Source organism: Alteromonas gilva (assembly GCF_028595265.1).
Classification (GTDB): domain Bacteria; phylum Pseudomonadota; class Gammaproteobacteria; order Enterobacterales; family Alteromonadaceae; genus Alteromonas; species Alteromonas gilva.
Window position 1 is genome coordinate 2,478,954 of record NZ_JAQQXP010000001.1, and the last position, 57,671, is coordinate 2,536,624.

Sequence of the window (57,671 nt, forward strand, 5' to 3'; positions counted from 1 at the left end):
ACTTTTACCGGCACCTTCAAGACCTTCCACCACAATAAACTTGCCTGTCATTTATGCTTGCCCACTTTATTGATTTAACTGGTACTTGCGTACCGCTTTATTATGTTCTTCGAGCGTTACCGAAAACTGATGACTGCCATCGCCACGGGATACAAAATAGAGTTCATCGGTCACTGCCGGTGCCAATGCCGCGTTAATAGCCGCCCGGCCAACCATGGCAATAGGGCCTGGCGGCAGGCCATGATGTACATAGGTGTTATACGGCGTGGCTTCACGCAGGTGGGCACGGGTTAAATTGCCATCAAACGCCTCGCCAATCCCGTAGATAACCGTCGGATCGGTCTGCAGGCGCATGTTTTGTTCCAGGCGATTAACAAACACGCCTGCTATGCGTTGCCGCTCCTCTGCCAGCGCCGTTTCTTTCTCAATAATCGATGCCATTGTCAGCACCTCGACCGGATTATCATAAGGTAAACCCGGCGGCCGGCTCTGCCAGCCGGCAAGCAAAAAGTCCTGCATCGCCGCGGAAGCCCGGCGCAGAATATCGGTAGCCGCGGTATGTGCTGTAAAATGGTAGGTGTCGGCTAACAGTAAACCCTCTGCACTGTTCAGTTGCTCATTGCTGTACACCTGCCATTGCCTGAGCAGTTCATCCATAACCGGCCCGTAATGGGTATCCAAATCGTTCTTAACATAGGGATGTTCAGCCAGTACTGCCTGCCACTGCCGGAGGGTTTGGCCTTCAATCAGACTGATATCAAATTGTGCCTCTGCCCCCGTCGACAGGGTATTGAAGGCATCAGCCAAGGTCAGCGGCGGCGCCAGGTAATATGTACCGGCTTTAACAGGCTGACCACTGTAACCTATTTTGAGCCACAACCGCGCCAGTTTAACCGGCATTGGTAACCAACCGTTTTGCTCAAATTGATATAAGGTGGCAATGGCGCCCTTGCCCGCTTCCTGGGTAAATAATTGACGTTGTTGTATGTTTAGTGGCTGGTTGAGTTGCTGCTGTACCCAGCTCAGTAATGCTATCGCCATGGCGACAACAATTACCGTTACAATAAGAAGTTTACGGAGCACTGTATTCCCTCTCATAGGCTGCAGCCAACGATTGGCGGAGTTGGACAACGGGCGTCAGACTGTACTGTACAGTGTGATTTTCAAGTGAAAACTGCCTGACCGGTACTATCTGCATCAACGCATTACATACAAAGGCCGCGTCCGCCCGGTACACGGCATCATGCCCATACTGACCGACCTCAACAGCCGGTAGCTGATCAAGGATAAACTGGCGCATCACGCCATTGACACCGGCATACTGCAACGCTGGCGTGTGCCATTTGCCGTTGTCGAGCCAGAACAAGTTGGCTGCACTGGCTTCAATAACATTACCCGCGGTATCGGTCACCACGCAATCGTCGAAAGTCGTTTGTGCCAGCGCACGTTTAATTAAAACCTGCTCCAGCCGGTTGGCGTGCTTGAGTCCGGCCAGTAGTGGCTGCTGCGCCAGGTTAACTTCCACTGTGCCAAGGTGTATACCCTGATGTTGCCATGCGTTATAAAACGACGGTACCTGGTGCCAACTGAGTGCAACGCAAGGAGCGGCGGCTTCTGCTCGGGCATAACCGCGACCACCTACTCCGGCCCCCAGCAGGCATTTTAACACTGCATTTGTGGTATCACGGTGGGCGGCCAGAGTATTGCGCAGCAGCGAGCGCAAGGCTCCCCCAGACACCGTCAAACCTAACTTCGCGGCGTCATGGTGTAAACGTGCAATATGGCGTTCAAATAATGCAACCCTGCCGCCAATCACGCTCATGGTGCTAAACACGCCATCACCATAATTGGCCAGCCGGTCGTTCAGGGCAAATTGTTGCAGCGTAGCCAGTGCATTGGTGTCAGTCATACCACTTATTCTGTTTAACTTGGCGTTTAACTCGCCGGTTATATTTTTACAACGTTGCCGGCGCTTTGCCTGACCGTTGAATTATATCAGTAATTCAAGCAAACCAGCAGTGCAGATTAGCGTTGTCTCAGACACATCTTAGTTTAAACAAAAAAGGAACCCCGTGGGGTTCCTTTCGCTACAAACTGGGCTGGTATTACTCAGGTCGCTTGAAAATCAAACTGCCATTGGTACCACCAAACCCAAAGGAATTACACAACGCATATTCCTCGTCGAAGCCTTTAGCTTTATGGGCAACAAAGTCTAAGTCACACCCTTCCCCCGGATTATCCAGGTTTATGGTGGGTGGCGCTGTTTTGTCACGTAAGGCCAGAATAGTGAAAATGGCTTCAACAGCACCGGCGGCGCCGAGTAAGTGGCCAATCATCGACTTCGTGGAACTTACTTTAAGCTTATAGGCATGATCGCCAAACACGCTTTTTACCGCCGCTACTTCGGCGGTATCACCGGCGGGTGTCGAGGTACCGTGGGCATTGATATAACCAATCAGCGCAGGGTCCAACTTAGCATCGTTAATGGCATTTACCATCGATGCAGCAGCACCCTCGCCGCTTTCCGGCGGTGATGTCATATGATACGCATCGCCGCTCATACCAAAACCAACCAGCTCTGCGTAAATGGTTGCACCACGTGCTTTTGCGGCTTCGTACTCTTCGAGCATAACAACGCCGGCACCTTCGCCCATCACAAAACCATCACGGTCTTTATCCCAGGGCCGACTGGCCTGCTGAGGCGCATCGTTGCGCGAAGACAACGCCCGGGCCGAGGCAAAACCGGCCATGCCTAAAGGCGTAATCGACGCTTCTGCTCCGCCTGCCACCATCGCATCGGCATCGCCATAAGCAATGGTTCGCGCGGCAACACCAATGTTATGCACACCGGTAGTACAGGCGGTCACAATGTTCAGGTTAGGGCCTTTCAAACCTTCCATAATCGACAAGAACCCGGAAATCATATTGGTAATGGTCGATGGTACGAAAAACGGTGATACCCGACGCGGACCGCTATTCATAAGCTTGGTATGGTTTTCCTCAATTTGTTCAAGACCACCAATACCAGAGCCGATCGCGACGCCAACACGGGCAGCATTGTCTTCATTAACCACCAAACCCGAATCACGCAACGCCTGGACGCCAGCGGCAATGCCCAGTTGAATAAACCGGTCCATCTTCTTGGTTTCTTTTTTATCGATATAATCTTGCGGGTCAAAATCATTGATTTGACCAGCAAAGCGAGTGGAATAGTTACTACAATCGAAACGGGTGATCTCGCCAATCCCGCTTTCTCCAGCCAGAATACGGCGCCAGGTTGTATCAACAGACAACCCCAAAGGAGAGAGCATACCCAAGCCAGTAACCACTACGCGACGTTTAGTCACAAAAAATCCTCATATTGGCACTTATCAGGAAATAAATACAAAAACGGCCCTGTAACAGAGCCGTTTTTTAATGTTTAAAGAAGCTTACGCGTCTTTGTTTGCGTTGATGTAATCAACCGCAGACTGAACAGTAGTGATTTTCTCTGCTTCTTCGTCTGGGATTTCAGTATCAAACTCTTCTTCCAACGCCATTACCAACTCAACAGTGTCAAGTGAATCAGCGCCCAGATCATCAACAAACGATGCTTCGGATTTTACTTCTTCTTCTTTAACACCAAGCTGCTCAACGATGATTTTTTTTACGCGCTCTTCAATGTTACTCATAATTCTAGGTTTCCCTTAACGTCACTAGATACAAAAAATGCCGCTAGTTTATTTTGCAAAATTCTCGCTTGCAAGCGACCAGACAAAACTTCCATTCTGGTCAAACCAGCTGCGAACTAAGTTTAATCAACAAGATTTTAACATTCAAGGCTTTCTCTGTCTGTGTGTCAATGCAAATCTGCAAAAAATCACACAAATAAGAGTTAGCCCATATACATTCCACCATTCACATGAATGGTTTCACCAGAGATGTAAGCTGCACCGTCGCTCACTAAAAAAGCTACGGTTGCGGCTACTTCTTCTGGCTGACCTAAACGATTCGCCGGAATATCTTTGAAGATGGCTTCGCGTTGTTCGTCACTTAACGCTTTTGTCATGTCAGTATCAATAAAGCCTGGCGCTACCACATTCACGGTAATGCCACGAGAAGCAACTTCTCTGGCTAACGACTTCGAAAAGCCAATTACACCCGCTTTGGCAGCCGCGTAATTCGCTTGTCCGGCGTTACCAGCACATCCTACTACAGAACCAATGCTGACTATACGCCCATAACGTTTTTTCATCATTCCACGCAATACCGCTTTTGACAATGAAAATATCGCCGTCAGGTTGGTGTCAATAATTGACTGCCATTCGTCGTCTTTCATTCTCATTAACAAGTTATCACGCGTAATACCGGCATTATTGATCAATAATTCAATCGCGCCAAATTCTTCGGTAATTGTTTTTACCAAATTATCCACGGCGCCGTCTTCGGTGACATTCAGTTTCATGCCCTTTCCGCCGCTCGCCGCCAGGTAGTCGCTAATTGCTGCAGCGCCGCTGTCACTGGTCGCAGTGCCAATCACAGTCGCGCCTTGCGCGGCTAATTGTACCGCAATTGCTTTACCAATTCCTCGGCTTGCGCCGGTTACTAAGGCTATTTTACCCTGTAAGTCGCTCATTTATATATCCTGTTATTCAGCCTGCCAGGCCGCCAGAGACTCTGGTGTGTTAACGGCCGTATAATTGACAGATTTAACAATCCGTTTGCCTAGTCCGGTTAATACCTTACCCGGCCCTACTTCAATAATTGAATCAATACCTTGCGCTGCAAGGAACTCAACTGTTTTAGTCCATTGAACCGGGCAGTACAGTTGACGCACTAAGGCGTTTCGAATGTTGTCTGGTTGGTCTTCTACCGCGACATCGACGTTATTGATCACCTTAATTTGCGGCGTTTTAACCTCAATGGTGTTTAACTTATCGTCGAGATGGTCCGCGGCCGGACGCATCAGTTCACAATGTGATGGCACACTCACCGCAAGCGGCAAGGCGCGTTTCGCGCCAGCCTCTTTACAGGCGTTCGCGGCCTGCTCAGCGGCATTTTTCTCGCCGGCAATAACTACCTGACCCGGCGAATTATAATTGACCGGTGCCACCACATCCCCGGTAGCCACCGCGGTTTGTTGACAAATTTCAGCGATGCTGTCGTCATCCAGGCCAATGATGGCATACATGGCACCCGCTCCCGTCGGTACTGCTTGCTGCATAAACTGTCCGCGCGCTTCCACTAACTTCACTGCATCGGCAAAATCCAGCACGCCGGCGCATACCAGCGCTGAATACTCACCTAAACTATGACCGGCGAGATATTCTGGTTCGATGCCCTGCTCAGCAAGTAGTCGATAAATGGCTACACTGGCAGTCAGTAACGCAGGTTGAGTAACATGCGTTTCATTTAACGTGTTTTGGGGGTCATTCTGCACCACATCCCATAAGTCGTAACCCAACGCATCAGAAGCCTGAGCGAAGGTTTCGAGGATCAACGGATGAGTGTCGGCGAGCTCTTTCAACATGCCAACCGCTTGGGAACCCTGACCGGGAAACACACAGGCGATACGAGTCATAAAGCATCCTTATTGTTGTTCTAATGTACTGGTTGTCGAGTGACAACGAATTATGCTGTTAATATCTTACCAGCGCAGAAGCCCACGCAAAACCGCCACCAAAGGCTTCCAGCAATAAATGCTGCCCCCGCTTTATGCGGCCATCGCGAATGGCGGTATCCAGTGCTGTCGGGACCGTCGCTGCCGAGGTGTTGCCGTACTTTTCGAGTGTCAGAACTACCTGATCCAGCGACATGTCGAGTTTTTTAGCTGTCGCTTTAATAATTCTGAAGTTAGCCTGGTGCGGTACCAGCCAGTCCAAATCGCTTTTGGCCATATTATTCGCTGCCAGGGTTTCTTCAACGACTTCAGATAGTTTGGTGACTGCCACTTTAAAGACTTCGTTACCTTTCATGACGCCCCAGTTGGTATGCACCGACTGCTCATCACCGCGGGTAGGATTACCCACGCTCAGCAAGTCACCGTAGGATCCTGCGGCATTAATGTGGGTCGACAATATACCTGGCTCATCACTGGCTTCAATGACGGTCGCACCGGCACCATCACCAAATAATATCACCATGGTACGATCTGCCGGGTCAACCAATCGACTCAGACAGTCTGTACCAACTACTAATATACGCTTGGCCATACCGCTTTTAATATACTGATCGGCCACACTAAGCGCATAGCAATAACCTGCGCAGGCAGCTGCCACATCAAAAGCCGGGATACCATCTACATCGAGTATACGTTGAATTTCACAGGCTGTGCTGGGTAAGGCATAGCGGCCTGAGGTCGTCGCACACACAATCATATCTAATGATTTGGCGTCGATTCCAGCCGCTTCTAAAGCGTGCTCACTGGCGGCAGCTCCCATGGTGGCAGCGGTCTCGTCAGGGCCTATAATTCTGCGTTCTTTTATGCCAGTGCGGTCAGTGATCCATTCATCACTGGTGTCTACCATCACTTCTAAATCGGCATTAGTGCGTACGTCGCTGGGATAATAGCTCCCCGTACCAATTATACGAGAGTAAATGCTCAAAGTTGCTCCAATAAAACGGTTTCTATTTTACTTTTTATTTTTTCTGGCACTTTCATCTCAGCTTCTTGCTTGGATTGCAATATCGCGTAATAAAACGCATCCGCCGAGGCATTGCCGTGACTCTTAATCACAATGCCGCGCAATCCTAACAGACTGGCTCCATTATACTGGTCGGGGTTCACCCGATTATAAACGTTTTTTAATAGCGGTAAGGCGATTCTGGCCATCATCCGGCTAAAAAAGCTCGCCTGAGTCAGGCGCTTTACTTCATGGATGACTAACTTCGCCAGACCTTCGCATGATTTTAACGCAATATTACCGGTAAACCCATCTGTAACAACCACATCGGCATGGTCGGTAAAGATATCGTCACCTTCCACATAACCAATATAATTGAGTCCCGACGCATTGCGGAACAGTTGATCAGCATATTTTACCTGCGCATTGCCCTTTATGTCTTCTTCACCAACGTTCAGTAAAGCCACCCGTGGATTCTTAATGCCACTGATTTGCTCGGCCAGTACCGACCCCATCACGCCGTATTGAAACAACGTCTCAGAGGTACAATTTACGTTGGCACCTAAATCGAGTAAAAACACCCGATGGTGAGTAGCGGTTGGCATGTCTGAAACCAAGGCAGGGCGATCAATGCCGGGCAATGTCTTTAGTAAATAGAAGGCCATGGTTAATAACGCCCCGGTATTACCCGCACTGACACAGGCATCGGCTTCACCCGATTGCACCAGCTCAAGCGCTCGTCGCATGGAAGATTGTTTTTTATTACGTAACGCTGATGTGGGCGCTTCACCCATTTCAACGACTTGCTCACAATGAATAACCGTAACACGGGCTTGTTCATCGGCGTTAAGTTTTTCGAGGGCGGGCTGGATAACAGACTCATCGCCGCACAGCATAAAATGCGTGTCGGTAAGAGTGTGGATAGCTTTTTGAACAGCAGAAAGGATAACAGGGGGACCGTGATCGCCCCCCATGATATCTAACGCAATGGTTAGTTTAGACAAAATGTCGGCACCAGTAACTTAGTTACCAATGACCTTTTTGCCTTTGTAGAAACCATCAACGGTAACGTGATGACGACGGTGCGTCTCACCCGATGTTGAATCGACAGACAAAGTCGCGCCTGTCAACGCATCGTGTGAACGACGCATACCGCGCTTGCTACGCGTTTTACGATTTTGTTGTACTGCCATAACTTACTCCTGGTCTCGCTTAAGTTCTTTCAAAACCGCGAAAGGGTTTGTTTGCTCTTGTTCCGGTTCAATCTCGCCAAACTGCATATCATCGCTGGTTACTGTACACGCTCCCTCTGCATGAAAGGGTACAATAGGTAACGCTAAAATCAGTTCGTCTTCAAATAATTGAAGAAGATTGACTTCTCCGTGGTCGCCGACCTCTACCGGTTCGTAAGCGTCGGGTAATGCTTCGGCGTCAGCGTCTTGTTGCCCCTGCACAGGACTATAACAAAACTCGACGTAAAGCGGACAATCAAATGTCTCATTACACCGCTGACAGATAAGTGATACCTCAACCTCCAGAGAACCATGAAAGACAGTAAGACCCTGCGCGTCTTTTTCGAACTGGACTTTCACGTTTACCCATTCGCTACTGCTAACGACTGAGCCTGTTAGTCGTTCCATGTCGCTAGCGGCCATTACACCCTCATAATCTGAGCGTTTTAGCGCGCTTTTAACAGGTTCGACCTGGTAAGGTAATTTCACTTTCTGCATAGGGCGCGCATAATATAGTCTCGGCCCTTTACTGTCAAAGGTTTAATGGTTTTTTTACCATTCAACTGCAATCCGCTACACTCTGTTCCTGCCTGGCAGTGTTGCCAGGCCGATTGTGGTGTCTGTCACCATTGCTGTTTGCTTAGGTGCATCCGGGCTTAGGCAGGTATTTTTGCTGTGCTTTGTAGCAACAGTCATCGGCAGCCACAGACTATTAAGGTCACCAGCATCCTATAACCTATTTAAAAAAAAGATTATGTCAGTACCCAGAATTATATTAGCCTCTTCATCTGCCTATCGCAGGGCGCAACTCAACAACATTGGTTTTGATGTACCAGGCATTAGCCCGGATATCGACGAAACACCCGGTGAGGGTGAATTACCCCGGCCCCTGGCGTGCCGCTTATCGTTGCAAAAAGCGCAGGCTGTCGCCAGAGACTATCCCGACAGCATTGTGATTGGCAGTGATCAGGTGGCAACGGTAACTGACCCGGCCGGAACGCAGCATATATTAGGTAAACCGGGCACGCTCGCCAAAGCGATTGAACAGCTCAGGCTGTGTTCAGGCAACTCGGTGCGCTTTATTACAGCGCTGAGTTTAGTGCACCTTGCCGAGGGTCAACAGCAAACGGCTGCCGAGGAGGTCGTGGTGACTTTTAGTTCGCTGTCAGATGCAATGATTGAACGCTATTTACTTAAAGAGCAACCTTATGACTGCGCTGGCAGTTTTAAAGCAGAGGGCGCCGGAGTACTGCTGTTCGAACGTATCGAATCACGGGATCCGAACACGCTTATCGGCATGCCTGTCATGTTGCTACGCGATATGCTGGCAAATTGGCAGCTTAATTTACTCGATATTATCCTGCGTCATTAACAGCTCATGGAGTTCGCCAATGGAATGGACAATCGCCCTGGGGTTATGCCTGGCCAGATTAACCGGCGCATGAACACCATAACTTACCCCTACTCTATCCATGCCAATGGCCTGAGCCATTTGCATATCGTAGGTGGTATCACCAATCATTAATGCCTGAGCGGGAGTGAGGTTTCGTTCCTCCAGCAACTGCAATAACATATCAGGTGATGGTTTTGATTCGGCTTCATCTGCGCACCTTGAGGTAGTAAAGTAGTGCCCGGTACCGGTTTGCTGCCACGCCCGGTTAAGTCCCCGGCGCGCTTTTCCGGTGGCAACAGCTAACACATGACCGGCCTCCACCAGGTCACTAAGCATAGCTTCAGCCCCCTCAAATAAGGGGCAGGGTGTAGTATCAGCGCCAAGGTAAACTTCTTTGTAGGCCAGCACCAGACGATCAGCTAACTGCTCATCCTCCGTCTGAAACAATTGCATAATCGCTGGTTTAAGACTAATGCCGATAATGTGGCTTACCGCCTCCGGGCCGGGGACGCTTACATCACATTGTCTTGCAGCTTGTTGCATACAACTAATGATTTTAGCGGCAGAGTCCATTACGGTGCCGTCCCAGTCAAAAATGAGCAATTCGTAAGGTTTTTTCATAGGTACTACATTCGGGCTTTGTTTTAATGTGTGGTTATTGAGCCAGTGAGGCCAGCGTTTGGGTGAGTTGCTCATCTAAAGGCGCAGTAAAAGTTACCTGCTCTTCGGTTTTAGGGTGCATTAAGCGTAAACTGGCCGCATGCAAAAACAACCGGTTAAGACCACGACTTTTCATTGTTTTATCAAACTCACTATCACCGTACTTATCATCACAGGCAATGGGATGACCGGCATGCAAACAGTGCACTCTTATCTGATGGGTACGACCGGTAATGGGTGATGCTTCGACTAAGGTGGCATCATCAAACTGCTGTAAAATGCGGTAGCGGGTTTCAGACGGCTTACCCTGCTCATTGACACTGACCAATCGCTCGCCGGATTGCAGAATATTTTTCAGCAGCGGCGCTTTAACTTTAAACCGGTTAGCCGGCCACTGCCCGGCCACGAGTGCCTGATAGCGTTTATCCATTTGACCGTTACGTAATTGCTCATGCATATGGCGCAGTGCCGAGCGTTTCTTGGCAATCAGGATGCAACCGGAGGTATCACGGTCGAGTCGATGCACAAGTTCCATAAATTTGGCATCCGGCCTGAGCGCGCGTAGCCCCTCTATAAGGCCGAAACTTAACCCGCTACCACCGTGCACGGCTATGCCCGATGGCTTATTGAATACAATAAGGTGGCTGTCTTCAAACAGTATATGCTGCTCCAAACTGGCAATTTTTGCAAGTTTAGGCGACGGCGTTTCGGCGGCATCACTCACTCTTACCGGCGGAATACGAATGACATCACCGCCGGCGAGTTTATATTCAGGTTTAACCCGCTTTTTATTTACCCGCACTTCACCCTTGCGCAAAATGCGGTAAATCATGCTTTTAGGTACGCCTTTTAAAAACGTTCGTAAAAAATTGTCAATGCGCTGTCCGGCTTGATCCGGGTCGGCTTCAACAAATTGCACGGTTAATGGCGCTGGGTTTGATGATGATTGATTATTGGACACGTCAGAAGCATTCGATGGTTTCATAGCGGATGATTCTACCGTAATCGCAGGTGTAACCCCAATGCTTTTGATCGGATACGCAAAGGAAAGACGAACATTAAGCGAATGTTATTTAGCGTATTGCTTGCCTACATCTTACCTTTAATGCGATAATCAAGATGTTTTAACTACGACGCCCCTCAAGAAGGTGTGTCAGACAGATTGTTAAAATAAATAAACTTAAAAAGTTAAACAACCGGTCGCAGAGTGTGCATTTGAACCGCTGACTCCCAAAATGGAGTTATCATTTCAGTGGTCAGGTAAATCACAGTGCTATATTGAAAGAGCGCACTGTTCAAACTTGCGACACAGGCATAAATAATTTGCCGTTTAGTTATACAGAATTGAATTGACACAGTTCTCTGACCAACGAAGTAGAGGTCGGGGGCTAATAAAATAAAGTAACAGGGCCGTCGTTCCCGACACCCGCTAAAGACAGAAAACGTTTTTTCAAAATTGAAAAAGGCGAATAAAATCAAGGGTAATACGACTTTACAACAAAATCCCTGCCCAACGTGAGGTTGCGCGGTGAGGTTTTGCACAGTCACTTTAATTGTGTATCTGGACGGCTGTAAGCAAAATTACAGAGTTAGATACAATGAAAAGAATGCTAATCAATGCGACTCAACAAGAAGAGTTGCGTGTTGCCCTGGTAGATGGGCAACGTTTGTATGATTTAGATATTGAGAGTCCTGGACACGAACAAAAAAAGGCCAATATCTATAAAGGAAAAATCACCCGCGTAGAACCAAGCTTAGAAGCAGCTTTCGTAGACTACGGTGCTGACCGACACGGCTTCCTTCCCTTAAAAGAAATAGCCCGCACTTACTTCCCCAAGAATTACAAACTTGAAGGTCGTCCAAACATTAAGGACGTCATTAAGGAAGGACAGGAAGTTATTATCCAGATCGATAAAGAAGAACGCGGCCAGAAAGGCGCAGCGTTAACAACCTTCTTATCACTGGCCGGTAGCTATCTGGTATTGATGCCAAACAACCCTCGTGCTGGCGGTATTTCCCGTCGTATCGAAGGCGATGAGCGTACCGACTTAAAAGCTGCGTTATCAAAACTTGAATTACCTGATGGTATGGGTTTGATTGTCCGTACTGCCGGTGTAGGTAAGTCCTATGAAGAGCTTGACTGGGATTTGCGTGTTCTGCTGACCCATTGGGAAGCGATTTCAAAAGTGGCTGAAGAGCGTTCAGCGCCCTTCCTGATCCACCAGGAAAGCAACGTCATCGTTCGTGCCATTCGCGATTATTTACGTCGCGATGTAGGTGAAATCCTGATCGATAATGAAAAGATTTTTGAGCAGGCACTGCAACATATTGAGTTAGTGCGTCCTGATTTCGCCAGCCGCGTAAAACAATACAAAGGTGATGTACCTTTGTTTAGTCATTACCAGATTGAAAGCCAGATTGAATCGGCATTTGAGCGCGAAGTGCGTTTACCGTCCGGTGGCTCCATTGTTATTGATCCCACTGAAGCATTAACGTCAATTGATATTAACTCTTCGCGCGCCACCAAAGGCGGTGATATCGAAGAAACCGCCCTCAATACTAACCTCGAAGCGGCCGACGAAATAGCCCGCCAGTTACGCTTACGGGATTTGGGCGGACTGGTGGTTATCGACTTTATTGATATGACCCCGGTGCGTCACCAGCGCGAAGTTGAAAACCGCATGAAAGATGCCGTGCGTCCGGATCGTGCCCGCGTTCAGTTAGGGCGTATTTCACGCTTTGGCCTGCTCGAAATGTCACGCCAGCGTTTGCGCCCGTCATTGGGTGAGTCTGCCCATAACGTATGCCCTCGCTGCTCAGGTCATGGTACAGTGCGCGGCACCGAATCGCTGGCCTTGTCAATTCTGCGTATTCTTGAAGAAGAAGGTATTAAGGACAACACCGGGCAAATCGAAGCGCAGTTACCGGTACCTGTCGCCACATATTTGTTAAATGAGAAACGCAAGTCAGTACAAAAAATAGAACAACGCCACAATGTTGACTTACTGATTATTCCCAACCCGAATCTGGATACGCCGCATTATCAAATCACGCGTCACCGTACCGACGATATGGTTGCCGACGCCAGTTATAAAATAGCCCTGACCGATGTTGAGACAGTGGAAAAGACGCCAGGTGTACCCACTCCGGTAAAACGTGAAGAGCCAGCTTTGCAAGGGCTGATTGCTCCCACTCAGGCGCCTGTAGCGCCACCGAAAGCACCAGAAAAAGTCGCTGAGAAAAAATCACCGACGCTGTTTACTGCCTTAGGCCGGTGGATTTCAAAAATTCTTGGTGGCGATGAGGAAGAAACTGAGGTTAAGCCTAAGCCGAAACCACGGGCTAACAACGGCCAGAATAATCGCCGTCGTAATGCGCGCAGTAACGATAAGCGTCGTAACCCTCGCGCCAATAACAAGCGTCGCAATGAAAACGACGATAAAACGACCGAACAGGATGACAACAAAGCCACTGACGGTAACACCAGCAACAATCGCCGTCAGGAACGACCTAAACAGAGTCGTGGTCGCAACCGTTCACGTAATAAACCGCAAACGGATAAAGCTGAAAAGCAAAATGACGAGGCCGCTACTACCGACACTACGCAGCCGTCAACTCAGAGTGCAGAAGCGCCCGTTGCGAAGAAAAAACCGGTTAGAGAGCGTCGCCAACGCCGTAATTTAACGACCAGCGTGCGCGCTGAAGGTGGTACGGACAAACACCCGGTACAAACGGAAGCGATTAAAGAAAAAGCAGCGAAAGACAAAGCCGCAGCGACTTCAGCCGCGCCAGCGCAGCCACAGGAAGCAGCCGCCGAGCCAGTTGCAAACACTGAAACTCAGCCAACGACGCAAAAGTTTGCTGATAAGCCAAAGCGGTATATTACCGAAGAAACGTCTCAGGAAGGTGCAACGCAAGGCGCTGCTCAGTCTGCAGAAGCCAGTGATAGCAAGACCGAACATGCGGAAACCCAATCTGATAATGACGATAATAAGTCACAGGACGATAAAGGCTCTCGCGGTCGCAGTCGCCGTTCACCACGGCATGCCCGCGCGGCAGGCCAGCGTCGTAAAAAAGAAAAAAGCGACGGTGAGACGACAAACGAGCAGCCGGCACAACAGGATGAACTGCAGTTTGATACGCCTGACAATGCAGCGCCGGCCGGGAACGATACCGACGCAGCACAAAAGGTAACGGAAGCGCAAACTGAACAGTCGGCTGACGCCACAAGTGCGGAACCCAAACAGGTTGAAATTAACCTTGAGGCAGACGCGCAGCCAAGCGAAGCCGTTGAAGCTCAACAAATGCCATCAGACAAGCAGGAAGAACAGCCTGTTGTGGCAAAAACCGAGCAACCCGACAGCGACAATGTAGCCGCTGAGGAGCCTGTTGCAGAGGCCACTGAGGTAACTGACGCCGAGCCTGTTGAGCAAAACAAACCCGTTGCGCAAAGCAAAGAAGCAGAAGCAGAAAACGTGGTAACCGCCAACGCAACCTCTGTTGCAACCGCACCGGTGGCTAAACCCGCGCCTGTGGCTGTGCAACCAGAGCTGCAAATTGCCAGTAGTCAGGGTAAATTCAGCGTATCGCACCCGATGACCAACCCACAGACTGTTGAAGCCTCAACCATCGAAGTGGCGCTGGTTTCCCGCGCCGATGAGTTGCGACCGGCACTGCTTGCCTCGGGTCGAATGGCAACCATGAAAAATGCCACTGCGAGTGCATCTTCACCGACCACTCGCCCAGAGTCGGTATAGCAATGACGTATTGCGGCCAACACCCGTTGGCCGCAATCCTTTTTTGCACCATCACCAGTGAACACACCTGCACCACACTCCCCACCGCATCTGGCACCACCTGTAATTAAGTGGTTATCATCTCTTCTTGACGACAAGCATTTATGCCAGTTTGAGCTGGTTCAGCCGTTGTGGAGCGATTTTGGTCAGTTGTTACGCTGTTATTCCCCAGCCCGACAATCCACACTCATTATTAAGCTTATCAGTGTGCCCAAAACCTTTAATCACCCTCACGGCTTTAGCACATCCACAAGCCAGCAGAGAAAATTGCGGTCTTACCGTATAGAACAACATTTTTATCTTGAATACGGCGCTCTATGCGAGACAGCTACGATTGCTGACCTGGTCATAGCAGACCAGCGCGACGGTGTTCAGGTGCTGGTGCTGGGTGATTTAAATGCCCTGGGGTATACCGCGCGGCACACTTCGTTATCGGTAAGTCAGTGCCGGGTGGTACTTGCCTGGTTAGCCGCTTTCCATGCGAAATTTATGAATATTGCGCCTAATGGTCTGTGGCCTCAGGGTAGCTATTGGCATCTGGCCACACGTCAGGATGAATGGCACAACATGCCTGACGGTGAGCTTAAACAACAGGCGGCGCAGCTTGATGAACTGTTACAGCGGTGTCCCTGGCGAACCCTTATTCATGGTGATGCAAAAGTCGCTAATTTTTGCTTTAGTCAAAGCGGTGATGCAGTCGCCGCCGTCGACTTTCAGTATGTAGGTGGTGGGATCGGTGTTCAGGATGTCTGTTATTTTTTGGGCAGTGCGTTGTCAGAACGCCAGCAAGCACGCAGCACTGAGGCGTGTCTGGACTACTACTTTAGCCACCTTAAAACCCATTTGGCAGCGCGATTTAAACCGCCTCAAATTAACCAGATCTGCGCACAATGGCGCGCCTTATATTGTGTTGCCAGCGCCGACTTCCACCGTTTTTTGATGGGCTGGAACCCGGCTCACTTTAAAATCAATACCGTGCTGGCGGCGCAAACGAAAGAAGCGCTGATGCACCTGCAACAGCGTTACCAATAGCCTGCCGATATTAGTGTTTCACCCCCTAGGCCTAATGTTGTTCAGCCAACTCATGATAAAGCTGGCGTAACCGGCGTACCATTGGCCCGGGCTTACCTTCGCCGATGGTTCTGCCATCAACATCAATCACTGGCGTTTGTGCGCCGAAAGTGCCGGTAACAAAGGCTTCGTCAGCACTGTATACATCCACCAGAGAAAAGTTTTTTTCGAATACAGGAATACCGTTGGCCTTGCACACATCAATGGTTTTTTGCCGGGTGATCCCCTTCATGACGTAGTCACCGGTGGAGGTCCACACTTCACCGTTTCTGATAATAAAAAAGTTAGTTGAGTTACAGGTGCTCACGAAGCCCTGGGGATCCAGCATCAGGGCTTCATCGGCGCCCGCTTTGTACGACTGTATCATCGCGGTAATACAGTTAATTTTACTGTGTGAATTAAGGCGTGGATCCTGAACATCCGGGTAACCGCGCCGCACATGTACGGTAAATAAACGAATCCCCCGCTCTACCGGGCCTAAGTCCTGGGTTTTATACTCAGCAATGATAACAATGGTCGGCCCCCACAAGCTTAACCGGGGATCCTGATAAGGCGTTTTTTTAGGGCCTCGTGTGACCATCAGTCGGGCATGCACGCCATCGGTCATACCATTGGCATCAACGGTATCTTGCAGAGCCTGTTTGAGCTCGTCCCGGGTTTTACCAATATCCATATCAAGCGCTTTTGCACCGGCAAACAAGCGATCCAGATGGTCGTCAACGAACGCAAACCTGCCTTTGTGGTACCTGATGCCTTCCCACACGCCGTCACCCAGCATAAAACCACTATCATAAACCGACACCTTTGCCTCGGCCCGTGGTACCAGATCGCCATTCACGTAAATTTTAATACTCTGGTTTCGCTCGTCATCCACCGACGCGTGAGCGCCCCCGGCTTTATGTTCCTGCATCATTAAACTCCGTTGTCTTATAAGAACCTCGCCAACCGCATAAGCTGGCATCTTCCGCTTTGTACTACTATAACCAATTACACCCACGGTGGAAGCGTTTACCACGGGTGCTGGCTGATTTCATCGTCTGACGGCTGTCAACACCCCTGATAAATCATATTCCATCAAAATGAATCATTGCCAGCCGTAACCAGGGCAAACATCCGTCGGCGTGCGCAGGCCGGCCCCTGTGTGGAATTTTTTTGTGTCAGCCCTGCGCTTAGGCCGGCAACAGTTGCAAAGAACGGTATAAGGCCGTTATGCTACTGACAACCCAAACACCATCGTATTTGCGTTGGCGTACTGATAAACAGATAAGGAAGTCTTTCATGCATATTGCCATGTGGTCCGGCCCGCGTAATTTGTCTACCGCTATGATGTACTCTTTTGCTGCCCGGGCCGATTGCGCAGTGTGGGACGAACCCTTTTATGCCCCCTATCTCAAATACAGCGGCCAACAGCATCCCATGCAAGAGGCGATCTTTGCTAAAGAGGAAACGGATCCAGCGAAGGTTGCACAGCGCTGCATTGGCCCTATCCCCGATAACAAAACGCTTTTTTATCAAAAGCATATGCCCCACCACATGCTCAATAGTTTTCCTATGGAATGGGTCAGTAAGTTGTGCAATGTGTTTTTGATCCGCCACCCCGCCCGGGTCATTGCCAGCTACGCCAGAAAAAATGGCGAGCCCAGCCTGACGGATATTGGGCTGCCCCAGCAGGCAGAATTGTTTCAACGGATTGTGACCGACACCCACCGCGTGCCAATTGTGGTCGACTCCTCCGATATTCGACAGGATCCGGCGGCTATGCTGGCTAAATTATGTCACGCGATTGGCATTGCCTGGACCCCCGACATGCTGCGCTGGCAACCAGGCGGGCATCGCAGTGACGGTGCGTGGGCTCCTCACTGGTACCCCGAAGTCTGGAAGTCAGACGGCTTTGCCGATGCAGAGCCGCCCATACCGGATATCCCGGCACATTTACAACCTTTACTGGACGAGGCCATGAGCTACTATACGCAGCTCAGTGCCTTCAAAATTGCGCCTCAGGCAACCTAAGCTTCCCACAATCTTTCCACTCGCTGTTTTCGGTTATATTCACGTCATACACTGCTGTCCCTGAGGCGCGACTTCAGGTGTGACTGCTTAGCAGCAAATCGACGTCACAGCGGCAATCTCTCATTGCCGCTCAGAGCTGACGGGTGCAGATTTGTGCGCCCTGCTCCGCAAAATGACACATTATGAAAATTTTTGATTATTTATGCGTGATTATGGCGAGTTTTTTAGGTATGCTCCTTCAAATGTATATTTTATGTAAATGCATTGCTAAAGGCCTGAAAGTCCGTGCAGTAGGAGTTCTTCGATATGCAAAACCCGTTATTAGGTGTGTTCTTTCACTGGTTAGGAGGCGTTTTTTCTGCCAGTTTCTACACGCCTTACAAACGTATACAACACTGGTCATGGGAGATATTCTGGTTAACCGGCGGTATTTTTAGCTGGCTCATATGCCCCTGGTTCTTTGCCTGGTTACAAACCTATGATTTAGCCGGTGTTCTCAGTGACGCGCCGGTAGGCGTGTTGCAAGAATGTTTTTTATGGGGCCTGGGCTGGGGGTTTGGCGGACTCACTTTTGGCCTTGCGGTTCGCTATATGGGGATTTCCTCAGGCATGGCCATTGTACTGGGCTTAACCACTGTACTGGGCACGCTGGGACCGCCTGTTCTAGCTGGCACTATTGCGCAAATCGTCGCAACAACCAGTGGTCAGTTTGCCATTGCAGGAACCTTCATGACGCTACTCGGGGTAGTCTTAGTCGCGTACGCCACTGCAGAAAAAAATCGCAGCGTCGGCGAGCATGCCGCGAACCAAACCATCGACATGAAAAAAGGACTGCTGATAGCCCTCTTCTCCGGCGTCATGTCAGCCTGTTTTGCCTTTGGTATCGCCGCCGGGAAACCGATTAGAGAGCTGACCCTGGCAGCTGGCACTGAAAGCTTGTGGCAAGGCCTGCCGGTACTTTGTGTGGTCCTGGCCGGCGGATTAACCACCAATCTTATCTGGTGTATCTGGTTGATCCGCAGTAATAAAAGCGGCCGCGAATTTTTTGGTCATGTGGGCCACTCCGTTAAGCGTTTAGCGGCTAACACCATGGTTAAAAATTACCTGTTAGCGGCCCTGGGGGGTGCATGCTGGTACTTTCAGTTTTTCTTTTACACCATGGGCGAAAGCCACATGGGTAAATATGAATTTTCCAGCTGGACCATCCATATGGCCAGTATCATTATATTTTCGACCTTGTGGGGGCTTGCGCTGCTGGAATGGAAAGGCAGCAGTACGCGCAGCCGAATGCTGTTACTGGCGGGCATTTCGTTGCTGGTACTGTCAACGATTTTGATTGGCGTTGGCAATTCGTATCAGTAAGCTGCAAACGATTAGCAAAAAGCCCGCCCGGGAATGTTCCCGGGCGGGCTTTGGTTGGACGGTGTAGCCGGCTCACCAGGTGAGATCATCCGGAATTTCGTAATCAGCGTACCAGTCGTCCTCGGCAGACTTTTCCTTGTTCTCTTCGCGAAGATCGGCACGATATATCACCAGACTTTCGTCACGTTCAGCGATCTTATCCGCAACCGGGGTTGGCACAAGTGCATAGTCATCGTCCAGCTTCACCACGGCTAAGCGGGCATCCACCACCAGCTTATGCACCGCATCACTGACGTACATGCGTTTAACCACGTTTTGGTCGGTGAAATTAAGTACTGTGTCACCTTTACCTTTGGCCTGCGCATTTACAGTGATTAACTGCTTTATTTGCGCGGCTACGGCTTTCTTTTCTAGCTCTGCCTGGCGCTGCTGGTTTAACTCGCGGTCGCGTTGTTTTTTCGCTTCGGCGACTTGCTGGGCAGCCAGTTTACTTTCATCCTCGGACACTGCTGCGCCCTTGTTTTTCAGCTTTTGCTTTTTGCGCTTATCCGTACGCGCTTGCTTAGCCTTACTTTTATCGGCTAAGCCCGCTTTGAGCAATTGTTCTTGTAACGATGCCATTAACTTTTACCCGTTTATTTCTTTTTGGTGTCTTTTTCCTGCCACTTGCCATCCTGATACCAGGCTGACCAACCGGTTGCTTTGCCCTTGTCGTCTTCAGACATCACATATTGCTGTTTCGTTTTACGACTAAACCGGACAATCGCAGGGTTACCGTTAGAATCGGTTTGCGGCGCATCGGCCAGATAGTAAAACTTAGGCGAAATTCGGTCTCTGAAGCGAGCCAGTTCCTCTACCTTAGGCGCACGGGTTTCCCTGGATTTAGGGAAATTATGCGCCGCCAGGAAGATGCCAGACGCACCATCGCGTAACATAAAATGGGCGTCGCTCTTTTCACAGGGCAACTCCGGTAAATCCACCGGATCTTCCTTCGGTGGCGCAGGCTCGCCGTTGCGCAGTAACTTACGGGTATTTTTACATTCACTGTTGGTACAGTCGAAGTACTTACCAAAACGGCCGTTTTTGAGTTCCATGTCACTGCCGCACTTGTCACACTCAATCAGCGGGCCATCATAACCTTTGATTTTAAATGTGCCCTGCTCAACATAGGTACCCGGGCAGGCGGGTGAATTACCGCAGACATGCAGTTTGCGCGTTTCATCAACCAGATAACTGTCCATGGCAGTACCGCACTCACCACAGCGACGCTTAGCCCGTAAATCTTCGGTTTCCTGTTCGTCGTCATTATCTACCGCCACGACTTCCTCGCCGGGCGTCAGATTCATGGTGTTGGTGCAACGCTCTTTGGGCGGCAGGTTATAGCCTGAACAACCTAAAAACACCCCGGTACTGGCGGTACGAACATTCATTGGCCGTCCGCATTTACCACATTCAATATTTACCGGCACCGCCTGGTTAGGTCGCATGCCGCCTTTCTCTGGCTCTTGTTCAGCGAGTAACAACTTGCCATAAAAGTCACTGTAAAATTTGTCGAGGACATTTTTCCAGTTATCGTGACCTTCCGCTATTTCATCGAGACGCTGCTCCATGTTGGCAGTAAAGTCATAGTTCATCAGACCATCAAAGTTTTCCATCAGACGGTCGGTAACAATTTCGCCCATTTTTTCTGCGTAAAAACGCTTATTTTCAAGCCGTACGTAGCCACGATCCTGAATAGTCGAAATAATACTGGCGTAAGTTGACGGGCGGCCAATACCACGTTTTTCCAGCTCTTTTACCAGCGATGCCTCGTTGAACCGGGCAACAGGCTTGGTAAAATGCTGCTTCGGATCGAGGGCTTTGAGGGCCAGATTGTCGCCCTGCTTTACATCAGGCAGCAGCTTGTCTTCATCGCCCTTTTTGCCTTTCTGCGGCTGTACCCGGGTCCAACCATCAAATTTTAATACGCGGCCTTTGGCAACCAGCTCAAACTCACCGGCTTTAACCTTAATGGTTGTCGCATCATATTTGGCTGGCGTCATCTGACACGCCACAAACTGGCGCCAGATTAACTCATACAATCGCTGAGCATCGCGCTCCATATCTTTAAGGCTTGCAGCAAGGGTATTAACGTTCGATGGCCTGATCGCTTCGTGCGCTTCCTGAGCGCCCTCTTTACTGCCATAACGGATAGGTGAAGACGGCAAATACTTGTCGCCAAAATTGCCATCAATGTAATCCCGACAGGCACTGAGCGCTTCCTGGCTTAAATTGGTCGAATCGGTACGCATGTAGGTAATATGGCCGGCTTCGTAAAGTCGTTGCGCCATCATCATGGTTTTTTTCACGCCAAAGCCCAGCCGCGTACTGGCCGCCTGCTGCAGAGTTGACGTAATAAACGGTGCCGACGGGCGGCTTTGTGTTGGCTTGGACTCGCGGCTAACTACTTCGTAATCAGCCGGTTTTAACGCTGCCAGGGCCGCGTCAGTTTGCGCTTTATTGACCGGTTTAAAGGGCTTGTCACCTTCACGTACCACCTGCATGCGCAAGGCATCGCTGGCGGCAGTGGTGAGATCAGCATGCACATCCCAGAATTCTTCGGGTACGAATGCTTTGATCTCTCGTTCGCGTTCTACGACCAGACGCACTGCTACCGATTGTACGCGGCCTGCAGATAACCCACGGGCGATTTTTTTCCACAGTAGTGGCGACACCATAAAGCCCACCACCCGATCAAGAAAACGCCGGGCTTGTTGTGCTTCAACGCGGTCCTGATTAACATCACCCGGATGCTCAAAGGCTTCTTTTATAGCGTTTTTGGTAATTTCGTTAAAGACCACTCGTTGGTAAGTTTTACCTTTCTGGCCCAGAATTTCCTGTAAATGCCAGGCAATCGCTTCTCCCTCGCGGTCCAAATCCGTTGCGAGATAAATTGTGTCAGCGTCTTTAGCAAGCTTTTTTAATTCGTTAACAACTTTTTCTTTGCCTTCGAGGACCTGATAATGCGCTTTCCAGTCGTGCTGGGGATCAACGCCCATGCGATCAACGAGCTTTTTATACTCGTATTCACGCAGGTATTTGGCCTTTTCCTCGTCGGAATACGTTTTCAGTTCTTTAGCCGGTTTTTTCGGTTCTACCTTACCAAGCGCCTTGGTCGGCAGGTCACGAACGTGGCCAACCGAAGATTTCACAATAAAATTTTTACCGAGATATTTATTTATTGTTTTCGCTTTGGCCGGTGACTCGACTATGACTAGTGATTTGGTCATAAATAAAGATTAAACCTTTGAATAAATTAATTTTTTGATGTCTAGCCAGGAAGAAAATAAGGCAATTTCACTCACACAGTCTGGCGCTTCTTTTTTTAACATATATCTACAAAGTGAATGGAAAACAAGTTCTTCTTCATACTTATTCGCAAAGAATGTTTTTTGCACCATTATAATAGACCATATTTTGTACAACCGGATTGGCAGCACCAGTAAAACACGTATAATGCGCCGGGTTAGCAAAAATAACAGGTTAAAATACAACATCTAAAGCGATGATAACAGCGCCCTGGCCAGCCAATTATGCATATCTTAGCGTTATCAGGCATGGCAAAGCACAGAACAAATTAAACAAGGCAGGTTGTAATGCAATATTGTGAAGCAAATTTTGACGGACTGGTAGGCCCAACCCACAATTATGCCGGATTATCATTCGGTAATGTGGCATCATTTTCTAACGCCAACGCCGTAAGCAATCCCAAAGAAGCTGCTAAGCAAGGCTTGCAAAAAATGAAAGCGCTCGCCGACATGGGCATGGTACAGGGCGTATTAGCGCCTCAGGAGCGCCCTGACGTTGCGATGCTGCGCAGGTTAGGATTTACCGGCAGCGATGCGAAAGTCCTCGAGCAGGCCGCACAGCAAGCCAGAGAGGTATTCCTTGCCTGCTGTTCAGCTTCCAGTATGTGGACAGCAAACGCTGCCACGGTATCACCAAGTGCCGATACCGCCGATGGGCGTGTTCATTTTACGCCGGCTAACCTTACCAATAAGTTTCACCGCTCACTTGAGCCGCAGGTCACCGGTAATATTTTAAAGGCCACCTTTGCCAATAGCCGTCATTTTGCCCATCACACCCACCTGCCCGACAACGACCACTTCGGTGATGAAGGCGCCGCTAACCATACCCGGTTGTGCAGTGCATACGGCCACGCGGGTGTTGAGGTATTTGTCTACGGTCGCCATGCGTTCCGCCATGATTTACCCAAACCGGTTAAATACCCGGCCCGGCAAACCTTTGAGGCGTGTCAGGCTGTCGCCAGACTACACGGACTCGACGATGACTCAGTGGTGTATGTGCAGCAAAATCCGGATGTCATTGATCAGGGCGTGTTCCACAACGACGTGATTGCCGTGGGTAACCAGAATGTGTTGTTTTACCATCAACTGGCCTTTCACAATACCCAGGCCGTACTGGATGAAATTCGTCGTAAGTTTGGTGATAACCCGCTGCACTTCATTGAAGTAAAAAGTGATGAAGTTGGTCTGACAGATGCGATTAAAACCTATCTGTTTAATACCCAGTTACTGACGTTACCCGACGGTAACATGACCATTATTGCTCCGACAGAATGCCAGGAAAACAGCACTGTTGCCAATTACCTGGCCGAGTTAACCACACGGGATACACCGATTAAAAGCGTTAACTACTTTGATGTAAAACAGAGTATGCGCAATGGCGGTGGCCCTGCGTGTTTGCGCTTGCGTGTGGCACTCACCGACAACGAACTTGCCGCAGTGAACCCCAACACGATAATGAACGATACCCTGTTCAGCAAACTCAACAGCTGGGTAGATAAACATTACCGCGATCGGTTAACGGAGCATGATTTGCGCGACCCGCAACTGCTGATTGAGTCGCGTGCGGCGCTCGATGAGCTAACCCAACTGCTCAGGCTCGGCTCGGTATACCCATTTCAACAGGGCTAACCAGCGCTGCAGTCAGCCAATAAAAAAGCCGCTTATTTAAGCGGCTTTTTAATGTTGAGCGCATACTCTTTAGTGTCAGTCACGTAAGCGTTTCATCGCGTTACAGATTATCTGCCACCGTACAATTCTCTGTTGTGCCAACAAATCGAGGGTGTGTTTCGCCATACGGGGTACCTGCTCCCCATGGACTCGCTGGCGGCGCAACAGACTCCTCATCGATATCGTCACCGGCAACAGAATAGGTGTAAACCATAGACGCCGAAGCCTCACTGCCGGTTGATTGGCCGTTTACCGTGATAACCCCGGTATAAAACATGCCATACTCTCTGGGGTAGCGCAGTTCAAGTGTAGCCTGGCCGTTTTCATCGGTTACTGCTTCCCCCTGGAAGGACAAGGCGCCAATAATACCGGGGGTCAGATAGCTATCTGCATCCAGATCTTCGCCTTCAATGCCCGTGTCAGGGTCTACCGGCAGCAGATCTAAAATACCGTCATTGTTGATATCCTCGTTGATACACTTCTCGGCATAACCGGCCCGAACTTCGGTAAACGCTGGTTCATCTGCCGTGGCGGGAACATAATAGTTATACCCCACATACCAGATTTCCGCTTCGTCATCCCAGAACCAGCTGCCCTTTCTGTAGGCATATTCTTTAGGGTAGCGAACCGGTGACAACGACGCGGTTAAATTTACATCAGCTACCGGCCGGCCAGCAGAATCGGCGACAAACACCGCAAACTCTTTAAGGTAGGTTGAGTTGTCGGGGCTGGAAATTAAATTACCGGTTCCCATGGATATATCAAAGGCTCTGTTGCCAACCGTCAACGTAACATTACCCGCGACATTCCCATCCTCAAGACTCGTCGCAGTAATCAGGACTGACTCCAGACTGTTTACGGCACCTGAGGTAAATACCGTAGAGGCGACACCGTTACTGTCGGTAGTTGCCTGCGACGGCGACAAGGTACCGGTACTTGAATCGTTAACATTGAACGTGATCACCGCATTTTTAACCAGGTTGCTATCCTGATCACGCACCAGCGCCGTAATGGTGCTTGTTTGACCATCAGGGCCCAGTATATCCGGCGATGCATCAACCAGTATCACGTAAGGGTCAGTGGCGACGAATTCAACTTCCATACGGGCCGTGACTACCACGTCTCCGTCATCGTTGAATCCGGTGGCGGTAATTGACGAGCGGCCGGCATTGTTTGAGGTAATTGTAAATGTCGCATTGCCCTGGGCATCCGATACGACCGTGTTAGTGCCGTTTATGATTTCCCCTCTTGAAGCGGTGAAGGTGACATTTGCGCCAGCGTTTGGCGAACCGTCTTTTTGCCAGTTGACAGTGATATCTGTGGCAGAATTGATTTCACATTCAGGAATACTGGCGGTTTCCCGTTCGTCATGGGCATTACAAATTCTGGTCTCAGCAACCGCAGCGGTGTCGACGAAGACAAATTCATCCTCCTGTACCGTGATCAGCGTATCTGTTTGTGCATTGAGTTCAGCCACCTGGGCATTAATGGTTACCGGACCTGACTGCGTGGCGGTATAAGTAACAGCAGCCTGACCATTGGCTTCGGTGCGCACTGTATTGCTGTTAAGCGTGCCGCTTGTCGCTGATAATGAAATCATCTGATTGGCAATGGCATTACCGTCAGAATCCTGAATTCTTAACGTGTATTCTGCTGAATCGTTAAGCACCAGTGAGGATGGACCGTTGATCACAACCTCTGTACCATCTACTTTAATTTCAACCAGATCATTAAAACTGCCGGCCTGGGCCGTGACCTCAAAGGTGCGATTACCGGCGTTGTTTTTTGACGTTAAAATAGCGCGTGCAGTGCCATCTTCAGCGGTAACAGGCTGAGTTAATTGCAATTCCACTTCTGCATCATTACTAACGGCAAAGTTAACCTCGATGCCTTCCATTAATACACTTTGCGCATCTTTAACAACAGCAATTAACTCCACTTCATCAGAACCACTGGAGGGCAGTTGCAGCGAACTGGCGTAAAGTGCTAATTGTGCTGGCTGGCGTCCTGTGGAGCCTGAACCAGCTGAAGAAAACGTGGTTGAGCCCGTTACACCACTGGATAAAGAGGCGGTAATTTCTCCATCGCCAGACGCCGCGCCCACAGTAATTCCAATGGTAGCGATACCTTCAGCGTTTGTGCGCGCAGTGCCGGTGTCGTTGCCAAAAACCAGTAAGTCAGCCTGTTCAACTGAAAATCTCACTAACTGATCGGCGACCGGCGTGCCCGTTGATGTGGTAACCGTGGCAATCACCGTTAGTGGATTGCTAATAGTCAGGTTACGGTCGGTTTGGTTACTTTGGTTAACAATATCAAGTGTTATTGAAACCCCTGGTTCGGTAGGTTGTGTTGGCGTGGGTGTCTCATCTCTGGATACTGAGCCTCCGCCGCCACAGGCAACCAGCATTAATAGTGTCCATAGGGCGGTTATTAAGCGTAGAGATTTCATTTTCATCGTCTTCCTGGACCTCTTTACCGTTATTGGGTCATTTTTAGTATTTAAAACTGCTATGAATCTGGCACACTAACCAAGAACTATAAATAAAATAACATTTCAGGGAATTTACATGTCTCAGTCTTCACATAAGCTCAGTTTAACTGCACGAATATTTATCGGTATGGTGGCCGGAATCATCATCGGTGCGCTACTACAGCTCGTCTTTGATGATAGCGGAGATTTACGCTTTTCGATATTTTCAGTCGAGGTTTCCACGTATGACATTCTAATAGATGGTATATTTTCGACTCTCGGGCAAATATTTATCTCCAGTTTGAAAATGCTGGTGGTGCCCTTAGTGTTTGTATCGCTGATATGCGGTACCAGTAGTTTATCCGAGCCCTCCAAACTGGGTCGGCTGGGTGCTAAATCCATCGGCCTTTACATTCTTACCACGGCCATCGCCGTTAGCCTGGCCATTATGGGCGGTCTGCTCGTGTCACCAGGTGAGGGGCTGAATCTCCAAAGTGAAACAACGTATGTCGCCAAAGAAGCGCCCTCGTTGTCACAGGTTATTGTCGATATGTTCCCGTCTAATCCGATCAATTCCATGGCCGAAGGAAACATGCTGCAAATCATTGTGTTTGCAGTATTACTGGGTGTAGCCATGGCCATGACCGGCGATGCGGGTAAACGTTTAGCCGCTTTCTTCGAGGATGTGAATACCGTTATCATGCGTTTGGTTACTATCATAATGAATCTTGCCCCGTATGGTGTCTTCGTCTTGATGGCCAAATTGTTTGCCACTATCGGTTTAGAAACCATCGGCGGATTGTTATCGTATTTCTTCCTGGTGCTGGCCGTGCTGGTTATCCATGCGCTGGTCACCTATCCGGTCTTACTCAAAGTCTTCAGCGGAATGAATCCACTCATCCTGCTTCGAAAGATGCGCGATGCAGCGCTGTTTGCCTTTAGTACCTCAAGCAGCAGCGCTACGCTGCCGGTGACCATGGAAACCGCGCGTAATAAGCTGGGCATTGGTAAATCCGTATCGTCATTTACCCTGCCCTTGGGCGCCACCATCAATATGGATGGCACCGCTATTATGCAAGGTGTGGCGACGGTGTTTATTGCTCAGGTTTACGCCGTAGATTTAACCTTAGGTGACTACGTAATGGTGGTATTAACCGCTACCCTCGCTTCAGTAGGTACTGCAGGCGTGCCGGGCGTGGGCTTAATTATGCTGGCCATGGTGCTACAACAGGTGAATCTGCCGGTTGAAGGTATCGCGCTGATCATCGGTGTCGATCGCTTACTGGATATGACCCGCACCGCGGTAAATATTACTGGTGATTGCACCGTTGCAACGATTATCGCCAAATCTGAAGGTGAATTAGACGAAGCCGTGTTTAACGATCCTGACGCTGGTGTAAAACAAGAAGACGTGGATTTTGATAATTTTAAACACAACAGCTAGTCGACATCTCGTGACTTAAATTACGCTCCCCCGGCAGTGACACTGGTGCTGCCGGGTGAACCTTCAGAGTGTACCTCCCCGACACCTACTTTTTTTCAAGCGGCTAACGCAGACCTTCTCATCTTGATTTACGCAATTAAATGCAGCATCAGGCATAATCATTGCTAAACTTCATTTACTATAATACCCGACACTGGACAGTCACTGGTGGACCAACACTGGACAGTCACTTGACTGTGCTACTCTGGTAATGGGATTTACTTAAGATATAGCGGAGTCATCATGCTAAAAATCAAGCAATCTGTGTTATTGAGCAGCGTATTTATTATTTTATTTACCGTGATTGGTTGTGCCTCAATGGGCAGTGGAAGTGTTGCTGAAAAGCGACAAGCCATACTGACCATGCAAGACCAGGCTCTTAGCAGGCTCTACAGTGAAAAACCTGATACCCGCTCGCAAGTCGCCAGTTCAGCGGGTTATGCGGTATTCAGTAATGCCAACATCAACGTGATATTTTTTGCCGCAGGTACAGGCTATGGTGTGGTTAATAATAACCAAACGGGTACTAAGACTTACATGAATATGGCTGAGGGTGGTGTGGGCTTAGGTCTGGGTGCAAAAGACTACCGGATAGTCATGATCTTCCATACACAAGACGCAATGAATTACTTTATAGAGCACGGCTGGACCGCTGGCGGTAATGCGGACGCCACTGCAAAAGCAGGCAGTAAAGGCGGTTCACTGGACGGCGAAGGTTACCTTGGTGCTGTCACAGTTTACAGCATGACCGAAAGCGGGCTGGCCTTACAGGCAACCGTAAAAGGCACCAGGTTTTGGAAAGACAAAAATCTAAACTAACCACTGTCAAAATATGGACCGAAATATGGACAGTCACTTTCTGAAAAAGTAGCAGTATAGCTGGAAGCAGTATAGCTGGACAGGCACCGTCTATTCCTGAGTACAGTTGGTTTATAAGCTAATTACGGCACAATAAATCTATCACTAACTCCACTAAGAATAAGACAGTGCCCAGACCTCGCAAGTGCCTTATCAATTTGTCAGACACGCCGTATTATCATTGTATCTCTCGCTGTGTGCGCCGGGCCTGTTTGTGCGGTGAGGATAAAGTCACTGGGAGAAGTTTTGAGCATCGCCGCCAATGGGTTGAAGACCGACTCCTGCTTTTGGCGGAGGTTATGTGTGTGGATGTGTGTGCGTATGCTGTCATGAGTAATCATACCCATGTAGTATTGCGCATTAACCAACAAAAAGCCGATACCTTATCAACGCAAGAGATCATCAGGAGGTGGCACAAGCTCTATAAAGGCATGTTGTTGTGTCAGCGTTATATCAAGCCTGAAGAAAGCGATGCCATGACGGAAGCAGAAGTTGAGACGGTAAAAGCGCTTGCAGAAGTTTACCGTAAAAGGCTATACGATATTAGCTGGTTTATGCGCTTGCTCAATGAATATATCGCCAGGCAGGCCAATAAAGAAGATGATTGTACCGGGCATTTTTGGGAAGGCAGGTTTAAGTCACAAGCCTTACTGGATGAGGCATCTTTAACGGCATGTATGGCCTACGTTGATTTAAATCCAATTCGTTCGGGTCTTGCTGATTCACCGGAGTCATCCGCGCATACAAGTGTTCAACAACGAATTAATGCGGCTAAATTAAACCAGCAACCCCGAGCACTGCTCCCTTTCGCGGGCAACCCGAGACGCAACATGCCCGATGGTTTGCCTTTTCGTATTGAAGATTACCTGGCCATCGTTGACCTCACAGGCCGGCATTTCACGCCCGGTAAGCATGGTAAAATTGAAGATACCACTGCATCTATACTCACCCGAGTTGGTTTAGAAACGGCTGACTGGCAGGCTATGGTCGCTGGCATTGAGACTGAGTTCAAAACCACGGTCAGCATTGAAAAGTTAAGTCTTGTTCAACAGCGAGTTCGAAGATATCGGGCGGCTTAGCCAACGCTCCTGAGCTCACCTCAATCACAAAACTAGCCGGGCCACATCCACACGCAAGGCTGGTTGTTAGTAGTGTTTATTTTTTGCCAATTAACCTAACATCTTGTCTATTCAGGCAAGCCACTTCTTCATTCCTGGCTGTAGCAGTATTTGCTGCAGAATTTAGTTCAATAAAAAACTCAATAACTCACACTGCATTTTATTTTTGCTAATCATGCCAAGTGACTGTCCAAAAATAATCTCAAAGTGACTGTCCAAGAATAAAAAATAACGTTGATATCAGTGCAATGCACGGGCGGGCTGAACATTCGCGGCCTTATGCGCCGGATATAAAGTGGCTAACACCGACAGTAAAATTGCAACGCATACAGTAATAACAACGTCTGCTACCTGCAGGTTCGAGGGTAAGAAGTCGATAAAATAGATATCACCCGATAACACCTGCACGCCCAACCAGCCTTCTATAGTACTCACGATAGACGATAAGTTCGGTGCGGTGATCACCGCAAGCAGTGTGCCCCAGAAAACGCCGGTTAAACCGTTAATAACGCCCTGATACACAAATGACAGTCGAATTTGCTGGTCTGTGGCACCCATGGTTTTTAAGATGGCAATGGCAGATTGCTTTTCTTTTACCGCCATCACCAGAGACGACACAATGTTAAAGCACGCCACTGCAATCACTAATGATAAGGCAATGTATACCACGACTCTGACTAACCGAATATCGTCATACAGGTGGCCCTGGGTACGCGTCCAGTCAGACATATACACTGCCTGCGGAAAGCCATACCCCACCTCACGAATAACCGAATATGCTACGAAGGGATCGGTCATCTGAAAGCGCAACCCCTGCGCGCCGGACTGAACGCCCGCTTGTTCGGAGGCAGTAGCCAAATGCATGATACCTATAAGGTTATCCAGCTCTCCCCCCACATTAACGCTACCGGCTACCGTGAGATACAGGTTTTTAGGCGCCGCAAAGGTCAGGTCGTCGGTAACCGCCGGGATAACCACGGTGATCTTATCGCCCACCTCTAACGACAGCTTTTTGAGAATACCCTCTCCCAACAGCACCTGACCGGCATCGGCACGCAACCGCTGCCAGCTTTCCGGTGAAATAGCGCTTTGCCAGCGCGGCAAAATGTCGGCACTTATCTTTAAGCCGGTTAACTCAACGGCTTTGAGGTTGGCACCTTGCTGAATCATACCGGTAATCTTGGTGTAAGGTTCGATGTCTTTAATGCGGGGATCAGCCAGCAGAGCCTGACGGTGCGCCTGCCAGTCTGTAATACCCTGCTGGTTTACCGAAAACAGCTCTGCATGAGGGATGATGGCCAGCAAGCGATCGCGTAATTCGCGCTCAAAACCGTTCATCACGCTAAGCAGTACAATCAGAACAAAACACCCAAGGCCAATGCCCAGTGTAGAAGACAACGAGACGAACGAAATATAACGATTACTGCGCTTACCCCGACGGAACCGGTTTGCCAACAAGAAACTTAAACTCACAGCGTGCCTCGCTGACGTTGCGCTAATTGCCCATCGGTCAATTCCATCACCCGATCCATGTCACCCGCCAGTGCAGTATCATGGGTAACCACAATAAAGCTGGTGCCCATTTGTTCGCTCAGCTCGCACAACAGCTGGTAAATTTGATCGCCGGTCTTCTTGTCAAGGTTACCGGTTGGCTCGTCAGCCAACACAATATCAGGGTCGTTCACCAGGGCCCGGGCAATGGCAACACGCTGGCGTTCGCCACCGGAGAGTGCCGCAGGCTGGTGACTTAAACGGTGTCCAAGGCCAACTTTTTGTAGTAAATCAGCCGCGCGCGCTTCAGCCTGCTTTTTTTCTACACCGGCAATCAACAAAGGCATCGCCGCATTTTCCACGGCACTAAACTCGGCTAATAAATGATGGAACTGATAGATAAACCCCAGCTCACGGTTACGCAGCGTTGCCAGGGCGTTGCTCGACAATCCGCTCAGCGACCTGCCATTAATGATAATATCGCCGACAGTAGGCAAATCAAGCCCACCAAGAATATGCAAAAGCGTACTTTTCCCAGAGCCGGAGCTGCCCAGGATTGCCACTTTTTCACCGCGCATTAATTGAAAGGAAACTTTATTCAACACCGATACCACAACATCACCATCGTGGTAAGTCTTTGTGACGTCACGGCATACTAACACTGCCTGTTCTGCCATCCTGTCCTCTTTATTGATTATTTTTACCTGTGCGAAACAGGTGCCATTTTGTGAGGCATAAGTGTACTTGATAGCGTTTAGCAGGTATAGCGTTTAGCAGGTATTGCCTGAGCTAATGATATACAGCAAGGATAATGCGTTATAACAAGGATATACAAAGGAAATATATTAGGGAAGGTAAACTAAGAAATGGCGGAGCGGACGGGACTCGAACCCGCGACCCCCGGCGTGACAGGCCGGTATTCTAACCAACTGAACTACCGCTCCAACGGCATAACTTGTTCAACCCAGACAGATGGCGGAGCGGACGGGACTCGAACCCGCGACCCCCGGCGTGACAGGCCGGTATTCTAACCAACTGAACTACCGCTCCATACGTCTGAGTAATAATTGAAAGTGGCGGAGCGGACGGGACTCGAACCCGCGACCCCCGGCGTGACAGGCCGGTATTCTAACCAACTGAACTACCGCTCCACATCTTCAACTATTTCAGTGAGTTAACATCGTAGTAAAACTACTGTGCCCCTCACTGCGGCGCAGATGATACGTATTACCCCGATTCTAGTCAACGGTTTTTTTCACAAAAATGTCATTCCGCGAATCGTTTGCCTGAATATTCGCCATGTTGTTTGAAAACAAATCGAAATGGTTAAGGCTTGTTCTTTTTGAACTTACTTAATAAGCCACTAAAACGTCCGGGCTGCTTATCGGTGTTGGTTTTATCGGCAGCTTTTGTGGTTGCCCGGTTCCCCCGGTTTGCTTTTAGTCGTTTAAACACAATAATCAATGTAACCGTTAAGCCGCCTATTAATAAAATGCTGCCGTTAACAGTTAATAACCAAAACATCAGGGTTTCATCATCCATGCCTTCCGGCTCAGGCGGGGGCTCTGGCTGTTGAACCACCTCACTAACATCATTCTGCAGTGTTGATTCAGCGACTTCCGGCTCAGGCAACTCCGGCTCAGCAACCAAAAAGGTGTATTCAGGTACATCCAGGATAAAATCCCGGCCATTCACTGTTTTGCCGTAAGCCGTGAGTTTGACCCGAAAAATACCGTAATCATAAGCAATGATAAGGTGCTCGCGAGGTGCTGCACTGGGCTCGGTAATAGAAAAGTTTTGCACATCGCCATTCGGATAGCTTACCTTGCCGTCAATCAGCAGCGACCGTATGTCCACTAAATCACGCTGAGCATCGATAAGCAGCTTGTGGTAATCGTTGCCGCCGCCATCGAGCTCCACATCAATAATAACCGGGTTAGGATGCAGCCTGAGCGGCGCATTATGCTGCTCACGGGTAAACATCGGTGAGGTAACCCGAAAGATAGGCTGCCACTCGCCGGCCGGCACCGACAGGTTAAACTGGCCGGTAAAGATGCCATCAAGCGGCGCCTCGTCCATGCCCCGACCGTTATCTTCAAAGGTTGCAATTTCCTGATCGGCGGCACCAAAATTATTAAAGTTAGGATTGTTGGTGCTAACGAATTCAATACTCAATTCCACCACATCGCGGAACTGGCTGTAATCAATGCGTTCACCACCATTAGTAAGGTAAGCGGTCTGTTTTAAGATTTCTCCGGAAAATACAATGGGAGGCAGCGGATCTGCGTGCAGTTTGAGCTCTGACAGCACCATCACTCTGCTGCCCTGCAGGATTTGGCCAACGGCCTGCCATGGTCCTGGCACCGGGTTTTTAATACTGATTAAATCGTAGGTGTCAGAATCAAACCAAAAGACATTTTCGCCGTCTACCTGACTTTGAAATATCTTGGAACCGTCGGGTCGCACCAGCACCACGGGCGCAGAGCCGAACTCGCGAAAAAACACCATGGTGACTTCATCAACGTTGTAATCAATACGAAAGCGGTTTTGTAATAACTTGATCCCGTTCTCGTACTCATTGCCAATCAGCTCTATGGGCGACTTTTTAGCGGCGTCGGCAATCGTTGTATCATTGGTGACAGGCATTTGCGCGGCGTTATCGGCCACCTCCTGCGCACTGACACCTAATGTCAGTGTGACTGCAAACCATACTATCAGTAATACTCTGTTCACCAGTGTTATGCCTTGTACTAACCCTTACAGCGCGTGCGCGTCTACTGGCGCCATATTGGGTTATCCACTAAATCCAGACGCGCCTCATGTTGTGCTAATTCATCGGCACTGGCTTGAATAACCTTTAATTTATTTCCATTGCGGGCAATGCGGCGGATCACTTCCGGGCCCGAACCAGCCGACTGATTGTTTCCGCTCAGATTCAGATCGGTCTGACCACCGGTCATCATTAAATAAACGTCTGCGAGGATCTCGGCATCCAGTAACGCGCCGTGTAATTCCCGGTGGCTGTTGTCGATACCATAGCGTTTACATAAGGCATCAAGATTGTTCTTTTGGCCGGGGTGGAATTCCCGGGCCAGCACCAGCGTATCGAGTACCCCACAGATGTCTTTGGTTTTTACTCCGGCCGTCGGGCCATGCATGGCAAATTCATGATCCATAAACCCCACGTCAAAGGGCGCATTATGAATAACCAACTGGCCACCCCGGATAAACTCAATAAACTCATCGGCGATATCGGCAAAGACCGGTTTATCTGCTAAGAACTCATTGGTAATACCATGAACTTCTATGGCTTCCTGCTCTATCTCTCGTTTTGGATTAATGTAAACGTGGAAATGATTACCGGTAAGCCGGCGGTTAATCACTTCTACACAGCCAATCTCTATGACCCGATGCCCTTCTTTAGGATCAATACCGGTTGTTTCAGTATCTAAAACGATTTGACGCATAAACCACTCTTAACTTAATGCTGTTTGGGGTAGTATACCAAGCCACTGCAAAGTGACCACGCCTAAAGCTAAAAAAGGAGTCTCTGTGGCAAAACAAGCTGTGCATATTTTTACGGATGGATCGTGTTTGGGTAATCCGGGGCCTGGTGGTTATGGTGCCATTTTACTTTACGGCAAACACCGCAAGGAAATCAGCGACGGATTTCACTTAACTACCAATAATCGCATGGAATTGCTGGCCACCATCGAAGCGCTGAACTTACTTACCAAGCCCTGTCAGGTAGAGCTCACTACCGACAGCCAATACGTAAAAAATGGCATTAATCAGTGGATCCATAACTGGCGCCGCAATGGTTGGCGTACCAAAGATAAAAAGCCGGTCAAAAATGCTGACTTATGGCAAGCGCTGGATGAGGCGGTAAAGACCCACGAGGTTAACTGGCATTGGGTGAAAGGTCATAGTGGCCATCCTGAGAATGAGCGTTGTGATGATCTCGCCCGTGAGGCCGCCGAAAACCCGCGTCAGGAAGACACCGGTTATAAGCCCTGAGGACCGGTCTTATCCACTGATAAAAAATACAACAACAGCGGTAGTCCGCAAGATACCCCCACTAAAGTGGTACACAGTATAACGCTGAGCAGTGCCTGCATAGGTAACTCTTGACGGCACTGACACGTAAAAACGTATACAACTAATGCTGAAATTACTACATCCAGCCACGCAAACGCACTGATTAAGTTCCCCCTCAACTGGGCCCAAAACGTGCCGGGATCAATTCCATTTTCCAGCAGCCACGCTATAAAGGGAATGAGCGGCACAAATGCACCTAACAGCGCTAACCACAAATATGCCGTTGCATAGCGGCTATTTAATACCAAAGTGTTCATTCTAACCGCCCTTAAACAGAATCAGGTGGCCGTTGGCTATAACGACCAGTCAACAATGATTTTACCGCAGCTGTCATTTGCCTGTAACTGCTGGTGCGCTTGTGCCACCTCATCAACGGCATACACCCTTTCAACAGGGACCGATAATTTTCCGTCGGCAAATGCCGCCAGGCAGTCACGGCAAAAATCATCGACTAACCGGGCTTTATAATGATTATCCCGGTTCCGTAGCGTAGTACCGCGGATGCTGGCGCGTTTACCCAGTAACAAGGCCATATCCAGTTGATCAGCATAGCGACCCGCTAACATGGCCAGATACACCAGATTACCGTCCATCGCGAGTACCTTGAGATTGCGGTTAAGATAATCACCGGCCACCATATCAAGCACCATATTAACGCCGCCCGGCCACACAGACTTAAGCTCGACGGCAAAATCCTGCTCTTTATAATTAATCAACAGCTCGGCGCCAGCGGCCTTACAGACATTAAGTTTTTTAGTACTCGATGCCGTGGTAGCCGTATTTACCCCCCACAGACGACACAGTTGTAGTGCGGCGAGTCCGACCCCGCTGGCACCCGCATGGATAAGCGCACTGTCACCGGGCTTTATTTGCCCTACCCACTTAAGCGCCTGATAGGCCGTTAAGAACACTTCACTGAGTCCTGCCGCTTCCGTGTCACTGAGGTTTTCGGGGACGCCAATGAGGTGGTCGGCTTCAATTGCGACATATTCCGCGTAACCACCGCCGGCAACAATGGCACATACCCGCTGACCCGGCGCCCAGTTATCGACCTCTTTGCCCACGGCTTCTATAACACCGCAAACCTCCAGCCCCAGGACAGGGCTTTCGCCCCTGGGCGCCGGGTAGTGACCTGCGCGCTGCAGCAGATCGGCGCGGTTAATGCCAAATGCGCTTACCTTTACCAACACCTGCCGGGCGCCAGGCTCAGGTTTAGTGCCGCTAACCAGCGACAAACCGCCCTGCATGTCGCCTTCGGTATGCTCAATGTAGTGCATGGTATTATTGCTCATAGCGTGAATAGTTTTCCTCATTGTGGTTTGTCGGGTTGAGTTTACCGGCGTGAACAATAACACATCGTGTATTTGCGCCGTGCACAGACACCGAAAAATCAGTATACTGCGCGCCAAATACGTCCAGTAAAAGTTCAGAATATGTCTGCCACAGTGATATTACAAGAAGGCCGGGAAAAGTCACTCAACCGCCAACACCCCTGGGTGTTTGACGGCGCCATTGCCAGTGTGGAAGGTCGCTGTCGCAGTGGCGACACCGTTGAAGTGCTCAGCAGCGAAGGCCAATGGTTAGGCCGTGGAGCCTTTTCGCCTGAATCCCAAATTCGTGTACGGATCTGGACCTTTGATAAGCAGGAAAGTATCGACAATGCCTTCTTTTGTCGACGAATTGAACAAGCATTGCAATTGCGTCAGCGCGTTATGCAGCAGGCCAAAACGAATGCCTGTCGATTAATTGCGGCCGAATCCGACGGTTTACCCGGCGTGACTATCGACTTATACGACAAGCTGGCGGTGTTGCAATTGCTCAGCGCCGGTGCCGATAAGCACCGCAGTAAAATCGTTTGGGCATTAAAAAAACTGCTGCCGGACATTGCTATCTTCGAACGCAGCGACGTCGATGTACGTGCCAAAGAAGGCTTAACCCCTCTGATCCAATCCTTACATGGCGATGTGCCCGAGGAAGTTGAAATTATCGAGCACGGCGTAAAGATCATTGTAAACCCGCACACCGGCCATAAAACGGGCTTTTATCTCGATCAGCGCGAAAATCGTTTGGCCGCGGCCCGTTATGCCGAAAATGCGCAGGTACTCAACTGTTTCAGCTATACCGGAACCTTTGCCTGCTATGCCCTGAAGGGTGGTGCACAGCATGTGACCAACGTCGACGTGTCGCAACCCGCGCTGGACATGGCCGAACGCCATATAGCCCTGAACGGCTTTGCATCCGGGCAGTGTAACAACGTTAAAGGTGACGTGTTTGAAGTGTTACGGGATTATCATTCCCGCCAACAGCAGTTTGATATGGTGATCCTCGATCCGCCTAAGTTTGTAGACAGCAAAGCCTCACTGAAACGGGCGAGTCGCGGCTATAAAGATATTAATATGTATGGGATCCACGCCGTCAGGCCTGGGGGTATTCTCCTCACCTTCAGTTGTTCTGGTTTAATGGCACAATCATTGTTTCAAAAGATCGTGGCCGATGCGGCGCTGGATGCCGGGCGACGGGTGCAAATACTGGAATACTTATCGCAGGCGCCGGATCATCCGATTGGCCTGAATTATCCTGAGGGGCATTATCTGAAAGGCATGGTCTGTCAGGTACTGTAAAGTAACCTTGCGTTAAACCTGCTGTCGCGCTTCATGAACTTTGATTAGCGTGTTTTTATGACACAAACGCACCAACGAATGTTAAACAGCTAAACACCCGCCGCCTGACCTGGCAGCGGGTGCACAGTATTCAACTATTTCATTTCGGAAATTTCTACCCCAACCACACAGCTGCTATCTGATTCCGGCTCACAACGAACCACTTTTGCCACCGCTGAAAGCGAAGGTATTTGCGAGCTTGTAGAGTCAATGCTTACGCTAACTTCGGTACCAATTTCAATCGAAGGTTCGTCGACTTCCAGGGACATTCCTGTGGCGCTGATATCCTTACAAACAGCCTGTAATGTGCGGCTCGACTCATCATCAATTATTTGCAACTGACAGGGAGAATTCACCATCATCCTGAAAAAATTACGCTTGTCATCGTATCCCAACATTCACTCTTCTCCTCTCACCTCAACTACGATTGTGCGGGCAGTGACCACCCTACTACTTTAAAGGTTATAGGGCGACATCCCGTCGTTGTCAATGTTATTTGCGGTGAGTGCAAAGCTAAACGTTAAAAAATCGTAAAATACGATGACTTTTTAAATTGTTACACGAAAATTATTGAAGACTTATCCTCGTCACCTCTTCGCCCGTTAAAAGGCCTCTAACACATTCATAATGCGTTTAACCGATATCGGGTAGGCAGTACCAAGCTGTTGTGCAAACAGGGAAACCCGCAATTCTTCAATCATCCAGCGAACATCCTCGAGTTCACCAGGAATTTTGTCTGCATGGTATTTGTTGCTGGCAGCAGCCAGCGCTTGTTCAGCTTTGTCGATAGTCAGTTGCTGTAAGCGATCACGATTGGCATCCACCGGCAGTTTTTCGAGGCGTCGCGCCAAAGCCTTAAGGTATCGATTCCAGTCAGTGAGCCGGGCATAACCAATGTCCGCAACAAAACCGGGATAAACCAGTGACGACAGGTGTTGTTTGATATGGTTCAGTCCCGCTACCATCTCCAGTGAGACCTGGCCTTTCATTTTTTTCTGACACTGGTGGGCCAGCGTCAGGCCAGTTTCCACCTGCTGGGCAATGACCAGTACCGAGTCATTGATATTGGCTCTGACATGGTCCAGACACGCTTCAAAACTGGCTTTGTCGCGTACCACGATACCCGATTGCTGCTGAAATTCACGGCTCAGGGCATCGGTACCGGCCACAATGCAATCGTCGATCAGTGCCTTAATCTGCCCGAAAGGGTTAAAGTACAATCCCAGTTTAGCCTTATTGGGGAGCTTTTTTTCAAGGTAGCTGACCGGTGACGGCATACTCAGCATCAACAAGCGGTTAAGCCCCTGCTGATGCAACTGCTCTGCCTTGTGTTGCTCTGATACCAGTTCGATGTCTACCCGACCATTATGAAGCACCAGCGCCGGATACGCCTGCACCTCAAAACCGCCGTGCTTTTGGGTAAAGTGAGCGGGTAATGTGTCAAAGTCCCACTCGGTAATGTTCTTACGTTCCAGCTCTGGTGTTGCCGCCTGTTCGAAGGTTTCTTTTACCCGGCCCTGCAACTGCTGTTTAAGTAGCGCCAGATCGTCTCCCCGTGCCAGTACCTTGTTGTCCGCATCAACCACTGCAAAGTGCATAATCAGATGGCGCTCAACCTGCTCTAATTGCCAGTCTTCTGGTTCCACTTTAACGCCGGTCATACGCAGCAATTTGGTGGTTAGTGCATCGAGTAATTTAACCGGCTTGCCTGATTTTTCGTCTGTACTTTGCATATCAGCCAGGCTTGCCTGGGCATAGTTAGGCGCCGGCACAAAATTACGTCGCAGACGTTTGGGCAAACTCTTAATTAGCTGCACGACCAGTTCTTCGCGTAACCCCGGTACCTGCCAGTCAAACCCCTCCTGCACTACCTGATTCAGCAGCGGCAGTGGAATATTAACGGTAACTCCGTCATCCTCGGCATTCGGCTCAAAGTGATAGGTCAGAGGCAGTTTGATGTTGCCCTGCTGCCAGACGTCAGGAAAGGCGTTGGCCGCCGACGTACCCGGCTGCTCCTTAAATACATCAGCCTCGGTTAAGCGTAAAAACTCCGTGCCCGGCTGACGTTTCAGCCACTTCTTAAACGCCGCATCATTATTGACTTCCTGGGGAATTTTTTGAGCGTAAAAGTCCACCAGCACTTGCTCGTCGACCATCAAATCGCGACGACGGGTTTTTTGCTCCCAGTCGTCAGCCAGATCAAGTAATGCCTGATTGTCTTCTAAAAAATCATGGCGGAGTTTGGTTTCGCCATTGACCAACGCTTCACGAATAAACAACTGATGACAGACCGACGGATCAATTTTGCTGTAGCTAACATGGCGCTGGGCAACGATTGGCAAACCAAACAAGGTGACACTTTCGCTGGCCATAACCGCACCGCGTTTTTTTGACCAGTGCGGTTCAGCATAGCTGCGCTTCACCAAATGCTCCGCCAGAGGCTCCAGCCACTGAGGATCTATTTTCGCGACCATCCGGCCAAATAGTTTAGAGGTTTCCACTAATTCTGCGGCAATCACCCATTTGGGATTCGCTTTTGCCAGCCCCGACCCCGGGAATATCATAAACCGGGTATTGCGCGCGCCCAGGTATTCACGGTCTTTGTCTTTCATCCCCACATGCGACAACAAGCCAGTGCACATGGCCTGATGAATGGCCTGGTAATCGGCGGGTTGACTGGTAATTCGCAGATCTATTTCAGCCACTGACTTTCGCAGTTGGCTGACAATGTCCTGCCACTCGCGCATGCGCAGATAATTAATGAAATAGCTGTGGCACCATTTACGCAACTGACTGTTGGACAGCAATTTTTGCTGCTCCTTAAAGGCCTGCCACAAATTCCACAGGGCAATAAAGTCAGACTCTTTGTCGGCAAATTCGCTGTGCTTTTCATCGGCCTGACTGCGTTTATCCTGCGGGCGCTCGCGGGGATCCTGAATGGACAGTCCGGCCGCAATCACCATCACTTCCATCAGTGCGTTATGTTCACCCGCGGCCACCACCATCCGCGCATAGCGTGGATCTACCGGTAAACGGGAAATCATGCGGCCAATTTTGGTTAACGAGATCCGTCCTTTATGACGAGAGATGGCTTCGATTTCTTCGAGTAATCGAAATCCGTCGTTAATCTGGCGGCTATCCGGAGGCTGCACAAAATCAAACTGATTAATATCACCCAGGCCCAGACTGGCCATTTGCAAAATCACCGAGGCTAAGTTGGTACGCAATATTTCAGGATCAGTAAATGCCGGGCGCGAGTCGTAGTCTGCTTCGGCGTACAAACGTATACAAATCCCTTCAGACACCCGGCCACAGCGCCCTGCCCGCTGGTTCGCGGACGCCTGTGAAATTGGCTCAATAGGCAAACGCTGCACCTTGCTGCGCGCACTGTAACGGGATATCCGCGCGGTACCCGGATCAATAACATATTTAATACCGGGCACGGTAAGTGAGGTTTCGGCCACGTTGGTGGACAATACAATGCGGCGCCCGCTGTGCGACTGAAAAATACGCTGCTGCTCAGAAGCCGACAACCGGGCATAAAGCGGGATCACTTCGGTATGCCGGTATTGCTGGCGGTTCAGCGCATCCTGGGTATCACGAATTTCCCGTTCGCCGCTTAAAAACACTAAGATATCGCCGGGAGGTTCGCGCATGAGTTCATCCACTGCGTGAATGATTCGTTCTACCTGATCAGCATCGTCTTCACGCTCTTGTGGGTCGTGGTAGCGTATTTCCACCGGAAACGTCCGACCGCTGACTTCAATAATCGGCGCATCATTGAAATAACGCGAAAAACGCTCCGGATCGATAGTCGCTGAGGTAATGATCACTTTCAGCTCGGGGCGTTTTACCAGTAGCTGTTTGAGGTAACCAATGAGGAAATCGATATTGAGACTGCGCTCATGGGCCTCATCAATAATTATGGTATCGTATTCATTTAAGAAACGGTCCTGCTGCATCTCGGCTAACAGCATACCGTCGGTCATCAGTTTCACCAGGCTATTGTCACTCACCTGGTCGGAGAAACGAATTTTAAAGCCGACTAAATCGCCAATTGTGGTTCCCAGCTCGTCGGCAATGCGGTTAGCCACACTGCGTGCCGCCAGACGTCGTGGTTGGGTGTGAGCAATAGTGCCAGCCTGACCGCGCCCCAGTTCCAGACAAATTTTAGGAATTTGGGTGGTTTTACCGGAACCGGTTTCGCCGGCAATGATCACCACCTGATTATCGGCAATCGCCTGCTTAATATCGTCTTTACGGTCACTGACCGGTAACGGCGGATATTCAATAGCAGGCACAGACGCCGCTCGTGCTTCGCAGCGCTGTATCGACGCATTAATGCGTTCGACAATCCTGGCCAGCAGCTGCTGGTTTTGCTCGTCACTGAGATCAGCGTGCTTTAAGCGCTGTATTTGGCGACGCAGTGGGAACCTGTCTTTTATCAGGCACTGTGATAACTGACTGAGCAGCGCGCTAAGTGGCGAAGGTTTGGGCATAATGAGGTAATAGACATCCGGTTACAGCAAAGACGCGATCCTAGAAGAACCGCACACAGATTTCCAGTCACATTATCGCGTTTTACCGTTACTTTACACGAAAGCAAGCCATATACTGAAACACAGGGCATTGACACAGACTTACAGCGATTGCTTAGTATACGCTATTTAGCAAGAGCGTATATCCACTACCTATGCTGTATTCGGCTGGCTGTGGCTATTTACATCAGGCTGATTTCGGGTATTCAGCGCGCAGATGCTTGTCGATGGCATCAAGGATTTGCGTACGGGTGATAGCGCCTACCAGCTTATTGTCGGCATCGACGACAGGATAAACTTTCGGCTTTTCCCTTAGCAGCTTTTCGGCCACTTCAAGAATCGACATACCCGGCGTTACAGTTAGTACCGGCGACTGCATAATCTCGCCTACCCGACAGATCTGCTCCCGGTAATAGGTTGACTCTACCATCGCCTTAATACAATCCTGCTCAGACAAAAAGCCACACAGAACACCGTTACTATCCAACACCGGGCCACCGGATTGATTGTGATATAGCAGCATTTCTACTGCCTCAGCAACCGACATTTTCTCGGTTAGCCTGACCGGATGCAGGCTCATGTATTTACTTACCAGCAACGATTCCATAACTCCTCCTTCTATGGCGCTCAGCTCGTTGAGCATGTTGCCATATCATTGTTATTATTCAGAGGCCGTTGCGCACTGCAGACTTGGATTGGCCTCTATTGTAAGCCTAGTTCAGAATCTGCAGAACATTAACTTTTTATTTACTAAATGATGGCACTGAAACGAGGATCAATCCGCAGCATCTTTTTGGTCACTCCAGTCCTTATAAATACCAACTTTAATGTTGCCGTCGGTATCAATTTGCGCCCGGTACATGCCCGCTGAGTTAAACACCGCAGCAATATTGCCGTCATGATCGACCGCAATAATGCCACCATCACCGCCGGCCTTTACCAGAACGTCATTTATCACGGTATTGGCCGCGTCATCGAGGCTGACATTCTGGTATTTCATACGCGAACAGATATCGGCGGCCACATGATACCGAATAAAATACTCGCCATGCCCCGTTGCCGATACCGCGCAACTGTCATTGTCAGCCCAGGTTCCGGCGCCAATCACAGGTGCATCACCAATCCGGCCAAAACGCTTGGCAGTCATGCCACCGGTAGATGTGCCCGCCACCAGGTTACCGTCTTTATCACGCACCACGGCACCCACGGTACCAAAGCGTTCGTTGCCCTGCTGACCGCCATGAGTAATGCCTGCCTGCAAAATACGCGCTTTTGCTTTGAGCAATGACTCATAGCGGCGTTCTGTGTTAAACAGGCTGTTATCAACCGGCTCCATACCGCGTGATTCAGCAAAGGCTTCTGCGCCAGCTCCGCTTAACATCACGTGCGGCGAATGCTCCATCACCGCTAGCGCCGCATCGATAGGACTGAGGATGGTTTTTACGCCAGCCACTGCGCCGGCATTACGTGAACCGCCGTGCATAATCGACGCATCGAGTTCGTGTTCGCCGTCAAAGGTGTAAACCGCGCCGATACCGGCATTAAATAACGGCGACTGTTCCAGTACTTTAATGGTTTCGACCACTGCCACTTCGCCCTTCACGCCGCTTTGCAATAACGAATAGCCTTTGGTGACTGCTTCTGTCAGTTTGGCAAGGTAAGCCTGTTCCCGTTCCGGGGTCATGTTTTTCTTTAAAATTGTGCCGGCACCACCATGTATAACGATGGCCACATCGGCAGCAATAACCGGTAAGGTCAATCCGCCAATACAGAGGCAAGCAACACGCAGTACGCTGCTGATCTTACCGGTGAGTTTTGGTTTTGCCATCATATTGTTATCCTCTGCTAGCAGTAAAAATCAGAATTCGTAATCTTACTGTACTGGCTTGGCGTATCACATGCCAGGATCTGCTGTGCTGTGGCGCACAAACTTTAAAGTGCACATTCGACACTAAAGTTAAAAATCAAGTTTGGTATGTGAACCTTATTCTATGCGCTGCTCGTGAATTTTAGCCATTCTTACCAGATGTTCTCCGGTGCATTTTGCAACACCAAGAGCACCCACTGTAATATCCTGCCACCCCTGCAACTGTCCCATTATGTGCTTTTGTTTAAATTCGTAATGTGCCAAGTCCAATGCGAACAATTTTTTTATTTCATCTGGTGTTTCGGGTAAATAAATATTATTAGCTTCTCTTGCCAAATGTAATTCTTTCGTTATTTCAGCAAAGCGTTCCGTTATTTCATCATCAGATTCATTAAGAATTAGTGATGGATTCAAAATAGTGCTCAACATCTCGTCTCTGGATACATTACCAACATAAGCTGTCAAGGCACTCGTATTATAGTTTTGCAGTCCCAACATCGTATAGGCCACTGCGTTCACTAAGTGTTTTTTACTATTTTCTATCTTTTTCGTCTTACGATAACTGGATTTAGCTTGTACTAGTTCATCCTTTACCAGGAATTCAATAGCATGGTAAGTGGCACCTGATACTAATAACTCATTTGCCACTTTTCTTTCTATAGGCCTCCTTGATAGCGCTTTGGCTCTTTGTAAATAAGCAATCATAGGCCACTTTTCACCGCGCAAAGCTAACGACTCTAACTTATGAATGTCCATTTCCAAATACGGGGTAATATATGCAGAACTGAGATCATATATCTCGTCTCCATAACCAACGTCTGGCATATTTGCATAAGCAACTCCTTGTGCTTCATTCCAATCTTGCTGTATTGCGGCTAAAAACAATTTATTTTTATCACTCAATTGTTCAGATGGAACGCACCAATCATCTTCAAGAGACGAACGAGACTTGTTTATTTTATCGTCTTCCGAATTTGAAATATCTCTTTGCCGGGATTCATCGGAGACTTGAGAGTAATTTGATTGATTAGCTTTAGTCTGTTTAGTTTTGTCTAATTCAGTCTGATTAATTTCTCGTGATTGAACTTCATCGGAAACACTATTAGTGTCAGGTGTTAAAAGTATTGAATCGTTATCATTGATAAGATGTGAGCCGTAAAAAAAGACTATAATCCCAATGCCAACTAATCCAGCACAAATATAAATTGATTTTTTGTATTTTTTAAAATTCATAAAGTAAATTAATCCCCTGGGCAAACCTTAGTTGCTCTAGACAGTAATGCCTCACATACATCATATGCATTTTGTCTGTCGCTATCCCTACGATCTTTGCATTGGTTATACTCATCAACTGTTATTGATAAAAACCCAACATAATGTTCATTGCCACTATAGTAGAGCTCAGGTTCACGAGAAACACGGTAATTATTATACTTTTTGTTTTTTCGGTTACTTGAGCTTCTAACTTAAGTAACTGGAAAGCGCCGGTATTATCTGCTCTTAAGAATTCAAATACATCCTGATTTATTAAACCTTAATCGTGAATCTATTGAACAGTGCTATAGCCGATACCTGATTTACGAATACGAGCATGGGCTAACTCGTCTGTGTATAGATTTTAATGGTGAAGCAGTTAGAGCCATACATATGGCTGTGTTAACATGTTTAGAAAACACAACATGTGCACTTATAATAAAACAAAAGTTAACATCACATATGGTCACTCCAAATAACACTGATTCACAACCAACATTCCTTTGGCACGATTATGAGACTTGGGGAGTCAGTCCGCAAAAAGATCAGCCCAGCCAGTTTGCAGCGATCCGCACAGACATGGATCTCAACGAAATTGGCAAGCCAATCAATATCATGTGCCAGATTGCCAATGATTATCTTCCCCACCCTCAGGCAGCACTCGTCACCAAGCTGACGCCGCAACATACCCTGCGCGACGGTCTGTCAGAAGCCGACTTTGCTGCCAAAGTACACGCTGCAATGAGTGAACCGGGTACCTGTGTGGCCGGCTACAACAGTATTCGTTTCGACGATGAAGTAAGCCGTTACCTGTTTTATCGCAACTTTTACGACCCCTACGGCCGCGAATGGCAAAATGGCAATAGCCGCTGGGATATCATCGATGTGGTCAGGGCCTGCTATGCATTGAGGCCCGAGGGCATCGAATGGCCGCTGCGTGATGATGGCAGTCCCAGTTTTAAGCTGGAGCACTTAGCCGCTGCCAATGGTATTGATCATGGCCAGGCACACGATGCCTTAGCCGATGTCAGAGCGACTATTGCGTTAGCGCGATTAATCAAACAAAAGCAACCCAAGTTATTTGATTACGCACTGTCCCTGCGCAATAAAGGCCAGGTGTTAAAACAAATTAACCTGCAGCAATTAACACCCGTGATCCACGTATCTTCAAAAATACCGGCCAGTCAGGGCTGTTGCAGCTGGGTGTTGCCGGTAGCCGAACACCCGACCAACAAAAACGCTATTATTTGCATTGACTTAAGTAAAGACCCCGAGCCTGTCATGACGCTGGACGCCAATACGCTGCGTCAGCGGCTTTACGCGTCAGCCGATAGTTTGTCGGCAGATGAACCACGGCCGGGTTTAAAAATGATCCATATCAACCGCTCCCCTTTTGTCACAACGGCCAAAGCGATGAGCGAGGAAAATGCCCATCGACTGGGGTTAGACCGGGAACGCTGCCTGGACAACTATCGCCGCCTGACCGCTGACACAAGCTGGGTAGTCACACTTACCGAGCTTTATAACCAGCCGCATGACGACGACAATCTGGATGCTGATCATGCGCTCTACAGCAGTGGCTTTTTAACCAATGAAGAAAAGTCATGGTGTGATGCGGTACGCCAAACGGCGCCGGAACAACTTACCACGCTCAGTGACCGCATCCATAATCAACGCCTTAAAACATTATTGTTTCGATATCGGGCAAGAAATTATCCTAATACACTGACATTCGAAGAAAGTCAGCGGTGGCAGCAACACCGCCAATTTCGATTGACAGCACCTGATTCTCCAGCCAGTATCACGTTAGATATATACTTAATGGAGCTTGAGCAACTCGCTCAGCAGTACGCAACGCACAGTCAGAATAAAGCTATACTAAAAGCACTGTTCGATTATGCGAGAAATTTGTAATAGCAACAGGCGAACCCTGAGCACGTTAAAAAGAGCTCGTTAAAAACGGACGCACTAAGATGAGTTCGCTAAAATAGCTATTCAGAAATGCGTACCGATGCAGATATATATAGTGAACTAGTGTTATAACTGGGCGCCATGCGCCAACAAGCAGGATCGGCAATGAAAGGTGTTAAGTTTTCTTTCGACGCAAAGCGCGATAGCGTTACATTGACATTATCGCCAGCAGAAATGGATCAGGAATTATCAGCGGATGCCATTTATCAGGCCATGTGTGAACAGGGGTTTGACGAAGTTTATTTGTCTGAAAGTACCATCAAATCGGCCTGCGACAGAGCAAACCATTTTTTCAAAACCAAAGATCCTACCCAAGTCAGCGAACAGGTTGGCGAGCGCCGTCATACCGAAGTCGAATATCGTATTGCCGACGACAATATGAGCGCCACCCTGATATTAGTTGCGCCGCATGGCGGACAAATGCCCAAGGCTCGCCAGGTTCACAGTATGGCGGCCAAATACAGTATCAAACGGGGTGTGAGTATCAAACGCATACAAGCGTTGATTGCTAAGCTGGCGTCTGCTGAGCCCGGTGAGCGTATTGAAGGGCTGGTCGCCAAAGGATTACCGCCGCGCGATGGTCGTTCTTCACACCTGGTTCCTTTGGTACCCAATGCGTTAGAACGGGTATTACGGCCCCAGGCGCAAACCGACAAAAAAGTAGATTTACGTAACCTCGGTGAAATTGTTTGCGTTAAAGCCGGTGCACACGTACTGCGACGTAAGCCGCCAGGCAAAGGGCGCAATGGCTTTGATGTGCTGGGCAATGTGTTACCGTCAAAAATCGGAGAATGGCAGCCACTCAAGTTAGGCAGTGGCACAGCACTGAGCGATCATGATGAGAATCTCGTGGTGTCCACCATTTCTGGCATGCCTAAGTACAGTGATATGGTAATGACCGTTGATGACACTTTTATCTGTCAGGGTGTCAATGTCGGTACGGGCCACGTTACCTATGAAGGCTCAGTCCTGGTCAATGGCGATGTCACCGAAAATATGATCATCAAAGCTGAGGGCGATGTTACCGTCAATGGTTTTGCCGAGTCAGCACACATCGAAGCGGGCGGCGATGTCATCATTACCGAAGGCGCTATGGGTAAGCATCAGGAAGATAACAATGACTACGGATGTCAGATTAAGGCCAAAGGCAGTATTTACATTCAGCATGGCCAGGGGGTACATATACTGTGTGGCGGCGACTTAAATGTAGGACGTCAACTGGCCCACTGCCTGGTCAATACCGGTGGACAACTGATCATTGGTCAGCCCGAAAACCCACAGGGTAACCTGTTTGCCTGTGAAGTTTACAGCAATGGTCCCGTTATTGCGGGCACCGTAGGGGCTATCTCCGGTAGTACCCTGCGTATTGATTTCAGTCATGGGTTTAATCAATTGCAGGCCCGTAAAGACTTATTCGACGACTTACTCAAAAGCATCCGTGACAACACCAAACGTCACCAGAATAAAATTAATATTATTAATAACCGCACAGTGCCTAAGTCACTACTCAGCAAGGTTGATGAGGCCAAGGATTTACTCAAGAACGAAACCAATCTTCTTATGTGGATGGAATCCAAAGCACTGGAGCTCAACAATGCTAAACAGCAGTACCAGGAATCAGCCAGACTGGTCGCCAATAAAAAACTCTACGCTGGCGTGTCGGTGAAACTCAATAACAGAAACTGGCGATCTGAACGCGAATACGACCGCGCAAAGGTGAGTTACGAAATGCATCAGTGGAAATACGAACCGCTTACTAACTGATAACCACATACATTACCCACAACCTGGTTTGTGCTGCTAACACACTAACGGTTATCAGCTTAGACGCTGCGGCTAGCGGTACTATTGCTTTGCATTACTTTATTGCTCTGCAACGACCACATTACCGTTATGATGCCGCCTGGCAATGTACAATGCCTGACTGGCTCGTTCATACCAATCCGAAAACGCTTCTCCCTCCTTCAATGCTGCCAACCCTATTGAAAAGGGTAAGGTCCGGATTTCATCGCGGGGATGGGTTTCAATGGCTTCTTTTAAACGCTCAGCCAGGACTTTCGATGCCGCTATAGGGGTTTGCGGACACAAAATGATAATTTGCTCAGCGCTCCAACGACCGGCGATATCTACCTCACGCACACTGCCAAGACAGACCCTGGCAAGCTCCCGCACGCTATCCTCAGAAAATAAATTATGCTCATTACCAACGCGTGAAATATGCGATGAAAAATCAAAAAGAATAAGCGTTGCGGCTGTATGAAAGCGATTAAATCTCGACACTTCGTCTTCAGCGCGATGCAACATGAAATTACGATTATACAGGTTTGTCGACGAGTCATGGGAGGAAAGAAATTCCAGCAAGCGGTTTTTTTCCAACAGTACTGCCTGTAGATTTTCCAATTCACTTTGCTTGTGGTGTGATTCCCGGGCATAACGGCGCATGATGTTATGGCGCCAGAACAGGGTAGCAATTAACACCACGACACAGACAATCACTAAAATAACAGGGCGAAAATCCTGCGGATATTGCCGTTTTACATTACTCCAACGCTTACGGATATCGACCTTCGCCGCCTCGGGAATACGCTCAATCGCATCGTCGAGGATAGCAGACAACTCAGGGTAGGCTTTATTCACGCCCATACGGAAGGAGTTATACGGCTCTGCATAACCAGTAATAACAAACCCTTGCAGATTCATGCGTTCCATAACGGAATGTAAGTGCAGAGACGGACCAACCATGAGATCAATATCGCCGCTGTTAAGCGCCCTTAGCCCCTCACTTTCAGAGTCAAACAGTTGAATTCGTAAATGCGGATAATAGCGGGCAAGATATTCGGCGATATAGCTATGCTTACTGACCCCCAACAGTTCGCTGGATAAGCCGTCAAACCCCTGATAAACCACGTTAGATTGACGGCCCAGCATAACATTGGGTGATTCGAAATAAGGTTGGGTAAATTCAAGAAAAGCACTGCGGTGCGAAGACAGGTTTACCATCGGTAAAAACATGCATTTACCGGTTTGTACATACTCAAAGGACTGATGCCAGCTTACCGTTTCAACCAAATGAAAATCAATATCAGTCAGTTGGTCAATCAGCACCAGATAATCCGCCGAGACACCAACATGCTTGCCATCGCGTAGCATTTCGTAGGGAGCCAGATCAGGGTTAATACAAAAGGTGACGTCTTTGCTGTGAGCCGTGGACATACCACACAACGCAATTAACCAGCCCAACAGCACTGTTTTAATTTTGAACATTATAAAGCGTGTATTCTTTTTTATGGCAAGTATGCGGCGGTAGGTGCGTTAAATCAATGTTTAGGCAAGTATTTTTACGGAGGGTTTGATCCAGAACATGAACAATTGAGCGCCCCCCGTTTAAATCCGAATAACGCAATACCAATTGCCCGGCGCAACGCCGGGTAATTGGTCGACATGCAAAACTTATAACATTTCTACTGCCAGGGCAACACCTTCACCGCCGCCAATACACAGTGAGGCAATGCCTTTTTTGAGGCCCTTTTGCTTCAGTGCGTGCAATAACGTCACAATGATCCGTGCGCCCGACGCGCCAATGGGATGACCCAACGCACAGGCTCCGCCTTTAATATTGACCTTGCTCTCGTCCAGACCAAGCTTTTTAATCGCCAGCATAGTGACCATTGCAAACGCCTCGTTAATCTCAAATAAATCAACGTCGTCTTTACTCCAACCGGCTTTTTCGAGCACTTTTTCCATCGCGCCAACCGGTGCTACGGTGAAGTCTTCCGGGGCGATGGAATTAGTCGCATGCGCAACGACCTTTGCCAGCGGTGTTAATCCCAATGAAGCGGCTTTAGACTCGCTCATTACTAACAGCGCAGCAGCCCCATCGGAAATTGAGCTTGAGTTAGCAGCTGTCACGGTACCGTCTTTTTTAAATGCAGGTCGTAATGATGGGATCTTTTCTGGTTTAGCCGAGCCCGGCCCTTCATCCGTATCGACCACTACGTCGCCTTTACGTGTCTGAATAGTCACCGGCGATATTTCATCGCTGAACGTACCGGTATTGATCGCTTCGTTGGCTTTCGACAGAGAACTGATGGCAAATTCGTCCATCAGTTCGCGCGTTAAGCCTTCACTGTCAGCTGTCGCTTGTGCAAAACAGCCCATTGCCTGGCCATCATAGGCATTCTCTAAACCGTCCAGCATCATATGATCCAGCACTTGTCCGTGCCCCATACGGTAACCACCCCTGGCTTTGGGCAACAAGTACGGTGAGCCACTCATACTTTCCATACCACCAGCCACAATCACCTCAGCGCTGCCAGCCTGAATGATATCAGCAGCCAGCATCACCGCTTTCATCCCCGAGCCACATACTTTGTTAATCGTCACTACACCCGATGATAAGGGTAGCTCCGCTTTTAAAGATGCCTGTCTTGCCGGTGACTGACCCAATCCCGCTGGTAATACGCAGCCCATGATAACTTCATCAATGGCATTAACGTCTACGCCACTGCATGCCGCTTTAATCGCCTGCGCCCCCAAATCGGTTGCCGGCACGGCTGACAGTGCCCCCATAAAACCGCCCATCGGCGTCCGTTTTGCAGCCACAATAACGACAGATTCTTTACTCATAGTTTCCTTGCCTCAATTGAGAGTTACACAAATTACAGATAACCACCTGTATGAGCTTACAACTGCTCATAGCCTACACCTGTATAAAAAAATAAACACACGACTTTGGTTTTATGCAAATCCTGATGTTTATAAATTTGACGTTAAATTAATGTTACATTAAATTCACATTAACCTTACCCTAACGTTAACGTTAATCTTTACGGTTTATTCTGTAATGACACTTAATACTGGTGCGCTGCAAGGTAGGTAATAACCATACTAAGGAAACTGGCAATGACTCAACATCAAACAAACGACACCTATTCCATCGGCGAACTAGCAAAAGAGTTTGATCTTACCCCCCGATCAATACGGTTTTATGAAGAACAGGAGTTGTTGAGTCCTGAACGTACCGGACAAAACCGCATCTACGGTAATAAAGATCGGGTCAGGTTAAAGCTAATACTGCGAGGTAAGCGACTGGGCTTTTCATTAGCTGAAATTAAGAACCTGTTTGAACTCTACGATAGCAATCCAAATTCTATGCTGCAACTTGAAACGATGTTGCAGATGACAGAACAAAAACGCGCGGTATTACGCCAGCAACTCGATGACATTCAAATGCTCATGGCAGAGCTGGACGAAGTTGAGAAGCGTTGCCGCGATGAGCTGACAGAATTACAAAAAGGTAACTAAGCAATGACGACACATTTTCCCACCTTAAACTTTGATTTAGGCGAAGACATTGACATGCTCCGCGAGCATGTCTGTCAGTTTGCACAAAAAGAAATTGCCCCACTGGCCGCGTCTGCCGATCAGGATAACGCTTTTCCCAACCAGCTGTGGCCACTGCTCGGCGATATGGGATTACTAGGCGTAACAGTCAGCGAGGCTTACGGCGGCGCCGATATGGGCTATCTCGCCCATACGGTTGCCATGGAAGAAATCAGCCGGGCATCAGCCGGAATCGGCCTCAGCTATGGTGCACACTCAAATTTGTGCGTTAATCAAATTTACAAAAATGGCACTGACGCCCAGCGCGACAAATACCTGCCCAAGCTGGTATCCGGTGAGCATATTGGCGCACTGGCCATGAGTGAACCTAACGCCGGCTCAGATGTGGTAAGCATGAAACTCACAGCCCGTCGCGACGGCGACAAGTATATTTTAAACGGCAATAAAATGTGGATCACCAACGGCCCGGATGCCCACACGTTTGTGATCTACGCCAAAACCGACGTAACAGCAGGCGCCAAAGGCATTACCGCATTTATTGTTGAACGCGATTTTGCCGGGTTTAGCCGCGCGCAGAAACTCGACAAACTGGGCATGCGTTCCTCCAATACCTGTGAACTGGTGTTTGAAGACTGCCCGGTACCGGCAGAAAACATTCTCGGTGAAGAAGGCGGCGGCGTTAAGGTGCTCATGAGCGGCCTTGATTTTGAACGTTTGGTGCTGTCAGGCGGCCCACTGGGCATTATGCAGGCGTGTATGGATGCGGTCGTTCCTTACATTCACGATCGCCAGCAGTTTGGTAAATCCATTGGTGAGTTTCAGCTGGTACAAGGCAAAGTCGCCGACATGTACACCCAGATGAATGCCGCTAAAGCCTACGTATATACCGTTGCAAAAGCCTGTGACCGCGGCGAAACCACCCGAAAAGATGCCGCCGGGGCAATTTTGTACGCTGCCGAACTGGCCACCAAAATGGCACTGGACGCAATCCAGCTACTCGGCGGTAACGGCTATATTAACGAGTTCCCGGTGGGCCGCTTATTGCGTGATGCCAAGTTGTACGAAATTGGTGCCGGCACTTCGGAGATTCGCCGTATGCTGATTGGTCGCGAATTGTTTAAAGAATCAGCCTGATTTTACTCACACAGGCTCTTACACACAGGACACCAGAGGAGGCGTTATGCCGGTTCTCAGCAGTCAGGTCAATACACAATCCGCTGCCTATAAAAGTAATCAACAAGGCATGCAGGCGGTTGTCAGTGATCTGCAACATACCATTGCAAATATTCTACAGGGTGGCGGCGAAAAATATGTCAGCCGCCACAAAGAGAAAGGCAAATTGTTAGCCCGGGAGCGAATTGATGCGCTGCTCGATGCCCACTCGCCTTTTTTGGAAATCGGCCAGCTTGCCGCTTACGAGGTATACGGCGAGGACGTCCCCTGTGCCGGTGTGGTAGCCGGAATCGGTTTAATACACGGCATCGAATGCATGGTGGTAGCCAACGATGCGACTGTCAAAGGCGGCAGCTACTACCCGTTAACGGTTAAAAAGCACCTGCGTGCACAAACCATTGCCGAACAAAATAACCTGCCGTGCATCTATCTGGTCGACAGTGGCGGCGCAAACCTGCCCCGCCAGGATGATGTGTTTCCGGATCGCGAACATTTTGGCCGGATCTTTTTTAATCAGGCCCGCATGTCAGCCAAAAACATTCCGCAGATAGCCGTGGTAATGGGCTCCTGTACAGCAGGCGGCGCTTATGTGCCGGCCATGGCCGACGAAAGCATTATCGTAAAAGAACAAGGCACCATATTTTTGGCCGGCCCGCCGTTGGTAAAAGCTGCTACCGGTGAAGAAGTCAGCGCCGAGGAACTCGGTGGCGGCGATGTCCACACCCGCGTATCCGGGGTCGCCGACCATCTGGCCAATAACGACTTACACGGCCTGGAGCTGGCCCGTGCTGCCGTGGCCAGACTGAACCGTCGCAAACCACAAACGGTTACCACTACCGACATTAAACCGCCGCGCTATCCGGCTCATGAACTGTACGGCATTGTGCCACAGGATTTACGCCAGCCCTTCGACGTACGCGAGGTTATTGCGCGGATTGTCGACGACTCGGCCTTTGATGAATTTAAAGCACGTTATGGCACCACCCTGGTATGCGGCTTTGCTCACTTATATGGCATACCGGTGGGGATTGTTGCCAACAATGGCATTTTGTTTGCCGAGTCGGCGCAAAAAGGCGCGCATTTTGTTGAGCTTTGCTGTCAGCGCAAAATTCCGCTGATATTTCTGCAGAACATTACCGGTTTTATGGTCGGCAAGCAGTATGAAGCCGGCGGTATTGCCAAGCACGGCGCAAAAATGGTCACCGCGGTGGCCTGCGCCAACGTGCCTAAACTCACGGTTTTAATTGGTGGTAGTTTTGGCGCCGGTAACTACGGCATGTGTGGACGGGCCTACGATCCGCGCTTTTTGTTTATGTGGCCCAATGCCCGTATCTCGGTTATGGGCGGTGAACAGGCTGCCGGGGTGCTCGCTCAGGTCAAAAAAGATCAGGCCGAACGCGCCGGTGAGAGCTGGAGCGACGCCGACGAAATGGCGGTTAAACAGCCGGTCATCGACAGCTATGAAAAGCAGGGACACCCCTACTACGCGTCGGCACGCCTGTGGGATGACGGTGTCATTGATCCGGCCGACACCCGCAAAGTACTCGGACTGGCGCTCAGTGCCAGCTTAAATCAACCTATCGGGGATACGCAGTTTGGCGTATTCAGAATGTAAGGGGGCTCTTATGAATGAACAGGTTCTGTATACCCTTGATAACCGCGGTGTCGCAACCATTACGCTAAACCGGCCGGATAAACATAACGCCTTTGACGAAGACATCATTGCAGCCCTCACACAGGCATTTAAACGTGCAGGCAGCGACCCTGAAGTGCGCGTAGTCGTGCTGGCAAGTACTGGCAAGAGCTTCAGCGCCGGCGCCGACGTTAACTGGATGCAAAAAATGGCGGGTTTCGATGAGGCACAAAACCGCGCCGATGCCATGCAGCTAGCCACCATGCTACACACCCTTTACACGCTACCAAAGCCTACCATCGCCAGGGTTCAGGGCGCGGCCTTTGGCGGTGCAGTAGGTTTAATAGCATGCTGCGATATGGCAATTGCCTGCAAGCTCAGTAAATTTTGTTTAAGCGAAGTGAAACTGGGCCTGATCCCGGCCACCATCAGCCCTTATGTGATTGAAGCCATGGGCAAGCGCATTGCACTGCGCTATTTTCAGACTGCAGAGGTCTTTACTGCCCGGCGCGCCCGGCGCCTGGGACTGCTAAGTGAAGCAGTCAATGAGGATCAGCTCAACGACACCATTGCCCAGCTTATCGATAATTTACTTAAGAATGGCCCCGAAGCCGTGAGTCAGGCAAAACACCTGGTTCATCAGGTTGCCGGTCAGCCCATTGATGACGCTTTGCTGACCAAAACCAGTGAGTGGATTGCCCGCATCCGGGTGTCACAAGAAGGTCAGGAAGGGCTTAATGCCTTTTTAGGCAAACGCAAGCCAGTCTGGCACAAGGAGTAACCGCCATGAGTTCAACAGCTACTATTACGAAACTGTTAATAGCGAATCGCGGTGAAATTGCCTGTCGGGTCATGCGCACGGCGCAACAACTGCAAATTAACACCGTGGCCGTCTATTCTGACGCCGACAGTAAAGCCATGCATGTGGCAATGGCCGACGAAGCCGTGGCGATTGGCCCGGCACCGGCGTCGCAAAGCTATCTGGATCAGGATAAGATCATCAACGCGGCCAAGCTGTGTGGCGCCAATGCCATCCATCCGGGCTACGGCTTTTTGTCAGAAAACGCCACCTTTGCCCGGCGCTGCGCTGAAGAAGGCATCATTTTTGTCGGACCACCGGCCAGCGCCATCGACGCGATGGGCTCAAAGTCCCGGGCCAAGCAAATTATGCAGGCGGCCAACGTGCCCCTGGTACCTGGCTATCACGGCGATGAACAAAGCGCCGACTACTTACTTGCCGAGGCCCAAAAGATTGGCTTCCCGGTAATGTTAAAAGCCGCCGCCGGCGGCGGTGGTAAGGGCATGCGTCAGGTTATGCAGCAAAGTGAATTCCGCAGTGCTTTGGAGGCGGCCAAGCGCGAGTCAATGGCCAGTTTTGGCTGCGATATTATGCTGGTCGAAAAATTTCTCACTCAGCCTCGTCACGTAGAAATTCAGGTATTTTGCGATACCCATGGCAATGGCGTCTACCTGTTTGAGCGCGACTGCTCGGTACAACGCCGCCATCAAAAAATTATCGAAGAAGCCCCTGCTCCGGGTTTGTCTGACTCACTACGTCGGCAAATGGGCGAAA

Annotated in this window: 48 protein-coding genes and 3 tRNA genes (2 of these 51 cut by a window edge); 18 read left to right on the forward strand and 33 right to left on the reverse strand. The window is 49.3% G+C overall.

Features of this window, described 5'->3' with window-relative positions:
- The 11 genes from tmk to yceD all read right to left on the reverse strand — a co-directional run.
- A protein-coding gene (tmk, locus tag OIK42_RS10875) for a dTMP kinase (protein WP_273640462.1) crosses the window boundary here: on the reverse strand, positions 1–51 show its 5' end (the start). The gene continues 570 nt to the left of window position 1, outside the view; the window shows 51 of its 621 coding nt (coding positions 1–51); the start codon lies at positions 49–51; its stop codon lies beyond the left edge, outside the window.
- Between the two features lie 15 nt (positions 52–66).
- Entirely contained in the window at positions 67–1,083 is a 1,017-nt protein-coding gene (gene mltG / locus OIK42_RS10880) for an endolytic transglycosylase MltG (protein WP_273640463.1), read from the reverse strand.
- Positions 1,073–1,909, reverse strand: a complete 837-nt coding sequence (gene pabC, locus OIK42_RS10885; protein WP_273640465.1) for an aminodeoxychorismate lyase — start codon at positions 1,907–1,909, stop codon at positions 1,073–1,075. Before pabC ends, mltG begins: the two co-directional genes overlap by 11 nt.
- A gap of 196 nt (positions 1,910–2,105) precedes the next feature.
- The gene (gene fabF, locus OIK42_RS10890; RefSeq protein WP_273640466.1) at positions 2,106–3,347 is read right to left on the reverse strand and encodes a beta-ketoacyl-ACP synthase II; all 1,242 of its coding nucleotides are present in this window, start codon (positions 3,345–3,347) and stop codon (positions 2,106–2,108) included.
- 84 nt (positions 3,348–3,431) lie between these two features.
- Positions 3,432–3,671 carry an acyl carrier protein gene (gene acpP / locus OIK42_RS10895; protein WP_075609221.1) on the reverse strand — a complete coding sequence of 80 codons (240 nt, stop codon included), beginning with the start codon at positions 3,669–3,671 and terminating at the stop codon, positions 3,432–3,434.
- Between the two features lie 203 nt (positions 3,672–3,874).
- On the reverse strand, positions 3,875–4,615 hold the full coding sequence (fabG, locus tag OIK42_RS10900; protein WP_273640469.1) for a 3-oxoacyl-ACP reductase FabG: 741 nt from the start codon (positions 4,613–4,615) through the stop codon (positions 3,875–3,877).
- Positions 4,616–4,627: 12 nt separating this feature from the next.
- Positions 4,628–5,560, reverse strand: a complete 933-nt coding sequence (gene fabD / locus OIK42_RS10905; RefSeq protein WP_273640472.1) for an ACP S-malonyltransferase — start codon at positions 5,558–5,560, stop codon at positions 4,628–4,630.
- Positions 5,561–5,618: 58 nt separating this feature from the next.
- A complete protein-coding gene (locus OIK42_RS10910; RefSeq protein ID WP_273641504.1) occupies positions 5,619–6,578 on the reverse strand; it encodes a beta-ketoacyl-ACP synthase III in 960 nt (319 codons plus the stop codon).
- Positions 6,579–6,580: 2 nt separating this feature from the next.
- A complete protein-coding gene (gene plsX / locus OIK42_RS10915; protein ID WP_273640473.1) occupies positions 6,581–7,606 on the reverse strand; it encodes a phosphate acyltransferase PlsX in 1,026 nt (341 codons plus the stop codon).
- A gap of 18 nt (positions 7,607–7,624) precedes the next feature.
- Positions 7,625–7,795 carry a 50S ribosomal protein L32 gene (gene rpmF / locus OIK42_RS10920; RefSeq protein ID WP_273640474.1) on the reverse strand — a complete coding sequence of 57 codons (171 nt, stop codon included), beginning with the start codon at positions 7,793–7,795 and terminating at the stop codon, positions 7,625–7,627.
- 3 nt (positions 7,796–7,798) lie between these two features.
- Positions 7,799–8,332: a 23S rRNA accumulation protein YceD gene (gene yceD, locus OIK42_RS10925; RefSeq protein WP_273640475.1), complete on the reverse strand. Its 534-nt coding sequence runs from the start codon at positions 8,330–8,332 to the stop codon at positions 7,799–7,801.
- A gap of 256 nt (positions 8,333–8,588) precedes the next feature.
- On the opposite strand from yceD, the gene OIK42_RS10930 reads away from it, so the two are divergent.
- A complete protein-coding gene (locus OIK42_RS10930) occupies positions 8,589–9,206 on the forward strand; it encodes a Maf family protein (protein WP_273640477.1) in 618 nt (205 codons plus the stop codon).
- On the opposite strand, the gene OIK42_RS10935 is transcribed toward OIK42_RS10930, so the two are convergent.
- Positions 9,180–9,848, reverse strand: coding sequence for an HAD family hydrolase (locus OIK42_RS10935; protein WP_273640478.1), 669 nt, complete (start codon positions 9,846–9,848; stop codon positions 9,180–9,182). The two genes, OIK42_RS10930 and OIK42_RS10935, sit on opposite strands and share 27 nt — an antisense overlap.
- A 34-nt stretch (positions 9,849–9,882) precedes the next feature.
- Positions 9,883–10,872 (reverse strand): 23S rRNA pseudouridine(955/2504/2580) synthase RluC, encoded by a 990-nt coding sequence (gene rluC, locus OIK42_RS10940; RefSeq protein ID WP_273640480.1) that lies wholly within the window; start codon positions 10,870–10,872, stop codon positions 9,883–9,885.
- Positions 10,873–11,485: 613 nt separating this feature from the next.
- Here rluC and rne point away from each other — a divergent pair.
- The gene (gene rne / locus OIK42_RS10945; protein WP_273640481.1) at positions 11,486–14,644 is read left to right on the forward strand and encodes a ribonuclease E; all 3,159 of its coding nucleotides are present in this window, start codon (positions 11,486–11,488) and stop codon (positions 14,642–14,644) included.
- A 57-nt stretch (positions 14,645–14,701) separates the two neighbouring features.
- Positions 14,702–15,715: a phosphotransferase gene (locus OIK42_RS10950; RefSeq protein ID WP_273640483.1), complete on the forward strand. Its 1,014-nt coding sequence runs from the start codon at positions 14,702–14,704 to the stop codon at positions 15,713–15,715.
- Between the two features lie 31 nt (positions 15,716–15,746).
- On the opposite strand, the gene OIK42_RS10955 is transcribed toward OIK42_RS10950, so the two are convergent.
- Positions 15,747–16,667 carry a D-amino acid aminotransferase gene (locus OIK42_RS10955; protein WP_273640486.1) on the reverse strand — a complete coding sequence of 307 codons (921 nt, stop codon included), beginning with the start codon at positions 16,665–16,667 and terminating at the stop codon, positions 15,747–15,749.
- A 365-nt stretch (positions 16,668–17,032) separates the two neighbouring features.
- Between OIK42_RS10955 and OIK42_RS10960 the strand changes: the two genes are divergently transcribed.
- Together OIK42_RS10960 and OIK42_RS10965 are read left to right on the forward strand one after the other, a co-directional pair.
- Complete coding sequence (locus OIK42_RS10960; RefSeq protein WP_273640487.1) at positions 17,033–17,764, forward strand: sulfotransferase-like domain-containing protein; 732 nt, start codon at positions 17,033–17,035, stop codon at positions 17,762–17,764.
- 306 nt (positions 17,765–18,070) lie between these two features.
- Positions 18,071–19,126: an L-rhamnose/proton symporter RhaT gene (locus tag OIK42_RS10965; RefSeq protein ID WP_273640489.1), complete on the forward strand. Its 1,056-nt coding sequence runs from the start codon at positions 18,071–18,073 to the stop codon at positions 19,124–19,126.
- A gap of 72 nt (positions 19,127–19,198) precedes the next feature.
- Here OIK42_RS10965 and OIK42_RS10970 read toward each other — a convergent pair whose 3' ends face one another.
- Both OIK42_RS10970 and topA read right to left on the reverse strand, forming a co-directional pair.
- Complete coding sequence (locus tag OIK42_RS10970) at positions 19,199–19,747, reverse strand: DUF2058 domain-containing protein (protein ID WP_273640491.1); 549 nt, start codon at positions 19,745–19,747, stop codon at positions 19,199–19,201.
- A 14-nt stretch (positions 19,748–19,761) separates the two neighbouring features.
- On the reverse strand, positions 19,762–22,395 hold the full coding sequence (topA, locus tag OIK42_RS10975; RefSeq protein ID WP_273640493.1) for a type I DNA topoisomerase: 2,634 nt from the start codon (positions 22,393–22,395) through the stop codon (positions 19,762–19,764).
- Positions 22,396–22,761: 366 nt separating this feature from the next.
- Between topA and astB the strand changes: the two genes are divergently transcribed.
- On the forward strand, positions 22,762–24,102 hold the full coding sequence (gene astB, locus OIK42_RS10980) for an N-succinylarginine dihydrolase (protein WP_273640495.1): 1,341 nt from the start codon (positions 22,762–22,764) through the stop codon (positions 24,100–24,102).
- 100 nt (positions 24,103–24,202) lie between these two features.
- Here the strand turns inward: astB and OIK42_RS10985 are convergent, their stop codons facing one another.
- Positions 24,203–26,596 (reverse strand): Ig-like domain-containing protein, encoded by a 2,394-nt coding sequence (locus OIK42_RS10985; protein ID WP_273640496.1) that lies wholly within the window; start codon positions 26,594–26,596, stop codon positions 24,203–24,205.
- Positions 26,597–26,708: 112 nt separating this feature from the next.
- Between OIK42_RS10985 and OIK42_RS10990 the strand changes: the two genes are divergently transcribed.
- The 3 genes from OIK42_RS10990 to OIK42_RS11000 all read left to right on the forward strand — a co-directional run bounded on the left by OIK42_RS10990 (position 26,709) and on the right by OIK42_RS11000 (position 30,031).
- Positions 26,709–28,055: a dicarboxylate/amino acid:cation symporter gene (locus OIK42_RS10990; RefSeq protein ID WP_273640497.1), complete on the forward strand. Its 1,347-nt coding sequence runs from the start codon at positions 26,709–26,711 to the stop codon at positions 28,053–28,055.
- 357 nt (positions 28,056–28,412) lie between these two features.
- Entirely contained in the window at positions 28,413–28,913 is a 501-nt protein-coding gene (locus tag OIK42_RS10995) for a lipid-binding SYLF domain-containing protein (protein WP_374211866.1), read from the forward strand.
- Positions 28,914–29,281: 368 nt separating this feature from the next.
- Positions 29,282–30,031, forward strand: coding sequence for a transposase (locus OIK42_RS11000; RefSeq protein WP_273640499.1), 750 nt, complete (start codon positions 29,282–29,284; stop codon positions 30,029–30,031).
- Positions 30,032–30,310: 279 nt separating this feature from the next.
- On the opposite strand, the gene OIK42_RS11005 is transcribed toward OIK42_RS11000, so the two are convergent.
- The 7 genes from OIK42_RS11005 to dnaQ all read right to left on the reverse strand — a co-directional run bounded on the left by OIK42_RS11005 (position 30,311) and on the right by dnaQ (position 35,028).
- Positions 30,311–31,543 carry a lipoprotein-releasing ABC transporter permease subunit gene (locus OIK42_RS11005; RefSeq protein ID WP_273640500.1) on the reverse strand — a complete coding sequence of 411 codons (1,233 nt, stop codon included), beginning with the start codon at positions 31,541–31,543 and terminating at the stop codon, positions 30,311–30,313.
- Positions 31,540–32,238, reverse strand: a complete 699-nt coding sequence (gene lolD / locus OIK42_RS11010) for a lipoprotein-releasing ABC transporter ATP-binding protein LolD (protein WP_273640501.1) — start codon at positions 32,236–32,238, stop codon at positions 31,540–31,542. The genes OIK42_RS11005 and lolD overlap by 4 nt, the downstream gene beginning before the upstream one ends.
- A gap of 190 nt (positions 32,239–32,428) precedes the next feature.
- Positions 32,429–32,505 (reverse strand) — tRNA-Asp (locus OIK42_RS11015).
- 29 nt (positions 32,506–32,534) lie between these two features.
- A tRNA-Asp gene (locus OIK42_RS11020) sits at positions 32,535–32,611 on the reverse strand.
- Between the two features lie 24 nt (positions 32,612–32,635).
- Positions 32,636–32,712, reverse strand: a tRNA-Asp gene (locus OIK42_RS11025).
- Positions 32,713–32,887: 175 nt separating this feature from the next.
- The gene (locus tag OIK42_RS11030; protein ID WP_374211852.1) at positions 32,888–34,294 is read right to left on the reverse strand and encodes a TIGR03503 family protein; all 1,407 of its coding nucleotides are present in this window, start codon (positions 34,292–34,294) and stop codon (positions 32,888–32,890) included.
- Between the two features lie 41 nt (positions 34,295–34,335).
- Positions 34,336–35,028 carry a DNA polymerase III subunit epsilon gene (gene dnaQ / locus OIK42_RS11035; protein ID WP_273640503.1) on the reverse strand — a complete coding sequence of 231 codons (693 nt, stop codon included), beginning with the start codon at positions 35,026–35,028 and terminating at the stop codon, positions 34,336–34,338.
- A gap of 85 nt (positions 35,029–35,113) precedes the next feature.
- Here dnaQ and rnhA point away from each other — a divergent pair, with 85 nt between their 5' ends.
- Positions 35,114–35,578 carry a ribonuclease HI gene (gene rnhA / locus OIK42_RS11040; protein ID WP_273640505.1) on the forward strand — a complete coding sequence of 155 codons (465 nt, stop codon included), beginning with the start codon at positions 35,114–35,116 and terminating at the stop codon, positions 35,576–35,578.
- Here the strand turns inward: rnhA and OIK42_RS11045 are convergent.
- Positions 35,566–35,916 carry a DUF2834 domain-containing protein gene (locus OIK42_RS11045; RefSeq protein ID WP_273640507.1) on the reverse strand — a complete coding sequence of 117 codons (351 nt, stop codon included), beginning with the start codon at positions 35,914–35,916 and terminating at the stop codon, positions 35,566–35,568. The genes rnhA and OIK42_RS11045 overlap by 13 nt on opposite strands.
- Positions 35,917–35,952: 36 nt before the next feature.
- A complete protein-coding gene (locus OIK42_RS11050) occupies positions 35,953–36,936 on the reverse strand; it encodes an NAD(P)H-quinone oxidoreductase (protein ID WP_374211867.1) in 984 nt (327 codons plus the stop codon).
- A gap of 156 nt (positions 36,937–37,092) precedes the next feature.
- Here OIK42_RS11050 and OIK42_RS11055 point away from each other — a divergent pair, with 156 nt between their 5' ends.
- A complete protein-coding gene (locus tag OIK42_RS11055) occupies positions 37,093–38,280 on the forward strand; it encodes a class I SAM-dependent rRNA methyltransferase (RefSeq protein ID WP_273640510.1) in 1,188 nt (395 codons plus the stop codon).
- A 134-nt stretch (positions 38,281–38,414) separates the two neighbouring features.
- Here the strand turns inward: OIK42_RS11055 and OIK42_RS11060 are convergent, their stop codons facing one another.
- From OIK42_RS11060 to OIK42_RS11080, 5 genes are all read right to left on the reverse strand, one after another.
- Positions 38,415–38,717 (reverse strand): PilZ domain-containing protein, encoded by a 303-nt coding sequence (locus OIK42_RS11060; RefSeq protein WP_273640512.1) that lies wholly within the window; start codon positions 38,715–38,717, stop codon positions 38,415–38,417.
- Between the two features lie 204 nt (positions 38,718–38,921).
- Positions 38,922–42,818: an ATP-dependent RNA helicase HrpA gene (gene hrpA, locus OIK42_RS11065; protein WP_273640513.1), complete on the reverse strand. Its 3,897-nt coding sequence runs from the start codon at positions 42,816–42,818 to the stop codon at positions 38,922–38,924.
- Positions 42,819–43,044: 226 nt separating this feature from the next.
- On the reverse strand, positions 43,045–43,464 hold the full coding sequence (locus tag OIK42_RS11070) for a CBS domain-containing protein (protein WP_273640514.1): 420 nt from the start codon (positions 43,462–43,464) through the stop codon (positions 43,045–43,047).
- A gap of 168 nt (positions 43,465–43,632) precedes the next feature.
- The gene (locus OIK42_RS11075; RefSeq protein WP_273641507.1) at positions 43,633–44,685 is read right to left on the reverse strand and encodes an isoaspartyl peptidase/L-asparaginase family protein; all 1,053 of its coding nucleotides are present in this window, start codon (positions 44,683–44,685) and stop codon (positions 43,633–43,635) included.
- Positions 44,686–44,841: 156 nt separating this feature from the next.
- Positions 44,842–45,957 (reverse strand): hypothetical protein, encoded by a 1,116-nt coding sequence (locus tag OIK42_RS11080; RefSeq protein WP_273640516.1) that lies wholly within the window; start codon positions 45,955–45,957, stop codon positions 44,842–44,844.
- Positions 45,958–46,440: 483 nt separating this feature from the next.
- On the opposite strand from OIK42_RS11080, the gene sbcB reads away from it, so the two are divergent.
- Both sbcB and OIK42_RS11090 read left to right on the forward strand, forming a co-directional pair.
- Positions 46,441–47,892, forward strand: coding sequence for an exodeoxyribonuclease I (gene sbcB, locus OIK42_RS11085; RefSeq protein ID WP_273640518.1), 1,452 nt, complete (start codon positions 46,441–46,443; stop codon positions 47,890–47,892).
- A gap of 162 nt (positions 47,893–48,054) precedes the next feature.
- Positions 48,055–49,713, forward strand: a complete 1,659-nt coding sequence (locus tag OIK42_RS11090) for a flagellar assembly protein A (protein ID WP_273640520.1) — start codon at positions 48,055–48,057, stop codon at positions 49,711–49,713.
- A 99-nt stretch (positions 49,714–49,812) separates the two neighbouring features.
- On the opposite strand, the gene OIK42_RS11095 is transcribed toward OIK42_RS11090, so the two are convergent.
- Positions 49,813–51,213, reverse strand: a complete 1,401-nt coding sequence (locus OIK42_RS11095; RefSeq protein ID WP_273640522.1) for a transporter substrate-binding domain-containing diguanylate cyclase — start codon at positions 51,211–51,213, stop codon at positions 49,813–49,815.
- A 186-nt stretch (positions 51,214–51,399) separates the two neighbouring features.
- Positions 51,400–52,575, reverse strand: coding sequence for a thiolase family protein (locus tag OIK42_RS11100; protein ID WP_273640524.1), 1,176 nt, complete (start codon positions 52,573–52,575; stop codon positions 51,400–51,402).
- Positions 52,576–52,851: 276 nt separating this feature from the next.
- Between OIK42_RS11100 and OIK42_RS11105 the strand changes: the two genes are divergently transcribed.
- The 5 genes in view from OIK42_RS11105 to OIK42_RS11125 are tightly spaced (at most 46 nt apart) and all read left to right on the forward strand, a layout consistent with a single transcriptional unit that may run on beyond the window.
- Positions 52,852–53,253, forward strand: a complete 402-nt coding sequence (locus OIK42_RS11105; protein WP_273640525.1) for a MerR family transcriptional regulator — start codon at positions 52,852–52,854, stop codon at positions 53,251–53,253.
- A gap of 3 nt (positions 53,254–53,256) precedes the next feature.
- Positions 53,257–54,426, forward strand: coding sequence for an isovaleryl-CoA dehydrogenase (locus tag OIK42_RS11110; RefSeq protein ID WP_273640526.1), 1,170 nt, complete (start codon positions 53,257–53,259; stop codon positions 54,424–54,426).
- A gap of 46 nt (positions 54,427–54,472) precedes the next feature.
- Positions 54,473–56,080 carry a carboxyl transferase domain-containing protein gene (locus OIK42_RS11115; RefSeq protein WP_273640528.1) on the forward strand — a complete coding sequence of 536 codons (1,608 nt, stop codon included), beginning with the start codon at positions 54,473–54,475 and terminating at the stop codon, positions 56,078–56,080.
- 10 nt (positions 56,081–56,090) lie between these two features.
- Positions 56,091–56,879 (forward strand): enoyl-CoA hydratase/isomerase family protein, encoded by a 789-nt coding sequence (locus tag OIK42_RS11120; protein ID WP_273640530.1) that lies wholly within the window; start codon positions 56,091–56,093, stop codon positions 56,877–56,879.
- A 5-nt stretch (positions 56,880–56,884) separates the two neighbouring features.
- A protein-coding gene (locus tag OIK42_RS11125) for an acetyl/propionyl/methylcrotonyl-CoA carboxylase subunit alpha (RefSeq protein ID WP_273640532.1) crosses the window boundary here: on the forward strand, positions 56,885–57,671 show its start. Its footprint extends 1,190 nt past the window's final position; the window shows 787 of its 1,977 coding nt (coding positions 1–787); the start codon lies at positions 56,885–56,887; the stop codon falls past the right edge of the window.

Coding starts and splice junctions, on each gene's coding strand:
- pabC (WP_273640465.1), bottom strand. CDS start 1,909: ATGACTGACACCAATGCACTGGCTACGCTGCAACAATTTGCCCTGAAC.
- acpP (WP_075609221.1), bottom strand. CDS start 3,671: ATGAGTAACATTGAAGAGCGCGTAAAAAAAATCATCGTTGAGCAGCTT.
- fabG (WP_273640469.1), bottom strand. CDS start 4,615: ATGAGCGACTTACAGGGTAAAATAGCCTTAGTAACCGGCGCAAGCCGA.
- fabD (WP_273640472.1), bottom strand. CDS start 5,560: ATGACTCGTATCGCCTGTGTGTTTCCCGGTCAGGGTTCCCAAGCGGTT.
- rpmF (WP_273640474.1), bottom strand. CDS start 7,795: ATGGCAGTACAACAAAATCGTAAAACGCGTAGCAAGCGCGGTATGCGT.
- yceD (WP_273640475.1), bottom strand. CDS start 8,332: ATGCAGAAAGTGAAATTACCTTACCAGGTCGAACCTGTTAAAAGCGCG.
- OIK42_RS10930 (WP_273640477.1), top strand. CDS start 8,589: ATGTCAGTACCCAGAATTATATTAGCCTCTTCATCTGCCTATCGCAGG.
- OIK42_RS10935 (WP_273640478.1), bottom strand. CDS start 9,848: ATGAAAAAACCTTACGAATTGCTCATTTTTGACTGGGACGGCACCGTA.
- rluC (WP_273640480.1), bottom strand. CDS start 10,872: ATGAAACCATCGAATGCTTCTGACGTGTCCAATAATCAATCATCATCA.
- rne (WP_273640481.1), top strand. CDS start 11,486: ATGAAAAGAATGCTAATCAATGCGACTCAACAAGAAGAGTTGCGTGTT.
- OIK42_RS10955 (WP_273640486.1), bottom strand. CDS start 16,667: ATGATGCAGGAACATAAAGCCGGGGGCGCTCACGCGTCGGTGGATGAC.
- OIK42_RS10960 (WP_273640487.1), top strand. CDS start 17,033: ATGCATATTGCCATGTGGTCCGGCCCGCGTAATTTGTCTACCGCTATG.
- OIK42_RS10965 (WP_273640489.1), top strand. CDS start 18,071: ATGCAAAACCCGTTATTAGGTGTGTTCTTTCACTGGTTAGGAGGCGTT.
- OIK42_RS10970 (WP_273640491.1), bottom strand. CDS start 19,747: ATGGCATCGTTACAAGAACAATTGCTCAAAGCGGGCTTAGCCGATAAA.
- topA (WP_273640493.1), bottom strand. CDS start 22,395: ATGACCAAATCACTAGTCATAGTCGAGTCACCGGCCAAAGCGAAAACA.
- astB (WP_273640495.1), top strand. CDS start 22,762: ATGCAATATTGTGAAGCAAATTTTGACGGACTGGTAGGCCCAACCCAC.
- OIK42_RS10985 (WP_273640496.1), bottom strand. CDS start 26,596: ATGAAAATGAAATCTCTACGCTTAATAACCGCCCTATGGACACTATTA.
- OIK42_RS10990 (WP_273640497.1), top strand. CDS start 26,709: ATGTCTCAGTCTTCACATAAGCTCAGTTTAACTGCACGAATATTTATC.
- OIK42_RS10995 (WP_374211866.1), top strand. CDS start 28,413: ATGGGCAGTGGAAGTGTTGCTGAAAAGCGACAAGCCATACTGACCATG.
- OIK42_RS11000 (WP_273640499.1), top strand. CDS start 29,282: ATGAGTAATCATACCCATGTAGTATTGCGCATTAACCAACAAAAAGCC.
- lolD (WP_273640501.1), bottom strand. CDS start 32,238: ATGGCAGAACAGGCAGTGTTAGTATGCCGTGACGTCACAAAGACTTAC.
- dnaQ (WP_273640503.1), bottom strand. CDS start 35,028: ATGCGTCAAATCGTTTTAGATACTGAAACAACCGGTATTGATCCTAAA.
- OIK42_RS11045 (WP_273640507.1), bottom strand. CDS start 35,916: ATGAACACTTTGGTATTAAATAGCCGCTATGCAACGGCATATTTGTGG.
- OIK42_RS11050 (WP_374211867.1), bottom strand. CDS start 36,936: ATGCACTACATTGAGCATACCGAAGGCGACATGCAGGGCGGTTTGTCG.
- OIK42_RS11055 (WP_273640510.1), top strand. CDS start 37,093: ATGTCTGCCACAGTGATATTACAAGAAGGCCGGGAAAAGTCACTCAAC.
- OIK42_RS11060 (WP_273640512.1), bottom strand. CDS start 38,717: ATGTTGGGATACGATGACAAGCGTAATTTTTTCAGGATGATGGTGAAT.
- hrpA (WP_273640513.1), bottom strand. CDS start 42,818: ATGCCCAAACCTTCGCCACTTAGCGCGCTGCTCAGTCAGTTATCACAG.
- OIK42_RS11070 (WP_273640514.1), bottom strand. CDS start 43,464: ATGGAATCGTTGCTGGTAAGTAAATACATGAGCCTGCATCCGGTCAGG.
- OIK42_RS11075 (WP_273641507.1), bottom strand. CDS start 44,685: ATGGCAAAACCAAAACTCACCGGTAAGATCAGCAGCGTACTGCGTGTT.
- OIK42_RS11080 (WP_273640516.1), bottom strand. CDS start 45,957: ATGAATTTTAAAAAATACAAAAAATCAATTTATATTTGTGCTGGATTA.
- sbcB (WP_273640518.1), top strand. CDS start 46,441: ATGGTCACTCCAAATAACACTGATTCACAACCAACATTCCTTTGGCAC.
- OIK42_RS11090 (WP_273640520.1), top strand. CDS start 48,055: ATGAAAGGTGTTAAGTTTTCTTTCGACGCAAAGCGCGATAGCGTTACA.
- OIK42_RS11095 (WP_273640522.1), bottom strand. CDS start 51,213: ATGTTCAAAATTAAAACAGTGCTGTTGGGCTGGTTAATTGCGTTGTGT.
- OIK42_RS11100 (WP_273640524.1), bottom strand. CDS start 52,575: ATGAGTAAAGAATCTGTCGTTATTGTGGCTGCAAAACGGACGCCGATG.
- OIK42_RS11105 (WP_273640525.1), top strand. CDS start 52,852: ATGACTCAACATCAAACAAACGACACCTATTCCATCGGCGAACTAGCA.
- OIK42_RS11110 (WP_273640526.1), top strand. CDS start 53,257: ATGACGACACATTTTCCCACCTTAAACTTTGATTTAGGCGAAGACATT.
- OIK42_RS11115 (WP_273640528.1), top strand. CDS start 54,473: ATGCCGGTTCTCAGCAGTCAGGTCAATACACAATCCGCTGCCTATAAA.
- OIK42_RS11120 (WP_273640530.1), top strand. CDS start 56,091: ATGAATGAACAGGTTCTGTATACCCTTGATAACCGCGGTGTCGCAACC.